The following is a 55,566-nucleotide window of genomic DNA, read 5'->3' on the forward strand; positions in this document are numbered from 1 at the left end:
TGTTCCAGCGCCGCCAGGCGCGCTTCAATACTGCTCGTGCTGGGATCGGCGGCCCAGGCAGAGCCAGAACTTAAAATCAAACCAAGGGTTATTGCGAGCGTGCTTTTTTTCATCGTTTTGCATCCCTAAGGAAGAGCCATCATCACAGAGTTATTTTGCTAAACCGGTTTAGGTTGCAAATCATAATCACGGTGAAATTACCGAGGCAATCAAATTTGCTAAACCGGTTTAGTGAATGTGAGACGGCTCGCAAAACGAAGCGATACGCCCGGTAAATTCAGGCCAATTGCTCAGTAAGCTGATGAGGGTAAGGCAGGGCTGTCATCGCTCCTTTTGCGGTGGTGGCCAGTGCGCCGCAGGTTTGAGCCGTCTCCAGCCGCTGCGTCAGCGTCGTTTCGCTATCCGGCAGGCCATGCGCCGCCAGCCCCCACAGCAAACCCGCGACAAAGGCATCGCCCGCGCCAGTAGTATCGACACTGACTACCGGTACCGTTGGGTAGTGGTACGGTTTGCCGTTGTGCCAGGCCAGTACGCCATCTTTACCCTGCGTCACCAGCACGAGCGGGATAGCATACTGTTCGGCCAGTGTCTGCATGCCGTGTTCGATGTGCGTGGAGCCGCTGAAAAAGAGCAGCTCCTCTTCGGAAAGTTTCACCACATCGGCCAGCGCGAAAGCGCGCGTCAGGCACTGGCGAAGCAGGGCCGGGTCTGACCACAGGTCGTGGCGGATATTGGGGTCGAAACTGACAAAGCCACCCGCTTTGCGGATGCGCTCCATGGCGCTGAAGGTCGTGCTGCGCGACGGTTCTGCCGCCAGTGCAATTGAGCAGCAGTGCAGCCACTCCCCGGCATGAAAGGTGGGTAAATCCTGTGTCTCAAGGAACAGATCGGCGCTGGGGCGCACCATAAACGTAAAAGATCGCTCGCCTTCATCGTCCAGTGCAACCACCACTGTCGAGGTGCGCTGCGCCGGATCGGTGACCATAAAGTCGGTGTTTACCTGTTCGCTGGCCAGCGTGTGTTGCATAAAGCGACCGAAGGGATCATCCCCGACGCGGCCAATAAACCCACTGTTTCCCTGTAAACGCGCCACGCCGACGGCGACATTCGCCGGTGCGCCACCAGGGCACTGCATCAGGCGTCCTGCCCCTTCCGGCAGTAAATCCACCACGGCGTCTCCCAGACACCAGACTCGAGCTGACATGCTATTCTCCCGATAAAAAGTATTGCTAAAAATTAACTAAAACGGTTTAGCAAATCAATGTCGTTCTCTGCTTTCTGCGTAACATCTTTAAGTTGTCATCTTTTTTATGCATGCTGAACGTCTGTTTATCAACCAGATGGAGGGGCATATGTCGCAACCGCTTTATGTTTTCGATCTCGATAACACCTTGATTCACGGCGACAGCAGCACACTCTGGAGTCGCTACCTGGTGCAGGAAGGCTTTGTTATTAACCCGGACTATCTGCTGCATGAAGAGCGGATGATGCAGGATTACGCTCGCGGCGAAATGGATCTGCATGAGTATGTGGCATTAACGCTGTCGCCGCTGGCCGATATTCCCGTCGCGCTGGTGGATCGTATGGTTGCGCTGTGCATTGAAAAAGAGATAGCTCCGCGCATTTACCCTCAGGCACGGGCGCTGATTGAGCGGTTACGGGCGCAGCAGCAGCCGATGCTGATTATCTCGGCATCGGTGGGTTTACTGGTGAAAGCTATCGCTCCGGTGCTGGGGATTGAGCACGCCATTGGCGTGGAAGTGAAAACCGATAACGGGCGTTACACCGGCGTGATTGACGGGACACCGAGCTACCAGCAAGGCAAAATCGCCTGTCTCGAGGACTTTCTCGCACGTCATCCACAATATGGCGGGCCGCTGACGTTTTATACGGATTCAATCAACGACCTGCCGTTGTGTGAGCGTGCCGATCACGTTTACCTGGTGAATCCATGCCAGAAGCTGGCAGCGCAGGGCGCGCAGCGCCACTGGCCGGTGCTCAACTGGCAGCTTACTCCGGTTTAAATAACGCGATTGATTTACCGGTAATGTAGCGTCGGCGCAGCCAGGCTGACGCGGCATCCATCAGCATGACTACCGCCACGAGGATCACGGTGATAAACATCACCACATCCCAGTTCCATAAGCGCATGTTTTCGGCATAAATCAGCCCGATCCCCCCCGCGCCAACAAACCCCAGTACCGCAGCCGAACGGGTGTTGGACTCAATCTGATACAGACTCAGCGCGAGAAAAGTCGGAAAAGATTGGGTAAACGTACTGAACCGGTGCTTCTGTAAACCGCCCGCGCCGACTGCCGTCAACCCACGCCCGGGGGCGCGATCCACTGCTTCGTGGCTTTCCGCATACAGGCGACCCAGTAATCCGGTGTCCTGCATAATGATCGCCAGCACCCCGGCGAGCGGCCCCAGCCCGACAGCCCGCACGAAAATCAGCCCCCAAATCGCCATATCAACTCCGCGCAGGATGTCGAACAAACGGCGCATGAAAAATGCCACCGTCGCCAGCACGCCGCCTTTCATAATGTTGCGTGCGGCGAGGAACGACAGCAGCAGGGCAAACACCGTGGCGGTTAAGGTTCCGGCGAAGACAATCGCCAGCGTAATGCCAATTTGCGTGAAGTAGTAGGCAAAGGGCCAGTTGAGGAAATCATGCCAGACGAACATGCGCAAAATGTAGCGCCCAATCTGCTGCATGCCGTTGAGTGCCTGATCAACTGGAATGCCAAACTGCATAAAGAACCAAAGATAATAAAGCGCGACCGCCAGTGCGATCAGCGCGAGACGGCGCAGGTAACGCCCCTGGGCCTGGAACAGGTTTTTATTCAATTTACGGCTCAGCGCCACGTTCGGTACGGTTTGCCAGCTTGTCATTTTTTGCCCTCCAGTACCCACTGACGCAAACGGCCAGAGAGCGTATCCAGTACCGACACCACAATAATGATCAACAGCAGTGTGATGCTGACCTGGTCATAACGGTCGAGCTTGATATTGGTCATCAGTTCCTGGCCGATACCGCCCGCGCCAACCAGCCCCAGAATGGTAGAGGAGCGGAAGTTAATTTCCAGTCGCATAAAACCGTAAGAGAGGAAAATGGGTTTCACCTGCGGCCACAGGGCAAAGCGGATACGTTGCAGGTGCGTAGCCCCGCAGGCGGCCAGCCCGCGTACCGGTTTATCCTGCGTACTCTCGACCGCTTCGTAAAACAGCTTGGTCAGGCTACCGACCGTGTGCAGCGCCAGCGCCAGGAAACCGGGTATCGCCCCAATGCCAAACGCCATCACAAAAATAACCGCCCACGCCAGTTCTGGCATGGTGCGTAAAAACGCCACCAGTGCGCGAATAGCAAAACGCACGGCAGGGGGCGACCAGGTATTACCCGCCGCCAGAAACGCCAGCACCCCAGCCACGACGAAGGAGAGTAACGTGGCGGCCAGCGCCAGTTGCAGCGTTTCCCAGATAAGCGGCAACTGGATCGGCAGACGGTATCCCCAGTAAGCCAGCGACCCTTTGGTGTGGCTGTCGGCAAACAGCACCGGCCAGTGCAGCGTCGGCACGGTTTCCAGCATGTAATCCATAAAGTTGGGTAGCGAGTGCCAGATGGTGGCGAGGTTAAACTCCGCTGCCTGGCCGGCGGCGTAATAGAGCGCCAGCAGCAGCAAAGACCAGGTCACGGTATCGCGCTTCTGGCGCATTCTGACCTGCTGGTAGTAGTGCTCAAACTGCATATTCGACATGTTCATGCGTTGCGGTCGATCCTGCTGACAATCGAATAAAAGCCCCTGTTTTTTACGCAGGGGCTGGCGAAAGAGAGAAACCGTGAATTAGCGGGCGGTAACCAGCTCGCGTTTCATCTCAATAATCTGCTTATAGTCGTCAACACTGCCGGGGCCGATATGCTGGGTGCCGCCCATTGCTTTTACAAAACAGGCGTGGTTTTCAGTATCCAGTTTCTTAATGGCGGTAACGACTTTGGCTTTAAAATCTGCCGGCAGGCTGTTGCTCACCAGGATCGGGCCGTTCGGGATCAGCGGCGATTCCCAGATAATACGGATCTCTTTCATCAGGTTCGGGTGATCCATACGGATCAAGCGGTTAAATGCCCCAACGCTGTAGCCGCTATCGTAATCACCGACCATCGACGTCCAGGTCACCGCCCCTTCGAACTGGCCGTTCAGCACACCCAGAATGTCCTGCTCATGGCCTCCGGAGAAGGTAACGCTGGAGAAGAAGTTATTGTATTTATTGTCAGGGTTGCCGCCGAACTTCTGTTTAAACGCGTAGTTCGGGATCAGATAACCGGAAGTGGAGTCCGGGTCGGCGAAGCCAAATGCTTTGCCTTTCAGATCTTCCAGTTTTTTGTAGGGGCTGTCGGCTTTGACGATCACCACCGAGTGGTAACCACGGGATTTATCTTTGTCATCGACCGCGATACCGACGATATCAACGGCTTTCGGATTGTTGATATAAACAGAAGCATAAGACGAGGGCGACATGCTCAGCACCACGTCGACTTTGCCCCCCAGCAGCCCCTGGATAACGCCAGAGTAGTCAGACGAGTTGCGCAGTTTGGTATCCACGCTCAGTTCTTTATCGAGAAACGTTTTCACACACTGGTTATCGCCAATCTGTTGGGTCGCATTCTGCCCACCCAGGATCCCCAGATTCAACTCTTTCGGCTGCTCAGCCGCCGGTGCCTGCCACGCCAGCAGTAAACCTGTCATCAATGCAGAGAAACGTAATGCACCAGAAATATGCTTTTTCATTGTCATTGCCTGTGTTGTCTCATTGTAAGGAAGAATTAATGCAACTGGCTTATTTCATCGCCATAAAGAACCTGCAACACGTCTTGCGTCAGCCGGGAAGGGTGATCGTCAAAGACAATCCGCCCCTGCGCCACGCCGATTACGCGGGTGCAGTACTCTTTTACCAGCTCGACGGAGTGCAGGTTCACCATCACGCTAATGCCTTGTTCGCTCACTTCCCGCAGTACGCCCATAATGCGCGAGGTGTTTTTGGGATCCAGCGAAGCGACCGGCTCGTCGGCCAGTAAAATTGAGGGGTTCTGGATCAGCGCCCGGCAAATCGCCACGCGCTGCATTTGGCCACCGGAGAGGGTTTCCGCACGCTGCAAGGCATGCGGCAGCATGTTCAGCCACTCAAGCAATGCAATGGCTTTGGCGCGGTCTTCATCGGTGAACACTTTAAACAGGGACTTCAGCGTCGAGGTCTGGCTCAGGCGACCCAGCAGGACATTGGTCAACACATCGAGACGCGGCACCAGGCAGAAGTCCTGAAAAATCATGCCGCACTGGCTGCGCCACTGGTTAAGTGCGCGGCCTTTCAGGTGTGCGACATCACGGGGCGTCCCCACTTCCGGGAAGCTGAGGATCTCGCCAGACGTGGCGCTGTGGGTGCCGTTCAGTACGTGCAGCAGGGTGGACTTGCCCGCGCCGGAGCGGCCAATCACGCCGACCATTTCACCGCGGTGCAAATCAAAACTGATGTCGTGCAGCACCGTCTGGTGCACGTTATAGGCTTTACGCAGGTTTTGCACGCTCAGCACTTTTTGTTTCGGCACCGTGTTGAAGGTTTGCACAGACGAAAAGTGGTCTTCAGAGATTTCTGCCAATGCGCTGTTCATAGGTCTTCCGGTTTTTTCAGTAAACTGGCGACCATTAAGGGGACAGGGGATGATCGTTTTATGACGAAAAGACGAACAAATAATGAACGTCACGGTGTCGTAACGCAGGCAGGCACGTCGGGGTTATTTTCTGTATTCGATAGAAAGATATTTTCGTAAGCCGGGTGAACGCGTTACTCCCGGCGGATCGGAAAAGAAAGGCAACCGCAGTCGCGGCGTAGAGGCTATTTTCACCACCCATTCGCCCTCGCCAAGAAAACGAAAGCGGATATGCGCAGCGTCGACAATCAAATTCTCGAAAAAGCCCGTCGCCCACATCTGACCAATATGCACTATTTCCAGCACGCCGTGGCGGATATCAATGAGCGCAATGGTCAGAGACTCTTCATATATAACGTCATCGGTCAGACACAGCAGATAGCGTGTGTCATCAACCTGGATTGCCGCTTCGAGCAACAGACCGGGAACGGTAATGTTTGTGACCTCCTCGGCGATCAATACTGCCGATTGGGCTTGCCGGAAGTCAGTAGCATCGCGCGTAGTAACAAGTGAGACGTTATTGGCTTTACGCATTCTTTATTCCATTTCCGATAAGCGACGAGCTTCAGAATATTCTCATCAGGAGCTCCGATAAAGCGAGTATGCTGTACCTTTTTATGACTATTAACGACGCCCCGCCGTTGTTTTTAAAGCGTGTACGAGTTTGGAGATAATAAGATGAAATTTGACTGGAGGTATATTCTTTATCTTTTTTTTGCTGTGGTGGTTATCCTCATCATGAAGGGCTTTTATGCTTCCTTTGGGCGCTACATCAAACAGATGTTTGTTGAAGCTCAGGTAATGAAGATCGGTATCGGCGTCAATGCGGATATTATCCACCGAAGCAAAACAGCGTTGATAGACGCAGATATGCCAGTGTACCGGCTCACGGTAAAATTCAAGACTCGCGAAGGTGTCGAAGTACAATCAAGCATAGACAGGGCGCTGGATATGGAGGGGTTTACGCGTTATGCGCCAGGCAATGGGGTGGCGTTAAAGTATGATCCGAAAAACCCAAAGCGCATTGCTTTATATGATAATGACAGGCCCCTGATCCTGGGCGATTAATCCCCGAACGATATCTTTCATGGAGGGCGCATGGAATTGGGCTGGATAGTTCTGTTCTTACTCTTCTTTGGCCTGTTGATCGCGTTTGTGCTTCGCCAGGCGATTTCGATGATTATGCCGGGTTTTCGGCAATTCAGAATGGAATCCGCCGTGCTTAAAAGCGGTATTGGCGTGAATGCGGAAATCATTCACCGCAGCAAGACCGGGATGATTGACGGTGAAGATCCGGTGTATCGCCTGACCTTTAAATTTATTACCCGCGAAGGCGTCGAGGTACAGTCGAGCCTGGAACGGGCGCTGGACAGGGACAGTTTTATACGGTACACCCCGGGTCATGTTGCAGCACTGAAATACGATCCTGCTGATCCAAAACGCATTGCGTTATATCGCCACGATCGACCGCTGATTTTGGGCGAATAATCGTTATCGTATAACGGTAGAAAACGAGAACAGAGATATGGACATTATTCAGGTCATTTTCATGATTGGGCTCGCCGCAGTGCTGCTGTTTGGGCTTTACAAGTTAGCGCGTTGGATCCGCCAGCTGTGTATTGACGCGCATGTGCACAAACATGGCATTGGCGCGAATGCCGATATTATTGCCCTTAAGCGCACCAACTGGATGGACAGGCGCACTGTCTACTGTGAACTGGTATTGCGTTTCAGAACCCGAGAAGGGCTGGTGGTGCAGGCGAGCGTGTTTGAGCATCTGACCAGCAGTGAAATTGTGCGGTTTGCCGAGGGCAACGGCACGACCGTGAAGTACGATCCGCAAAACCCGCAGCACATTATCTTATATGACCGTCCGTTAATTTTAGGGGATTAACCCCGCCGTACCCTTCGCCGTAACCGCGCCTGTCACGACTTTCGCACTCTCCTGGCGTGCGATTCACGCTGTTTTTCCCCGTCATCCGGCGCGTTAAGGCGCTTTATGTCCTCGCACTGCAACAGCCTGAATTTTAATTACGCCAGCGTCACAAAAGTGGGAAAAAACAAGCCACTGCGTTGCATCAGGCGGATCACAGACTATATGTTAAATTTGTGTTTAAAAAATGATACCGAGGGATTGTTCATGGATAAGAAAACAGATGTTCTGGTCGCTGCGCTGGCTCTGCTTTTTTCCGGCACTGCGCTGGCTGCGGTACCGCAGGGCTACCCGGCGGATTACCAAAAAATTATTGATGCCGGTACCAAAGAGGGCAAGGTCGTTATTTATTCCACCACGGATACCAAAGCCGCAGGGCCGCTGATCAAGGGCTTTGAGGCGCAATATCCGGGCATTAAAGTTGAATATAACGACATGAACAGTACCGAACTCTACAACCGTTATTTGAGCGAGCAGGCTTCTGGCGGCGGCAGCGGCGATGTGGTGTGGAGCTCGTCGATGGACACCGCATTAAAACTGGCGACGGATTACGCCGATGAATATGCCTCTCCGGAAGTGGGCAAATTACCCAAATGGGCGGTGTGGCAGAATAAAGCCTATGGCACCACCTATGAACCGGTGGTGTTTATTTACAATAAACGCTTGATCCCACAGGGCGATGTCCCGGACTCGCACGCCGCGCTGGCAAAATTAATCGCTGGTCAGGCCGACAAGTTTAAAAACAAAGTCACGACGTACGATATTGAAAAATCCGGGCTGGGTTTCATGCTGGCGGTGGAAGATCGTAAATTCGATAAAGAGTACTTTACCCGCCTGGCGGACGTGGCGAAGGGCGGACTCACGGTGCAGTCTTCTACCGGTACCATGATGGAGCGCGTCTCCTCCGGCGAAAACCTGATCGGCTATAACATCCTCGGCTCTTACGCTGAAGCGCGGGCGAAAGGGGATAATTCACTGGGTATTGCCTACCCGAAAGATTACATCCTGGTGCTTTCCCGCGTGTCGTTTATCAGCGCCGAAGCGGAACACAGCAATGCTGCCAAACTGTGGTTTGATTATGTGCTCTCCGAAAAAGGGCAAAGCATTCTGGCAAACCAGGCTGACATTCCCTCTCTGCGTAACGACATAGAAGGCAAGAACGATATTGATGGCATGACCAAAATGCTCGGCGATGCGCTGAAGCCTATCCATGTGGATGAGTCGCTGCTGGAGTATCTGGAACCGAAAAAGCGTCTGGAATTTATTAAACAATGGCGTGCGGCTGCCGCCAAATAATGGCCGTACGGGTGGCGCGTTCCGTTAGCGCGCCCCCTTTTCATCGCCTGACTGGTTTGCCGGAAAGACCTGACCAAAGGGATGACCAATGAATACATTGCGCAGAAAGTGGCAGGGGGTGCCGCGTGGCGTGATCGTGCTGATCACCGCGTTGGTTATTTATATTCCGCTGTTATTTATTGTGGTGCAGAGTTTTCTCTCCGCGCCGTTTTTTGCCCGCTCAAAAGAGCTGAGTCTCGAATCCTTCGCCTTTATTTTTACCGATCCTGATTTTTTCCTCGCCCTGAAGTCCGGGTTTATTCTGGCATTTGGCCTGGTGTTTATTGCCATTCCGCTCGGCGGCATCCTTGCATTTTTAATGGTGCGCACCGATTTACCCGGGCGTCGCTTTATTGAGCCGCTGATCCTCGTGCCGATCTTCGTTTCGCCAATGGTGCTGGGGTTTGGTTATGTGGTGGCTGCCGGACCGGTGGGCTTCTTTTCGCGCTGGGCGGAGGAGCTTATCGGTTTTGTGCCCTGGAACATTTACTCAATGTTCAGCATTGTGGTGATTGCCGGGCTGACCCACGTGCCCCATGCGTATCTCTATATCTCGTCGGCGCTGCGAAGCGTCAGTTCGGATGTGGAAGAAGCCGCCCGAACGGTTGGCGCTTCGCCGCTGCAGGTGATGACAGCCGTGAGCCTGCCGATGGTACGCCCGTCGATTTTGTACGCCTGCGTGCTGTTGTTTTTCCTCGGGCTTGAAGTGTTTGGCCTGATGCTGGTGCTCGGCGATCCCGAAGGCAACATGGTGCTGGCGACTTATCTCTACAAGCTGACCAATAAACTCGGCACCCCGTCCTATCACCTGATGGCAGCGGTTGCTGTGGTGCTCATCTGCATCACCATTCCGCTGGTCATGCTGCAACGCCGCCTGATGCGTACTGCTAACCGCTTTGTCACCATGAAAGGCAAAGCTTCGCAGGCGCGGGCATTGCCGCTGGGGAAATGGCGCTGGGTCGCCGGTGCAGTGGTGGTGGCCTGGCTGACGGTCACTATTGGCGTGCCGCTGATTGGCGTGGTACTGCGGGCGTTTATTTCGAACTGGGGAGTAGGCGTTTCGTTGTGGGACGAAGTTTCGCTGGATACGTTCCGCAATATCTGGCAGCAGCCCAATTTACTGCGCGCGATTGTTAACTCAATGGCGATTGGTGTGTTTGGCGGTGCGCTGGCGGTCGTTTGCTATCTGTTTGTTGGCATTGCCATGCACCGTAAACAGGATCATGTCACGCGCTTCCTGGATTACAGCGTGCTGGTACCGCGCGCAGTACCTGGGTTGCTGGCCGGGCTGGCATTTTTGTGGGTGTTCCTGTTTCTGCCGATGTGGCTCGATCAGTCGCTGAAGAACGGCTGGCTGTCGTCATTACCGGTGGCGGAGTGGCTGCGGGAAAACCTGATTGTCTGGCTGCGTTCACTGCGTAACACCATCTTTAGCGTGTGGCTGGCCTACACCGTGGTGTGGATGGCCTACGGCCTGCGGCTGATCTCGTCGACCTTATTGCAGGTGGGGCCGGAACTGGAAGAGGCGGCGCGCAGCACCGGGGCAACCAGCGGCCAGGTCACCCGCCATGTTACGGTGCCGCTGTCGCGTTATGGCCTGATTGGCTCCTGGCTGTTGATGTTCCTGATTTTTGAGCGCGAATACTCCACCGGGGTGTATCTGCTGTCGCCTGGCACGGAAACCATCGGCTCGATGCTGGTGTCGCTGTGGGCGGCGGGGGCAATTGATATTGTCGCCGCGCTGTCATTTATCAATATTCTTCTGGTGGTCATTGGTCTTGGTGTGGCCCTGCGCTTTGGAGTGAAATTACATGATTGAGCTATCGGTAGAGGATCTGCATCTGACCTACGGTGATAACCCGGTGCTGAAAGGGGTATCAATGGAGTTAAAGCGCGGTGAGGTGGTGTCGCTCCTTGGCCCTTCCGGCAGCGGCAAAACCACGTTATTACGCGCGGTGGCCGGGCTGGAAAAGCCAGGCCAGGGGCGGATTACCATCGGCAGTAACATTGTTTACGACGGCACGCCGCGCAGTGAGATCCCGGCAGAAGAGCGCAACCTTGGGCTGGTATTTCAGTCTTACGCCTTGTGGCCGCACAAAACGGTTTTTGAGAATGTGGCCTATCCGCTGAAGCTGCGAAAAGTGCCGTCGGCTGAAATTACCCAACGGACGCAAACGGTGCTCGACCAGTTAGGGCTGGGGCATCTGGGCAAGCGTCACCCGCATCAGCTTTCCGGTGGGCAGCAGCAGCGTGTCGCCATTGGTCGCGCGCTGGTCTATAACCCGCCGGTGATCCTGCTCGACGAACCGCTCTCTAACCTCGACGCCAAATTACGTGAAGAAGCGCGCGTCTTTTTACGTGAACTGATCATCCGGCTGGGGCTGTCGGCGCTGATGGTGACGCACGATCAGAACGAAGCGATGGCGATTTCGGATCGCATCCTGCTGTTGAACAACGGTGTGATTGAACAGCAGGGTACACCGCAGGAGATGTACGGTTCGCCGTCGACGCTGTTTACCGCCGAGTTTATGGGTAGCAACAACCGGCTACACGGCAAAGTGACGGATGTCTCGAATGGCAGGGCGCGCATTGAAGGGGCGAAGTGGTCATTGTGGGGCCTGGCCGGAACTGGCGTGACAGTGGGTCAGGAGGCAACGGCAGTGATCCGTGTCGAAAACCTGCGGCTGGTGGACGCACCGCAGGATAATTCGATGGAACTGCCAATGCTGACCAGCATGTATCTTGGCGATCGCTGGGAATATTTGTTCCGCACCGCTGGCGATGACTTTGTGATCCGCGTTTACGGCACACAGCAACGCAACCCGCAAAACTATCGGGTTGTGCTCCCAGAAGATCAGTTATGGATCTTCCCGAAACGCTAATCTGCCAGGGACACCCACTTGTAGCCCAGCACGATGGTCACAGCCACAATGGTGGCTGTGGCCGCAATATGCATCAGCAAATCTGCCAGGCTGATATGCGTGGGGTGGCATAATGACAGAAGCGTGAGCGCCATGCAGGCCACGCCCGCGCCTGCTGCACCGAGGCTGCGTGCGGGGAATAACGTGCGGGTGCGGCGCAAATAGCCAATCACCAGCGCCACCATCGGCGCACTGACGACCACCATAAACAGGTAACAGTTCGTTTCCTCCTCGTGGCCTGCAATCCGTGGCGCATGATGCAGATGCAGGTTCAGCAGCGTGCTGACTAGCCAGAGGCTGGCCAGCATCGCGAACCATTTCCAGCTTAACGGGCGCTGCCCGGCAATACTCAGCAGAAAGGCATTCCGTACCGCCAGCGTACCGGCGCTAAACGTCAGCAGTAATTGCAATATTGACCACACTGCGCCCGCTTGCGACCAGTCGGTATGGGCACGATTAAGCCATACGCTGGCGGCAATCCCACAAGGAAGTGCCGTAGCGATCCAGGCTATCACGCGCCAGTGTGGCAACCACGGCCGCGTTACGGGCGTTATCGCGCGGCCCAGTTTTTCGATTAACAGGTCATGATCGGCCATGATGGGCTCCCAACCGACGAAGATGCGTTAACGCGCGATGCAGCAACGACTTGACGGCGGATACCGTCAGATTATTGCGGCTCGCGGTTTCCGACAGGCTCATCTCGCGCAAATGAACAAGCTCAATCACCTGCCGCTGGCGTGCCGGTAGCTGGTTTAGCAGTGCCGCAAGCTCCTCATGCGAGTGCTGTTGCTCAAGGTAGGTGACATACAGCGGCACCTGGGTAATGTCGCTTTCACCAGACGTCTCCCGCTGCTCGCGCCGCCCGCGTTTACGCAGTGCATCGACGGCGCGAGCCTGCGCAATAGCGACCAGCCACGGCAAAAAAGGCGCAGTAGGATCATAGGTATGGCGGATGCGGTGCACGGTCAGCAGTACATCCTGAATGACATCTTCCACCAGCACCTCATCGGCGATTTGTTTACGCGCCAGCGAGCGGATCACCGGGACCAGCGCTTTAAGCAGCCGGGTGTAGGCCTGCTGATCGCCCGCTTGCGCCAGTGCCATCAGTTGCGGCCATTCATCACGCGCTGCCTGAGCTTTCTCCATATTCCGCCTTTAGCTTTTTTTCCCGCTGGCCTCAGTCAACGCATTGACCACAATGGTGGGCGTTAGCACCTGCGGCAAAATTGTCGGCGCGCTGCCATCTGCCGGGTAGACCACATACAGCGGCAGACTGCCCTGTCCCAGGTCGTTGAGCGCATCATCAATGTCAGCATTAAATTTGGTCGAATCGGCAACCATGTAGAGTGCGCCCGTCTGTGCCAGCGCATCTTTTACCGTCTGCGTGGAGAGCGAGGTGCGCTCATTCACCTGGCAGGTGATACACCAGGACGCGGTGAAGTTAACAAAAATCGCCTTACCGTGACCGCGATTTTCGGCGACGGTTTGCGGTGACCATTTCACTTCGTCGACATGCTGTGCGGTTTGCGCAGCAGCAAGCGGCGCACGGGTGTTCACCACAGACGGCAGCGGCACAATCGCGGCCAACAGCAAGGCAGCCGTGATCGCAAACAGCACTTTGTACCCGCGCCCGGCAAAGCGGCGCTGTTGCGCCATGCCGTACAACCAGGCAGCAAAACTCGTTACCACCGCCGCCGCGAGGATCGCCGCCAGCGCGGTAGTGCCAGCCTGTTGCGCCAGAACCCATACCAGCCAGCCGAAGGCGCCAAACATGGGGAAGGCCAGCCCGCGTTTGAGCGTCGCCATCCAGGCACCAGGACGCGGCAGCCATTTACCCAGCGCCGGGAATAGCGAAATCAGGCTAAAGGGCGCAGCAAAACCGAGCGCCAGGGCAAAGAAGACAGCCAGCGCCACGGCGGGCGGCTGCACCAGCGCGTAGCCAATGGCACCAGCCATAAACGGCGCGGCACAGGGCGTTGCGACGATAATGGAAAGCGCCCCGGTCAGCGTGGCGCGAAGAAATGCGCCCCGTTCCAGCGGGATCTCGCCGGCGCGTTGCAGAGAAAGTCCCACTTCAAACACGCCGAGCAGGTTCAGCGCGGCGCCGAGGATCACCAGTGCCAGAAAGGCGATCACCAGCGGTGACTGGAGCTGGAATCCCCAGCCGACAGCGGTGCCGCCTGCGCGCAGTGCCAGCAAGATCCCGGCGAGGATCATCATGGTTACCACGCTTCCCAGCAGGAAGCCAATTCCCTCTTTACGCACCTGCGCCGGGTTTTGCGTATGGCGTAACAGGCCCAGCGCTTTCAACGAAATGATGGGGAATACGCAGGGCATTAAGTTGAGAATAATGCCGCCAGCGAAGGCGGCGAGCATGGCGGTCAGCATAGTGATTCTCTGATCGGGTTAGTCATGGCGCATTACGAATGCGTGTTGGCGTACTGTTTCACCGCTTCCATCGTTTTTTGGATATGCGTTTCCGGATTTCTGTCAGTGTAGCTCAGCAGGATCTTGCCATCGGGCGCTATCACAAATGAGGTGCGATCGGAGAGCGTTTTGCCTTTCATCTGCATCAGTGTTTCGTACTGGGTGGCCACTTTCGCGCCAGGATCGGCAGTGACGGTGAACTTGTCGCGGCATTCCAGCTTAGAAAACGCATCCACCTGATCGGGATTCCCGGCGGTTACGCCAATGACTGTCGCACCCAGTTTTTTGAAATCGTCGGTGGCTTCTGCAAAAGCGTGGGCTTCGATGGTACACCCCTTGCTGAATGCCGCCGGGAAGAAGTAGAGCACCACCGGGCCTTTTTGCAGGGTCTTTTGCAAGGAGAAGGTCAACGGTTTACCCGCCAGCGCGCCTTGCAGGGTGAAGTCCGGCGCTTGTGCGCCTGCGGGCAGGGCAGCATGGGCAGTGGCAACGCTCAGCAGAGCGGCGGTAGTCAGGCTAAGAACGAGTTTTGGTGTCATGTTGCGCTCCAGTTGGCTTAAGGTCATTAACACACATCTACAGTTCGCTGGCAGGCCAGGGAAAGTTTCGCGGCGGGTAAAAAAAATTGCGCTCCGCGCTATGCTGATAAAGTATTAAGCAAAGCCACAACAACGGTGCTGAATAAATGGAACCTTCCTTGCCTCAGGTGATTGACTTTATCCGCGAGTTCACGGGCTGCCGGCGTCAACCCATTCATGAGAATACCTGGCTGGAAGCCGATCTGGGCGTCACCGGTTACGATGGCGTTGATCTGCTGGAGGAGATCGCCGACGCCTTTGATGTGGTGCTCTGTACGGAAGAGGAGGGGTACCGCAAGACCTTCTCGCTGGGGGAAAACGAGTATCTGTTTGGCGGCGAAGGCCTGGATCTACTGGGTATCGGGCGTTTGATTGGGTGGCTGCGCGGTATTCCTGAACCGGTAATCCGCGATCTTAGCGTTGGGCAGTTGCATCAGGCTCTGGTCAGGGCGGCGCAGGAGAAGCGCCGTAGCACGACGTAATGGCTGAGTACACTAAATAAAACCCGCCAGCAGACGGGTTTTTTACGGCGATGCGTCAGTGTTTGACGATTTTTATAAAGGGCCGTCTTAATAACAGATGTGCGGCTTTTTTCAGCTTTTCCTTGAGGGGCCTGTTGGCGTAAATATGCTTCCAGGCCTGCTTTTTCTGCTGCTGTATGGCGTCACCGTCGCGATCGGCAATAGTGGTGATTTTTTCAAACTCCGGGTGGGTATTAATACATGCCGGAATGACCCCCAGCAGATGAATATGCCCGAAGTCTTTAAACGTTGACCATTGATCGGCAACACACCAGACCGGGAACAGGTTATCCAGCAGGTTTTTAGCCGCTTTTCTGTTAATAACGTACGCATGAGAGAAAGCGGCGTTATAAACATGGTGCAGAGCATCTTTCTCTGCCAGCAGCATTAGCGGTTTTTTACAGTACTGGTTTACCTTTGAGAGCAGGCATACATAGGGTTTATCGCCCTTGATATGCGCCGCCAGCCGGGCCAGTCGCTCGTTTATATCCGCCGGGATGAGTACGTCATCTTCGAGGATCAGCGCATGTTCATCTGTCGAGTTCAGTAACTTTTCATAGGCCAGAAGGTGGCTCATAGAACAGCCAATTTCGCCAGGCGTGATGGCGTAACTCTCTTTTTTTCGTAAAAATCCCAGAACGTTAGCGGGAATATCCCGGCCGTTAACGGCATCAATAAACGCATAATCCAGCTGTAATTCGCTGGCCTGCGCGGAGACTGACCGTCTCCGCTCCTCTGAGTGTTTCAGGCTAATAATATAGGTTTTCATTCCGTAACCATTATTGTTTTTATTTTCTGTGTGCCATAACAAGGTAACTCAATGTCAGCGTCGTTGAGAGGATCACAACATATTCAATCGAGGTCAGAACCACATCTGTCGCGCCGTACAATAAGGCTGAGAATGAGGCCAGCGCCACCGGCCCCACCACTTTTGGCGTGCTGATTTTGCAAATCAATGAGTAATAAAAGAACGCTAAAATAAGAATGCCAAACACACCAAACAGCGAGGCATACTGAATAAATTCGTTATGTAAGTGAATGGTCAAATAATCTGCCGCATTGGATTTTATATTTTTCTCCGCCAGATATTGCGTAATGGCGTTATTACGGTGCGACTCACTTTGACCCAGCGGCGACTCTTTAAAGGCGACAATACCCACCTTCCACATGCTGAAGCGTGCCCCTAACGAGGTGTAGTCCCAGCCATTGTTATATGCCTGGATATCCTGCAGCGTTGAGTCGAGTCGGGTGGTCAACATTTTATGGTTAACTGCGACTACCGCCACGAGGGCGATGCAGGCGGCAAGGATAATTTTGACGCTCAGCAGCTTGTCTTTATACATCGACACCGCGATCAACATCAGGCCAAGCAGGGGATGGATGACAATCGCGGCGCGGGTCTGGGTCAGGATCACGACATACGTGGAAATAATTAACAGCAACGCCTGAAGCGCATATTTAGCGCGGTGCTGCAGGGTGCTGATCAGTAGCGACGAGTACGCCAGCGCAAATGCGCTGTAGGCATATGCGGTTAACGTTGCCCGGTTAATGCCCAAAAAGATGCGATCCTGCGTGGTAATGCCCTGATAAATGCCGTAAGCGCTTGCAGCAACAAAGGCGACCGTCATCGCTGCGAGGGTCGTTTTTCTGAGCGTATCGGCAGGTAAATGGCGGTTAAAGCTTATCAGGTAACAGGCAATCGCTGAGGCAATAAACCAGCGTTTCGCCGGTGTAAATAGCAACTCTGATGAGGGATCGTGGCTGATCCAGGATGAGAGCGCCGACCACACGGCAAAAAGCAACGTCAACAGCATAAACAGCCGGGCGAGGGCATTTTTATCGCGGGTCCACTGTTTCATCGCCAGGTTAAGCAGCAGGCCTGTCGCGGAGAGATAACCGCTCCAGTAGAAGAGGATCCGCGCTGTTTTTTCGTGAAGAAACCCCGTTGGCAGCACTAAAACAAGGAGTGCAAATGCGAGCAAATAAACGTATTTCTCGATATTTGCCATAGTTGCTGGTTTTTCCATAATGCCTTCTTTAAATGTATTCATCTTACTGATTAGAAACAAAAATGTAGCATCAGAACATGCATTCCGATAATCATACGACGGTCGCCCCAATTTCCTTCATCTTATTGAGTACGCGGGATAATTCTTGCTCATCAAGCGCCAACTGGGCCGCCATAAAGAAAAGGATGTGCGGTGACATGGTGCGGGGAGATTTTCCGCCAGTGTATTTGCGCCACTGACTGTTACCGGCGACACCAGCCAGCTCTGCCATTTGATCGCCGGTGTAACCCAGCTGCTGTTTTAAACTCGCCAGATCCTGGGGCGCCGGTGGGGTGTAACGCGCGAGTGCTTTCATGGTCCAACTTTTGGTGATGGGCCGCAGCCGTCAATATGTTCGGGGCGTAACGATAGCCCTTTGGGGGCTATCTTTCAAGTATTCAGATTATTCTTAACGCTACGAAAATTAGCAGGTTATCTGGCCATCACCCGTGTGTATTTCTCGTTTTCTCCATCTCCATAGCGAGCCGGCTGACTTCACGATAAATATATTTCCGCCGTTGCTTGTGCAATATCCGCTGCGGAATAATCCGCTCGATCCATGTCGGTTTTCTACAAATATATGACGTAATGAGCTGCTGGCTCTCCTCTTCTGACCAGCCGTCCAGCTCCGGGGTGGGATTATAAAGAAGATTAGCCTGCAGGGCCGGGGCAACTTCCTCATCCAGGATCATCCAGATGATTTCCCGGCTCATTCCGGACGCGTTAAGGGTACGCGCCATCCACTGATAGTCATAATCCTGCAGCTCGCGTGCGGTAAACAGCGTTGAGAGGGCATGCCAGACGGGCGTGCGTGCAGCCAGTTCGCGTTCTGTCAGGTGCATTTCTTCTCCCTCGCCTGCTTTCGTAAATCGTTCATATAGCCGATGAGCACGGCTTCGTAAATAGAGGTGAGCCGATAAATCGCCATTTATTGTGCTATGACAGAGGCACCGCTTACATGCTATACGTTCGCATCGGCTAACAGGATAACAAACGCTATGGTTATTAATAAATTTCAATTGAGCGGAGGGATATATTTAACGTCACAGGGCAATATTTAAAAAGGTTTGCTGAATCATGATTACCACGATCATGATTATTACGCTTCTTGGCGTGTTCACATAATGAATGCAACGACTTTTATATAATCCATAAATTGATCGTGTGGATCATATTTTTCATATTTACATTAAGTATTTTCGCATCGCTGACGATAAACGATCTGATAACTGATTTCTCCTGATTCTCCTAATAAGTAAAACAGGCATCTGCAATCAGATATGTGCTTGAAATGACACTGAGTATTGAAAATAAAGAAATATTACTGAGGATACCTTTATGGCCCAGCTGTTACCATCGATTAAAAACCTGCCCGTTGCAGCGAAGCTGTTTGGCGGTTTTGCAATATTAATCATTATTATCATCCTCTCTTCACTTATCAGTATTCAACAGTCCGACACTATTCGCGATCATGCCTTAAAGGGAAAATTAATTAATGAAATCAGCGATCAACTCAATACCGCACGACGCAATCGTCTGACATACCAAATCAATCATGACGAAAAAGCCCTTCAGGCCAACAGAGATGCCATTGAAGCGATGGACCAAAAAGCCATAGGGGGCCTCAACTTTACCTGGGACAGCGATGCGCGGGTGATGTTTGATGAATTGCGCAGCACGATCCCTCTTTATGCCAGCTCTCGCGATGATTTTGTCAAACTGGAAAAAGTGACCGTTGAAAAATTACAGCGACTCACGACAGAAGACCTGAAAAAACAGCTTGATACATTCAGTGCCCGTCTTGCGCAGCAGGACGCTATTTCCAAAGATGAAATCCTATTACTTACTCATCTTAATAACATCTGGGTAGCCGCTTATGAAATCCAGTCCTCTGCGGGCCAGCGCGGCAAGGATATTTTTGCGACCGAACGTGATGCCGTTACAAAACTGATCGGCGCAGAGAACCAGGCCATTACCGCCGAAGACAAACAGATGGTGCAGGTGTTTCTTAAAGGTATGCAGGAAAACGTCGCTGCTTATGCGACTGCGCTGAGCCAGTCACAAAAAGCGGCAACCGACCTCACGGGAGTTGCTGAAAAAATCAACACCGTCACCACCCATTTGGTGACAGGCCAGACCCAAAAGAACCTCGATATTATTCAGCGTGTCATGCTGATTATGGGGCTGGTTGCTGTCTGTGCAGTGATCACTGGTTTGCTGGTCGCGTGGTTGCTGACCCGCCAGATGACGCGCCAGATAAAACACAACCTGACGCTGGCTGAACGTATCGCTGAAGGCGACCTGACAGCCGTGATTGAGCCGCAATCGAAAGATGAACTCGGTCGCCTGACGATGGCAATGGGCGTGATGAACGAAAAACTTCGCGAGATGATCAGCCAAATTAAGGAGTCTGTCATTCACGTGGCAAATGCATCATCGGATATCTCTGCGGGCAATACGGATTTGGCATCCCGCACAGAGGAACAATCTGCTGCGGTGGTGGAAACGGCTGCAAGCATGGAAGAGTTGACCTCAACCGTGAAACGTAACGCAGATAATGCGCGCGATGCCAGCCAGCTTGCGGTGGTGGCGGCTGAGCATGCCCGTTCCGGTGGGAAGATCGTCTGGGACGTGGTCAGCACGATGAATGCCATTACCGAAAGCTCCAACAAAATTACCGAAATCATCAGCGTCATAAATGGTATTTCTTTCCAGACCAATATCCTGGCGCTGAACGCGGCCGTTGAAGCGGCACGCGCAGGCGAACAAGGCCGGGGTTTTGCTGTCGTGGCCGGTGAGGTCAGGGGCCTGGCGCAACGCAGCGCGCAGGCCGCCAAGGAAATCGAAGGGCTGATAAAAGAATCCGTGCAACGCGTGCTTACCGGCTCTGAAATGGCGAACAAAGCCGGTGACACCATGGAGCAGATCGTTAACTCCGTCACCAACGTCAGCAGCATTATGAATGAAATCTCCGATGCGTCGGAAGAACAGAGCCGGGGCATTGACCAGATCGGTAAAGCGGTGACGGAGCTGGACTCCACCACCCAGCAGAACGCTGCGCTGGTGCAGGAGTCTTCTGCCGCTTCATCGTCACTCGAACAGCAGGCCGATCAACTGGCACAGCTTATTTCGGTGTTCCGACTGGGCACCAGCACAGAGAAGGCGAAATACAAACCCGCAGCGAAACCAGCCGGGGCAACCCTGCGACCAGCCGCCTCCACAAGCGGTGGGACAGACTGGGAATCGTTCTGATCCTCACCGCTGCGCAGCGCTGTGTTAATGATAAAAGCTACTCTTAGGAGTGGCTTTTGTTTTGTTTGGGGGAGCAGAGAAAGACGAAGGTCTCTGATTTAGCACTGCACTGATTTTGGGCCAGGGGCAGCTGGCCGGGATCTCAAAAAAAGCATGGAACTAAAACAGGTCTATTTACGCCATGGGGAGTCTCCCTGCGTTTAGGCCCAACGAAAACAATAGAGCTTTTCGTTGGGCCTATCAATGGGCCTAAAAGGTTCGGATGTAATTAGTTCTCTTCGGACTTCGCGGGACAAATTCAAGGCACAAAAAAGCCCGCAGGGCTTGCGCCATGCGGGCTCTTAGGACTTCATCGGATGACTCTGGTAATCACCGATGGAGAATTTTGGTGGAGCTGGCGGGAGTTGAACCCGCGTCCGAAATTCCTACATCCTCGGTACTACATGCTTAGTCCAGTCTTTACATTCGCTTGCCAGCTGCGGACGGACACGCCACTAACAAACTAGCCTGATTAGTTTTAACGCTTCAACCCCAGGCAGGGCATCCGCGCGATCTCTTTTGGGTTTGACCTCTCTTGATCCCCGTCCTAAGAGCGGAGGCTAGGGAGAGAGGGCTCTAAGCAGGTTATTAAGCTGCTAAAGCGTAGTTTTCGTCGTTTGCGACTATTTTTTTGCGGCTTTTTACGAGGCCAACCGCCCCTCGGCATGCACCTTGGGTTTCGCGAATCCCGTCGAATCCAGAATCAGCCCCAAAAGTGTGAAGCGAGTATAACACTTTTATGATGCAGCACACCAGTCCATATCGTCGTGGCGTTTTTATTAGGGGATGGGGGGAGCAAAATGAACAGAGGAGTAAACACAGTCAAGAAAAGCGAGGAAATCATGCCCTCTCCCGGCGTGAGAGGGCGGGGACGGGGCATCAGCGACCCGCGTTTTTCATGATGCGAGCTTTATCCAGCTGCCATTCGCGCTCTTTAAGATCGGTGCGCTTATCGTGCTGTTTCTTCCCTTTCGCCACGCCGATTTTGACTTTGCACCAGGCGTTTTTCCAGTACAGGGAGAGTGCCACGACGGTGTACCCGTCACGGTTGATGCGCCCGTAGAGGGTGTCCAGTTCGCGCTGGTTAAGCAGCAGTTTGCGTGTGCGGGTAGGGTCGCAAACATAGTGACTGGAAGCGACCGTAAGTGGTGTGAAGTTAGCGCCGAACAGATAGGCTTCGCTGTCTTTCAGAATCACGTAGCTGTCGCCAATGTTTGCTTTACCCGCGCGCAAGGATTTAACTTCCCAGCCCTGCAGCGCAAGCCCGGCCTCAAATTCCTCTTCGATAAAGTACTCGTGGCGGGCGCGCTTATTCAGCGCAATGGTGGCTGAGCCTGGTTTATGTGCTTTTTTCTTCGTCATAGTGTCGTAAAGCCATCCGGTAATCTGATATCTGAAACTGACCTCATTGCGTCCTGTGAGGTTTAACGCGTTATCTTAGCATGAGTTCCGGCTTAGCGTTTTCCTTTCATCCTGGGGAAATGTTATTATTTGGTGATTGTGTGAACGCGGAAAACCCTAATGCCTCAGATTAGCCGGACTGCGCTGGTACCTTACAGCGCGGAACAAATGTATCAGTTAGTGAACGATGTGAAATCTTACCCGCAGTTTTTGCCAGGCTGCACCGGAAGCCGGGTGCTGGAATCCGGGCCGACGCAAATGACTGCAGCGGTGGATGTCTCTAAAGCCGGGATCAGTAAGACCTTTACAACCCGCAATACGCTGGCCGCGAACCAGAGCATTTTGATGCATCTGGTCGATGGGCCTTTCAAATCGTTAATGGGCGGCTGGAAGTTTACGCCGCTCAGCGCCGACGCCTGCCGCATTGAATTCCAGCTGGATTTTGAATTTACCAATAAGCTGATTGAACTCGCCTTTGGGCGCATCTTTAAAGAGCTGGCCGCGAATATGGTGCAGGCTTTTACCCATCGCGCGAAAGAGGTTTACCGTGTTGGGTAAAATCGCCGTTGAGGTGGCTTATGCCTTGCCGGAAAAACAGTATTTGCAGCGAGTGATGCTGGAAGAAGGGGCGACCGTTGAACAGGCGATTGTGGCTTCGGGCCTGCTTGAACTGCGCGACGATATCGATTTGAACGTCAATAAAGTCGGTATTTACAGTCGACCGGCGAAGCTTCACGACGCCGTACGTGATGGTGACCGTGTTGAGATTTACCGCCCGCTGATCGCCGATCCGAAAGAGCTGCGTCGCCAGCGTGCAGAAAAAGCCGCCAGCGCAAAAAAATGATTCTGCTTACTTCGCCGCTGTGTTGGCTTTTAGCAGGGGGTTCAGGCGCGAAGCGGCGTTTTTCCAGGGCGAGGCCGTATTAAACTGGATCATTCGCCCCCGGGTCCATTTGCCGTACCACGGTTGCAGATAAAGTGCTTCGTTGCTGTAGCCTTCTACCAGTGTTACCAGCGCCTGATAGCACTGCTCCAGCTTTGCGCGCAGTATTAACCAGTCGGTGATTTCTGCATAATCATGGTAGTACTTTTGCGCCAGCCTGCCGAGCTCGCTCCATTTGAATCCCGTTGCCGGAAAATCAATTTCCTCTCCTGCTGCTTCCTGTTGATGCCAGTAAAGCACCTGCTCTCCCCAGCCGAGTAAATAACTGACCAGGTTTGCAGGGCTCATCGTGGTGCCGGCGGCATGGCCTTCGAGCAGAGGGGTAAATACGGTTTCTGTGGGCAGGCGATCGAGTTTCTTCTGCAAACTAAGCCAGGATTTCGTCATTGAGGCCAGCAGTTCGTTTTTGCTTTGCGGTACAGCCATTATTTCCTCCCTGGAAATAAAAAAGGTACCTTTCGGTACCTTTCTGTGGTTGCGGTATTACTGTTTGGTCAGAGCGGGTTTGTTATCCAGATTGGTTAACACGCCGTTGCTGTTGAAGGTCAGCGTCAGGGTTTGCTGGCTGACATCTTCATGGCCTGGCTGCTGGCGGAACACATAGAACCAGGTGTTGCTGCCAAATGGATCGGTCATCATTGGAGTGCCAAGAGCATAAGCAACCTGCTGTTGCGTCATGCCAACGCGGATTTTGGAGACATCGTTAGGGGTCAGGTAGTTCCCCTGGTTGATATCAGGGCGGTAAACCACGCGTTCTACAGTAGAGCAACCAGCGGTCAACATCAGGAGAACCGCTGCGGCAGCAGTCAGCATTTTACAGCGCATAGTGATTTGATTCCTTTTCGGGCCCGAACAATACGTGGCTCATATGTAATATGCCGATGATAATAGACCTTTCGCCAGTTTAAAACCTCTGCGGCCTGGTCTGTTGTCGATTTTGTCGGGAAGTCTGACCCTGAGAACGCGAAAAAGTTTACGCTGCCAGCAGCTCTTTCGCATTCGCTAGTGCATTTCTTGTCACTTCACTGCCGCCTAACAGGCGCGCCAGCTCCTGCAAACGGGCCCGTTTATCCAGTGGCTGCATATGGGTTTCGGTCATCGCGCCGTCGGTTTCTTTACTCACATAGAAATGATGGTGCCCACAGCCCGCCACTTGCGGCAGGTGAGTTACACACATGACCTGTGTCGATTCGCCCAACTGACGCAACAGCTTGCCAACTACGGCGGCAGTCGGGCCGCTGATGCCGACATCTACTTCATCGAAAATCAGTGCCGGGGTTTCCATTTTACGGGCGGTGATCACCTGAATAGCTAGCGCAATGCGCGACAGTTCGCCGCCCGAGGCGACTTTGGCAATGGACTGCAACGGCTGACCGGGGTTCGTGGTCACGCGGAACTCAATGCGGTCGGCGCCTTCTGCGGTCAACGAACGTTCATCAAATGACACATCGATGTCGAATACGCCATGCGGCATAGAGAGCGCATGCATGCTTTCGGTGATCAACTGGCTCAATTCCTTAGCATATCGCACACGCTGCTCGTGTAGCTGCTGTGCGCTGGCCAGTGCCAGTTGGTGATGTTTGCTGACAGCCAGCGTCAGCGTTTCTTGCGAATCGGCCTGATCGTCCAGCAACTGTTGCTCATCAAGCAGTGACTGGTGGAACTGCGGCAATTCTTCGGGGCTGATATGGTGCTTGCGGGCCAGCGAAATTTGACGCGAGAGGCGTTGCTCCAGTTCATAGAGACGATTCGGATCAAGATCCAGACGGTCACAGTAGTGACGGAGTTCATCACTGGCTTCGCTCACCTGAATGGCGGCTTCTTCCAGCATATCCAGCACGCTGGAGAGGCGAGTATCCATGCCCGCCAGCTCCGTCAGCAGCTGACGGGCGGTATACAGCTGGCTTTGTAAATTCATCTCTTCGCCCTCTGCAAGAATGTTCAGCGCATGCTGACTGGTTGAGAGCAACTGCCCGCTGTTTGCCAGCCGTTTGTACTCTTCGTCGATCTGTTCAAACTCGCCAGGCTGCGGATGAAATTCATTGAGCTCTTTCAGCTGGTAGTGCAATAACTCCGCGCGTGCAGCGCGCTCCTGGCTCTGTTGTTGATGCTGCGCCAGCTCACGGCAGCTTTGATGCCATGCGCGGTAGTGCTCCGCCATTTGCAAAGTGAGTGCGTACTCACCGGCATAGCCATCCAGCAGAGTTTTCTGATGTTCGGGTTTGATCAACAGCTGATGGGCGTGCTGACCGTGGATCTGGATCAGCAACTGACCCAGTTCACGCAGTTGTGAAAGAGGAACGGCTGTGCCGTTGATAAAGCCGCGGGAGCGCCCGTCGCTGCTGATGACGCGGCGAAGTAAACACTCACGCCCGTCTTCCAGTTGATTATCTTCCAGCCAGCGTTGAGCGGCTGGTGTGTCTTTCAACGCAAAGCGGGCGCACAAATCGGCACGGGGAGCGCCTGCACGCACCATGTCGGCTTCGGCCCGACCACCCAGGCACAGCCCAAGCGCGTCGATAGCAATGGATTTACCCGCCCCGGTCTCGCCGGTAATGGCCGTCATCCCGCTGTGAAAGTCGATCTCAAGCTCACGAACGATAGCAAAATTGCTGATGGTCAGTTGTGCCAACATGGTTGCTTTCCTGTATGAAAAACCATAACTGTGTTTTCATACAGTATAAACTGGTTTTATATACAGTAAAGTGTTGTTCAATGATTTTCAGAACAATTTTTTCGACCAGCCAAGTTTGGAGCTTAGGGTATTGAAATAACTGTAGTCTTTGGGGTGAATGAGATTCAGGTGGTAGTCGCAGCGGCGGATCAAGACATCTTCGCCTTCCTGGATCGGCAGGGCGATTTGGCTATCGCAACTGACTTCCAGGTCGCTACGGCGATGAGAGAAGCGCAGACGAATGGTGCTACTGCTGTTAATCACCAAAGGACGTGCAGACAGCGTATGCGGGAACATCGGCACCAGCGTGATGGCATCCAGCGACGGAGTAAGGATTGGGCCACCAGCCGAGAGCGAATAAGCGGTAGAGCCGGTCGGGGTAGAAATGATCAAACCGTCTGAACGTTGGGAAAAAGCGAAGACTTCATCGATATACACTTCGAATTCAATCATATGTGCCACTTTTCCTGGGTGCAGCACCACTTCATTGATAGCGGTGCTGATGCGTTTCTGGCACGCCTGCTGGCAGACCTGGACTTCCAGCAGAAAACGTTTTTCCGCGATATAATGCCCCTCCAGCACATCTGCGAGCTGCTGTTGGGCGTTATCCGGGTCGAGGTCTGTCAGAAAACCGAGATTACCGCGGTTAATACCGATAACATTGATATCATATCGCGCCAGTGTGCGCGCTGCGCCCAGCATATTGCCGTCGCCGCCGACCACCACCGCCAGGTCGGCGAACTGGCCAATTTCCGCCAGTGTGCCGGTTCTCACGTTTTTGAGCTGTAGCTCCTGGGCAATCTGTTGTTCGACAATGACGTCATAGCCTTTGGCGCTCAGCCAGCGGTAAAGCATTTCATGTGTGGTCAGCGCGGTAGGGTGGCGTGGGTGCCCGACAATACCAATACACTTGAAATGGTGAGTCATTTTCTGCTGGTCCTTGTGGCGAATGAATGATGACAATCTGTCACGTTCCCTTGAATCCCGGAAACTGATCCCCATAATAAGCCAGGTTAGCGAGATGAATGCAAAAAAACGCGGAGAAATTCATGAGTAGTAAAGAACAGAAAACGCCTGACGGGCAAGCCCCGGAAGAAATTATCATGGAACAGCACGAAGACGTTGAGGCCGTTGTTGAGTCTGACGATTCTGTTGAGCAGGTGGATCCGCGCGATGAGAAAATTGCGAACCTTGAAACGCAATTAGCCGAAGCGCAAAACCGCGAGCGCGAAGCCGTTCTCCGCGTCAAAGCGGAAATGGAAAACCTGCGTCGCCGTACCGAGCTGGACGTTGAGAAAGCGCATAAGTTCGCGCTGGAAAAATTTGTCAACGAACTGCTGCCGGTTGTCGATAGCCTGGATCGCGCGCTGGAAGTGGCAGACAAAAACAACGCTGACATGGCACCCATGGTTGAAGGTATTGAATTAACGCTGAAATCCATGCTGGACGTGGTGAAGAAATTCGGCGTTGAAGTCATTGCCGATACCAATGTTCCTCTGGATCCAAACGTGCATCAGGCCATTGCGATGGTGGAATCTGATGAAGTGGAAGCCGGGAAAGTTCTGGGCGTCATGCAGAAAGGTTACACCCTCAATGGCCGTACAATCCGCGCCGCGATGGTCACGGTAGCCAAAGCAAAGGCGTAAGTGCCTGGCGGTTGGTGCGATTCCCCCTCTTTTGCAACGAAGGGGAATCGCAGACGCAAAACCACGCTCTGAGGGCGTGGTTTTTTATTCGGTCACGCTCTCGCGCAGGGTTTTCACCGGGATCACTTTTACCTGCTTAATCATATTGTCCTGCACGTCGAGAATATCGATATCGTACTGTTCAATACGCACGCGGGTGCCGATGGCAGGGATCTCTTCCAGCGCTTCCAGTAGCATGCCGTTAATTGTGCGGGCTTCGTCTTCCGGCAGCCGCCAGTTAAACGCTTTGTTCAGCTCGCGCACGCTGGCACCGCCTTCTATTATCACGGAGCCGTCGTTTTGCGGCGTTGCTTCGTCTGCCAGCGCCGGAGACATGGATGTGGTGAAATCGCCGACAATCTCTTCGAGAATATCTTCCACCGTAATCAACCCCTGAATATCACCGTACTCATCCACCACCAGGCCGACTTTTTTCTTATTACGCTGGAACTTAACCAGCTGTACGCTCAGCGGCGTACCTTCAGGCACGTAGTAGATTTCGTCGGCAGCACGCAACATGACTTCTTTGGTGAACTCTTTTTTCTCGGTCATCAGACGGTAGGCTTCGCGTACGCGCAGCATGCTGATGGCATCGTCCAGCGAATCGCGATAAAGCACAATGCGGCCATGTGGCGAATGGGTAAGCTGACGAACAATCGATTTCCAGTCGTCGTTAATGTCGATCCCGACGATATCATTGCGTGGCACCATGATGTCATTCACGCTGACCTTTTCCAGATCAAGCACTGACAGCAACATATCCTGGTTGCGGCGGGAAATTTGCGAGCGGGATTCGTTGACGATGGTACGTAACTCATCTTTACTGAGCGCGCCGCTGACGACGACATCGGCTTTAATGCCAATCATGCGCATCAGCACACGCGTCACGCCGTTTAGCAGCCATACCAGTGGCAACATAATGACTTGCAACGGCGCCAATAAAAAGCTGCTCGGGAAGGCGACCTTTTCGGGATAGAGTGCGGCGATGGTTTTTGGCAACACTTCGGCAAACACCAGCACCACGAAGGTCAGCACACCCGTGGCAATAGCGACCCCAGCGTTGCCATACAGACGCATGCCGACGATGGTGCCGATAGCCGAGGCGAGAATGTTGACGAGGTTATTGCCAATCAGCACCAGGCTTATCAGTCGGTCGGGCTTGCGCAGCAGTTTTTCGACGCGGCGGGCCGCACGGTTACCCTGCTTAGCCAGATGACGCAGGCGATAGCGGTTAAGCGTCATCATCCCGGTTTCAGAACCGGAAAAATACGCCGAGACCACGACCATAATGACCAGGGTAATGATCAGCGTCGTGGTAGAGATGTGTTCCAGAGGGAACTCCTTTGTTTTTTAGCTCAGAAATTCTTGCAGAACGCGGCTGCCGAAATAGGCCAGCGTTAAAATTCCCGCGCCCGCAACATTGAACCAGACGACGCGACGACCGCGCCAGCCTTCGTGGTAGTGACCCCACAGCAGGACGATATAGACAAACCAGGCGACGATAGAGAGCACGGCTTTGTCGATATTTTCCATGCTGAACAGGTTCTTCATAAAGAATAACCCGGTACAAAGCGTCAGCGTAAGCAGGACCACCCCAACCTGGGTGATGTGGAACATTTTCCGCTCGATCACCATCAGCGGCGGCATTTCGCTGCTAAAGGCCAGCCGCTTGTTTTTTAACTGATAGTCAATCCATGCCAGTTGCAGGGCATACATTGCCGCAATAATTAAAGTAGCGTAGGAGAAGAGCGATAGCCCAATGTGCACCATCATGCCGGGTGTCGCTTCCAGATGCGTAATGTATTCATTCGGTACAAAAATCGCGAAAGCGAGGTTAATCAGCGCAAAGGTGTAGACAATAGGCAACAGCAGCCAGCCGCGGTTTTTAGAGGCGACAATGGTCATTACCGTACAGATCATCAGGCTGACCAGCGAGCCGACGTTGAGCAGGCTGAGGTTTTGCCCACCGTCATCGGGGAAGATGCGTTCCTTCAACCCGAAGCCGTGGCAAATCAACGCGATAACCGCTGAAAGAATGGCCATTCTGCGCCAGCCGCTGTTTTTTTGGAGCAGGCCAGGAACAATCAGCGCAATGCTGATGGAGTAGGCAACAAGAGCGATCAGAGCAAAAACGGGCATATAGGTGTCGGCAGTTGACTGAAGAAGAAAGAAAAACAGTATAGCGTCACGTGACCGCTGCTCCAACAGTTGCATCACATACAGGAGCCTGGTGTTCATGTTATACTGCGGGAAATTCTGTAATGCGTCGCCCTGGCGGCCAATCGTAACACCTCAGGCGAGAGACCATGTTTGATAATTTAACCGATCGTTTGTCGCGCACCCTGCGCAATATCAGTGGCCGTGGGCGCCTCACTGAAGACAACATCAAAGATACCCTGCGCGAAGTGCGCATGGCCCTGCTGGAAGCCGATGTCGCGCTGCCAGTAGTGCGTGATTTTATCAACCGCGTGAAAGAAAAAGCGGTTGGCCATGAAGTTAACAAGAGCCTGACCCCGGGACAGGAATTCGTCAAAATCGTACGTAACGAACTGGTTGCGGCGATGGGCGAAGAGAACCAGAGTCTGAACCTTGCCGCACAACCGCCAGCGGTGGTGCTGATGGCAGGTTTGCAGGGGGCAGGTAAAACCACCAGCGTCGGTAAGCTCGGTAAATTCCTGCGCGAAAAGCACAAGAAAAAAGTGATGGTGGTTTCTGCGGACGTGTATCGCCCGGCGGCGATTAAACAGCTGGAAACGTTGGCGCAGCAGGTTGGCGTGGAGTTCTTCCCGTCTGACGTGGCGCAGAAACCGGTTGATATTGTTAATGCCGCGCTGAAAGAAGCAAAACTGAAATTCTTCGACGTGTTGCTGGTGGATACCGCCGGTCGTTTGCACGTTGATGAAGCGATGATGGATGAGATCAAACAGGTTCACGCGGCGATTAAGCCAGTGGAAACGCTGTTTGTGGTCGACGCCATGACCGGTCAGGATGCGGCAAATACGGCGAAAGCATTTAATGAAGCACTGCCGCTGACGGGGGTCGTTCTGACCAAAGTTGACGGTGATGCGCGTGGCGGTGCGGCATTGTCCATCCGCCATATTACCGGCAAACCGATTAAGTTCCTCGGCGTTGGCGAGAAAACCGAAGCGCTGGAACCCTTCCATCCGGATCGTATTGCGTCCCGTATTCTCGGCATGGGCGATGTGCTGTCGCTGATCGAAGATATCGAGAGCAAAGTTGACCGCGCGCAAGCCGAGAAACTGGCGAACAAACTGAAGAAAGGCGACGGTTTCGATCTGACCGACTTCCTTGAGCAACTGCGCCAGATGAAAAATATGGGTGGGATGGCCAGCCTGATGGGTAAATTGCCTGGCATGGGGCAAATCCCGGACAATGTTAAAGCGCAAATGGACGATAAAGTGCTGGTGCGCATGGAAGCCATCATCAATTCCATGACGCTAAAAGAGCGCGCCAACCCGGACATTATTAAAGGCTCCCGTAAACGCCGTATTGCTGCCGGTAGCGGTATGCAGGTACAGGATGTGAACCGTCTGCTTAAACAATTCGACGACATGCAGCGCATGATGAAGAAGATGAAGAAAGGCGGGATGGCGAAAATGATGCGCGGGATGAAAGGGATGATGCCGCCCGGCTTCCCTGGCCGATAATACGCGGCCTGGCTAATTGGCCATTTTGGCTCCGGGGTATGTTCGCCATCCTCATGTACAGTGCGTACGCACGAGTGATTGCGTGTATGTCGGCATCAAGATGGCTGTAACGCCAATGGCCTCATGCCCCACAGTTTCGTAACTGTCGATTGCTTTTTAGCAAAAAATGAGTAAAATTTTCGGGCTTTTAATATGACACCGGGCTCCGTTCCTCGATGGGGCCTGGTGTTTTATTCACACAAGAGGATGTTATGGTAACTATTCGTTTAGCACGTCACGGCGCTAAAAAGCGTCCGTTCTACCAGGTTGTTGTCACCGACAGCCGTAATGCACGCAACGGTCGCTTCATTGAGCGCGTTGGTTTCTTCAACCCGATCGCTTCCGAGAAAGAAGAAGGCACTCGCCTGGATCTGGATCGTATTCAGCACTGGGTTGGCCAGGGCGCTACCGTTTCTGATCGCGTTTCCGCGCTGATCAAAGAAGCACAGAAAGCAGCTTAATCTGTCACGGTGGTCATGATGAGCAAGCAACAAGCCGCATCGGTCCCCGTTGAGCCAATTATTGTTGGCAAACTGGGTTCTTCTTACGGAATTCGTGGTTGGCTCAGAGTGTTTTCCTCCACCGAAGACGCCGAAAGCATTTTTGACTATCAGCCCTGGTTTATCCAGAAGGCGGGTCAGTGGCAGAGCATTGAGCTGGAAAGCTGGCGCTACCACAATCAGGATATCGTCATCAAACTGAAAGGTGTTGACGATCGCGATGCCGCGAATCTTCTGACGAATTGCGAAATTCTCGTGGATTCCTCGCAGTTGCCGGAACTGGAAGAGGGTGACTACTACTGGAAAGACCTTATGGGCTGCCAGGTAGTGACTACAGAAGGTTACAGCCTCGGTAAAGTCGTCGATATGATGGAAACCGGGTCGAATGACGTGCTCGTCATTAAGGCAAACCTGAAAGATGCATTTGGTATCAAGGAGCGGTTGGTTCCGTTCCTCGATGGGCAGGTTATCAAGAAAGTCGATCTCACTACTCAAACCATTGAAGTAGATTGGGATCCTGGTTTTTAAACCTCCGGATATACGGTAAAAGACGGCGCTATGTGGATTGGCATAATTAGCCTGTTTCCTGAAATGTTCCGCGCGATTACCGACTACGGGGTAACTGGCCGGGCAGTAAAAAATGGCCTGCTGAGCATCCAGAGCTGGAGTCCGCGTGACTTCGCTCATGACCGGCACCGTACCGTGGACGATCGTCCTTACGGCGGCGGACCGGGGATGTTAATGATGGTGAACCCTTTGCGGGACGCCATTCATGCAGCAAAAGCCGCGGCGGGCGAAGGCGCCAAAGTGATTTATCTGTCGCCTCAGGGGCGCAAGCTTGATCAAGCGGGCGTCAGCGAACTGGCTACCAATCAGAAACTGATTCTGGTGTGCGGTCGCTACGAAGGGATAGATGAGCGCGTAATTCAAACCGAGATTGACGAAGAATGGTCTATCGGCGATTACGTTCTCAGCGGTGGTGAGTTACCAGCAATGACGCTGATTGACTCGGTTTCCCGGTTTATTCCGGGCGTACTGGGGCATGAAGCATCGGCAACGGAAGATTCCTTTGCGGATGGGTTGCTGGACTGCCCACACTATACCCGACCTGAAGTGTTAGAAGGGATGGAAGTACCTGCAGTGTTACTGTCGGGGAACCATGCTGAGATACGTCGCTGGCGTTTGAAGCAGTCGCTGGGCCGCACCTGGCTTAGAAGACCTGAACTTCTGGAAAACCTGGCTCTGACTGAAGAGCAAGCAAGGTTGCTGGCGGAGTTCCAACGTGAACACGCACAACTGCAACAGAAACATGATGGGACGGCGTAAGCCCCCAATATCAGTTTACCCAGGATAAGAGATTAAATTATGAGCAACATTATTAAGCAACTTGAACAAGAGCAGATGAAGCAGGACGTACCTTCCTTCCGTCCGGGCGATACCGTGGAAGTGAAAGTATGGGTTGTTGAAGGTTCCAAAAAACGTCTGCAGGCATTCGAGGGCGTGGTTATCGCTATTCGTAACCGCGGTCTGCACTCTGCATTCACTGTTCGTAAAATTTCCAACGGCGAAGGCGTTGAGCGTGTCTTCCAGACTCACTCTCCGGTAGTTGACAGCATTGCTGTTAAACGTCGTGGTGCTGTTCGTAAAGCTAAACTGTACTACCTGCGTGAGCGTACTGGTAAGTCTGCTCGTATTAAAGAGCGTCTTAACTAAGGATCGCTTTCGCGACATCCTAAAAGTTAGTGTAAAACAAGGGGTTGGCGTAATGCCAGCCCCTTTTTTATCCCTGCATGAACACCACCTCCTATGGAGGTGGTCAGCAATAAGTTGGCTCTGCCAGTAATGCTACTCATGGGAAAATCCGAATCTGTTATCCCCATAACTGATAAGGATTTAACCATGAGTAGATTCCAGAAAGCATCTCATGTGCTCTGGTGTTGTCAATATCATATCGTATGGACACCCAAGTACCGATTTCGCATCCTCAGGAACAATGTTGGTAAAGAGGTCTATAAGCAGATAAGGATCTCAAGTGAGCAGCTCGGGATAGAAATAGTGGAGCTGAATGTCCAGATAGACCATGTCCATTTGCTGGTAAAAGTGCCTCCACGGCTTTCGATTTCGCATGTAATAGGCCACTTAAAGGGTAAAACAGCCCTTCTATTGTTCAGTAAATTTCCCTACTTGCGTAAGAACAAGCTGTGGGGGAATCGTTTTTGGGCAAGAGGTTATTGTGTCGATACCGTAGGTATAAACGAAGAAATGATAAGAAAGTACGTGAAGTATCAGGAAAAACATGAAGTTGAAGAGAGCCAGCTTCCACTGAAAGAAGTGTGATGGGAAGGCTCTCTGAGTCTGGACTTAGTGCGCCCCTATGGGGCGAAATCAATGCCACCTGCTATGCAGGTGGTTTTTTACGGGCGATGGCGGCAGAAGTTGCATAACCCTGCAATTCAATGCACAAAGACAAGCGCAATGCGTTGCCATGCAACCACCCAGCCCCAGGAACGATGCGTGAATGGAAAAGCGTCTTAACTACTTTTTGTCGTCTTCTCCGGGGGCGCTAACTGCTTTTCTTTTCGTGTGCATAAATAAATTAACCTTCTGGTGATGATTAATTTACAATGCCGCTTCTACCCGGAGGAGAAGTGGTGAAGAACGTTTTTCATCAATATGCAGTTAAACAGCAGGCCACCTGGCTGGCGCTGTTTGCGATCCTGTTGATCCTCATTGCCCCGCTGATTTCCGTCTCGCTGCAACACGATCCGATGAGTGCCATGCCGGGCATGCACCATCAGATGACAATGCCTGAGTACCATGAGATGAACCACCGACAAATGGCAAATCATGACATGCCGGTGCAGACCCTCCCGCTGGATCATGCTGAAGCCTGTGGCTACTGCGTCCTGCTGGCGCATGTTCCTGGATTCATCTTCTTTATTGCTTTGTTGCTGATCGGGCGTGTATTGCGCCAGCGCATTGCCCCTGTACGGCAGACAGCAAAACTCTGGCACTTTTTTCCCTGGCTTTATCCGGATACCCGCGCGCCGCCGTCTTTCTGCTTTTCCCACGCATAAAAACCTGTTCGTACGCCCTGGCGTAACGGCTACCTTTTACTATTTCTGAGGAAAAGTATGATGACCTCTACCCCGCGCGCAGCGTGGCTTAACGGGCTACGACGCCTGCATTTTTATATTGGTCTGTTCGTCGGACCGTTTATCTTTATCGCCGCCCTGACGGGGACCTTATATGTAGCGACGCCGCAACTTGAAAATGCGCTCTATCAACAGGCGCTTTACGGTGTTCAATCAGGCGAACGACAGCCGCTGGCGGCGCAGATCGCGGTTGCCCGGCAGATCACTGGAGGACAATTACGTCTGCATGCGGTGCGGCCTGGTCTGGCGGGCAATGAGACGACACGGGTGATGTTTGCCGACCCGCAACTGGGCGTGTCGGAAAACCGCGCTATTTTTATCGATCCGGTCACGTTACAGATCAAAGGGGATATGGCTGTGTATGGCACCAGCGGCATCCTGCCGTTACGTCAGTGGATTGACTATCTTCATCGCTCGTTATTACTGGGTGACACCGGCCGTCTTTACAGCGAACTGGCCGCATCCTGGATGTGGGTAGCCGCGATCGGCGGCATTGCGCTGTGGTTTTTCACCCGTCCCAAACGGCGTATTAAAAATCGGGTACAGCGTCATCGACGCTGGCATGTCGCGCTCGGCTGGTGCCTGCTGGCGGGGATGTTGCTCTTTTCCTCGACCGGGCTCACCTGGTCGCAATGGGCTGGTGGCAACGTTGACCGGCTGCGCGCCGCTTTTGGCTGGATGACGCCACAAGTCAATACGCAGCTTAGCGGTGCAGCAACGAACCCTGACCCCCATGCTGAACATCATATGCACCATGAAATGATGGCGATGCCGGAGACGGCGCCACAAGACAGGCAGTTTGATGAAGTATTAAAAAGTGCGCAGCAGGCCGGGCTTTCCGCCAGTAAACTGGAGATCCGCCCGCCACGTCACGTTGACCAGGCATGGACTGTCAGTGAAATCGATCGCAGTTGGCCTACCCAGGTCGATGCTGTTGCGATTGACGGCAATACCATGCGGGTTGTCGATCACACGCATTTTGCTGATTTTCCGTTGATGGCAAAACTGACACGCTGGGGCGTCGATTTGCATATGGGGGTGCTGTTTGGCTTGCCGAATCAGCTGTTATTGATCGCGTTCGGCTGTGCATTGTGCGTCATGATCATTGTGGGTTACCGCCTGTGGTGGATCCGCCGCCCGGCAAGCGCAGCTGTAAACCCGGCGGCAACCTTGCTGCACTGCTGGTTGAGTTTAAGCACGCCAGGTCGCGCGTTAACCTTTGCTGTCGCGCTGCTGTTAGGGTTAGCGATGCCTGTGATGGGAACCAGTCTTCTGCTGTTTATACTGATTGATACCGCACGCTGGAAACTTCACAGCCGGCGTATGCAATGGACGCCGACGTAATCCCCGGTTGGCGCGAAACTCCGCGCCAGCTATTAAAGGTGTAATTTTATCTTTACGGATAGTATCAACATAAATGCGCTTAAAGCCGGCAATGTAAAGTAATATGTACGAAAAGTGGATTGAAATCTTTACCTGTTGTGGTATGGTTACGTCATTCCCGGCCAGGGAGCACCTATCGCAAACGAGTTACACAGGATCGCCATCATGCAAAAAGACGCGCTGAACAACGTACATATCACCGACGAACAAGTCCTCATCACGCCGGATCAATTAAAAGCTGCATTTCCACTGACGGCTGAACAAGAAGCGCAAATTGCGCTATCTCGTCAGACTATTTCCAACATCATTGCCGGGCGCGACCCGCGTTTGCTGGTGGTCTGCGGGCCTTGCTCCATCCACGATCCTGAAGCAGCAATTGAATATGCCCGTCGATTTAAAGCGCTAGCCGCAGAGGTCAGCGATAGCCTCTACCTGGTGATGCGCGTCTATTTTGAAAAACCCCGTACCACGGTTGGCTGGAAGGGGCTGATTAACGATCCGCACATGGATGGCTCGTTTGATGTAGAAGCCGGCCTGAAGATTGCTCGCCGGCTGCTGGTAGAGCTTGTCAGCATGGGGTTGCCGCTGGCGACCGAAGCCTTGGATCCCAACAGCCCGCAGTTCCTCGGCGACCTGTTCAGCTGGTCAGCCATTGGCGCGCGGACTACTGAATCCCAGACTCACCGCGAAATGGCGTCTGGCTTGTCTATGCCGGTTGGCTTTAAAAATGGCACCGACGGCAGCCTGGCGACCGCCATCAACGCGATGCGCGCTGCCGCCATGCCGCACCGCTTTGTTGGCATTAACCAGGCAGGTCAGGTTTGCCTGCTGCAAACCCAGGGTAACCCGGACGGGCATGTGATCCTGCGTGGCGGCAAAGCGCCAAATTACAGCCCGGCGGATGTCGCGCAGTGTGAAAAAGAGATGTCTCAGGCGGGACTGACACCGTCGCTGATGGTAGATTGCAGTCATGGTAATTCCAATAAAGATTACCGTCGCCAGCCTGCCGTTGCCGAATCTGTCGTGGCACAGATCAAAGATGGCAACCGCTCGATTACCGGTCTGATGATTGAAAGCAACATCCATGAAGGCAATCAATCTTCTGAACAACCGCGCAGCGCAATGAAGTACGGCGTTTCTGTCACTGATGCGTGCATCAGTTGGGAAACAACAGAAGCGCTGCTGCGTGAGATCGATAAAGATCTGCGCAACAGTCTGGCGACGCGTTTTGCTTAAGAGGGTGTTATGGTTGCTGAACTGACCGCACTGCGCGATCAAATTGATGAAGTGGATAAGGCGCTGCTGGGGTTACTGGCGCGCCGCCTGGAGCTGGTGGCAGAAGTCGGTGAAGTCAAAAGTAAGTATGGCTTGCCGATTTATGTCCCGGAGCGCGAAGCGACGATGTTGGCTTCGCGGCGTAAAGAGGCGGAGTTACTCGGTGTGCCGCCCGATTTGATTGAAGATGTGTTGCGCCGCGTCATGCGGGAATCCTATTCAAGCGAAAACGACAAAGGGTTCAAAACGCTTTGTCCTGAGCTACGCCCGGTAGTGATCGTCGGCGGCGGGGGGCAAATGGGGCAGTTATTCGCCAAAATGCTCACGCTTTCCGGCTATCAGGTGCGCATTCTTGAAAAAGAAGATTGGGCGCAAGCAGAGGCGCTGGTTGCCGATGCAGGTATGGTAATAGTCAGTGTACCGATCCACATTACAGAACACGTGATCGCCAAACTGCCAACGCTGCCGGGCGACTGTATCCTGGTTGATCTTGCGTCGGTAAAAAGTGGCCCGTTACAGGCCATGCTTGCAGCGCATCAAGGGCCTGTGCTGGGGCTGCACCCCATGTTCGGCCCGGACAGCGGCAGTCTTGCCAAACAAGTCGTGGTCTGGTGCGACGGGCGTCAACCGGAAGCGTACCAGTGGTTTCTGGAGCAAATTCAGGTATGGGGCGCACGTTTGCACCGTATCAGCGCTGTAGAGCACGATCAGAATATGGCCTTTATTCAAGCGCTGCGGCATTTCGCCACGTTTGCCTATGGGCTGCATCTGGCGGAGGAAAATGTTCAGCTTGAGCAGTTGCTGGCGCTCTCATCGCCGATCTACCGTCTCGAACTGGCCATGGTTGGGCGTCTTTTCGCGCAGGATCCACAGCTTTACGCCGACATTATCATGTCTTCGTCCAGTAACCTGGCGCTGATTAAACGCTACTATCAACGCTTTGGCGAGGCGATTGGCCTGCTGGAGCAGGGCGATAAACAGGCATTTATCGACAGCTTCCGCAAAGTGGAGCACTGGTTTGGCGATTATGCCCAGCGCTTCCAGAGCGAAAGTCGTATTCTGCTACGCCAGGCGAACGACAGCCGCCAGTAATCTGAAAGCCGTTTATACTGAAAAGCCAGTGGGGTACCGCTGGCTTTTTTCTTTATAAAGGATGCGCAATGGCAAAGCTGCAAACATTGTTTGACTACACTGGCCACTTACCGGAATGTCCTACCTGGAGCGCAACGGAAAACGCGCTTTACTGGGCTGATATTCTAGAAGGTGAGATCCATCGCTATCATCTGCCAACAGGGGAACATTCCATCCTCTCATTTCCGGAAGAGGTCGGGTGCTTTGCCTTGCGAGAGAAAGGCGGCTTTATTGTCGCGCTGCGCTATGCCATTTGGCTGACGGACAAGCGCGGCCTGCTGCGGCAAAAAGTGTGCGACAACCCATCAAATCCCCAACTGGCGCGCTTTAATGATGGCGGCACCGATCATCAGGGGCGTTTTTATGCCGGGACATTCTGGGGGCCAGGCGATTACAACGGCGCATTGTTGCTGCGCATTGATAATGATTTAACGCCAAAAGTGGTGCAGTGCGATATTCATGGCGCGAATGGGCTTGCGTTTAGCCCGGATAAACAATGGATGTTCACCTCTGATACCCCGAACGGCATTATTTACCGCACGCCGCTGGACGAGCAGGGGGAACCGGGCAAGCGTGAACTCTTCCGTCAATTTAAGGCAGGTGAAGGCATTCCGGACGGGGCTGCTTTTGATGTTGAGGGCTGTTACTGGACTGCAATGTTTGATGGCTGGCGTATCGCCCGTTTTTCCCCGCAGGGAAAACAACTGGAAGAGTATGTGTTGCCGGTACGCTGCCCGACAATGGTCTGCTTTGGCGGTGACGATATGAAAACGTTGTTTATTACTACCACCCGGGAAAATATGGATACCGAAGAAGTGGCGCAATATCCGCTTTCCGGCGCGATCTTCACCCTGCCTGTTGCGGTGGCAGGAATGAAGAAATCGCTGTTCAGAGAGCGTTAAGCTGGCCCGACCGGGACAACGTTCTCGCTCGGGTAACAGCCGAGAACTTTCAGGTAGCGTGTGATATCGGTCAACTCGCGCAGGGCTTTTTGCATCTCTTCAGATTGAAGATTGGCCTGCACATCCAGATAAAACATCTCTTCCCACGGGTTACCGTTAATCGGGCGGGACTCCAGTTTCGTCATGATCACATTGTGCTTACGTAGCACCAGTAAGGCCTCAACGAGTGCGCCAGCCTGCTGGCCGGTTGCCATCAGCAGCGTGGTTTTTGCCGGCACTTGCTCAGACACATCAATCGCTTTGCGGGCCAGTACGACAAAACGGGTGATATTCTGCGTCTGGTTGGCCAGATTACGCTCCAGCACCTGCAATCCATACAGCGCCCCCCCGGCTTCATTACCCAGCGCCGCGACATCAGGGGAGTTAGCCTGAGCGACTTTTTCCATCGCTGCGGAGGTGCTTTCGCAATATTCAATTTTCCAGTGTGGGTAGCGATTCAGGAACTGGCTGCACTGCTGGAAGGGCTGCGGATGGCTATACACCGTTTTGATTTTCTCCAGATCGGTCGAACCCGAAACCAGCACGCAATGGTCGATTGGCACCGTCAGTTCTCCGACAATCGACAGGCTGGTGTGCTGCAGCAAATCGTAAACGTCATTAATAGCCCCGGAGCTGGTGTTTTCCAGCGGTACGACGGCGTAATCCGCCTGGCCGGTTTCGACCTGATTAAAAATATCGCTGAACTTCAGGCAGCCGCTCTCAATAAACTCTTCAAAATGCCGTGCAGCATACTGACGAGCCGCCAGATGCGAGTAAGAGCCTTTGGGGCCGAGAAAGGCGATGCGTGCGGAGTGAGGATTGATTTTATTGAGATGCTGCTGCAGCAGGGCTTGTTGTGTCAGGACTGAATCTTCAATGATCAGCTGGAAGAGCCGGGTGATGTAGTGCGCGTCGAGATGCTGTGCTTTACCGAGCTGAATCAACCGCTCTAACAAATCGCGTTCACGATCGATATCGCGCACCGGGCGGTGAGACTTAAGTTTGGCTTTACCGACTTCCACAGAGAGTAGCCGTCGCTTTGACAGAAGCGTCAGTAACTGTTCATCCAGCGCGCTGATTTTTACGCGTAAATCCAGTAAGGGGTTTTCAGCCGTCATGTTGTTGCCTTTAATTGTTATCAATAAAAAAGGCCTCCCGGTGTGGGAGGCCTTATTGTTCGTCTTCGCATTCTTTATCACAAAACGAATCGCCTCCCGGGGTTGGGGAAGGTAAAAAAGAATGCGAAGAAAAACGGAACACGTTTCATGCAATTTTCCTGTGGGCGACCAAAGTACAGTACCTGCACTGTTTTCTTTCTGTCAATAAAAAACGCGCCCGTAGGCGCGTTGGACATGGACTCAATGTAGAGATTACTCTTCTTCTTCCACGAAGCTTGGGTCTTTCACCGAGGTTGCGGCGCGACGAGCTTCGCCTTTGTGCTGCACTTTATTGAGCTGCCGTTCCAGCTTGTTAATCAAATCGTTAATGGCGGTATACATATCTTCGTGTTTCGCGCTGGCGACCAGATGCCCGTTAGGCGTGTTAATTGTCGCATCGGCGATAAAGCCCTGGGGCTCTTTAGACAGAATGATATGAGGGTTAATAAGGTGAGTTTGCCATTTATCAAGTTTGGCGAGACGGTCTGCGACATGCTGGCGAATTGCCGGCGTAATTTCCATTTGTTTACTGGTAATGTTCATTGTCATAAATTTTACCTCTCGTCTTTCCGTCTTGGTGATTTCAGCATACCGCGGTGAATGTCAAATTGTGTGATTTGAATCACATTATTTTGTCACTTTTTGTCAAAGGAAAGGTTTTGTGAGGCAGGACAGGAAGAGAGCAAATATACCTTGTCGAAGTCTGAAATAGTCGTCATAGTTGATAGGATGGCTTGAGGCTAAACCGCTTCAGCCATCCGTGAATCCGAATAAAAAAACGGCAGCCCGAAGGCTGCCGTTTTGCATTTCGGGTGCCGAAGATTAACTGTTGCCACCGTTTGCAGCGATGATTTTGGCAACTTTGTCGGCTTGCGCGTTCATCTGCATTTCACGGTATGCGTTTTCCATTAATGGCAGCGCATCGTGGGTTGCTTTTGTATCCGGGAAATCACGCAGCATGCCTTCTACGCGGTTGACGACCGCCACCCAGGCTCCACGCGCCGTGTAATACTCCGCCACGGAGTACTCATATTTCGCCAGGCGATCTTTGAGGAACACCAGACGTTTGGTCGCATCCGACACGTACTGGCTGTGCGGGTAGCCGCGTACCAGTTTGGAGAAGTCGTTGAATGCATCGCGCGCATGTTGCGGGTCGCGATCGCTACGATCTACACCGAAGAAGCCCTGCAATGCACTGTCATCCAACGCCATGTTGGTCAGGCCGCGCATATACATGACGTAATCGATATTCGGATGTGTCGGATTCAGGCGAATGAAACGGTCAATCGCCGCCTGAGCCAGCGGAAGATCAGCGTTTTTGTAATAAGCGTAAATCAGATCCAGTTGCACTTGCTGAGAATAAGGACCAAACGGATAACGATTATCCAGTGCTTCCAGTTGCGTTATTGCCGCCTTCCAGTTACCGTCTTGCAGTTTTTGCTGGGCAGTCGCGTAGATTTCATTTGGTGGATTATCAGGCACCACTTCCTTTGAACCGGAGCAACCCGCCAAAGCCAGACTCAACGTGGCGGCTGCCACCAGATATTTCATGCGCGTCATGACGTTTAGACTTTCCTCAGAATGTTATTGCGGGAGATTCTTTGTTCCTGCTCCCGACTAAGACCAGCTACAATAGCACACTATATTAAACGGCGAAGCCGTAAAACCCAACGTTAACGAAGAAGCTGTATATGGCACAACGAGTACAACTCACCGCAACGGTATCCGAGAATCAACTCGGTCAACGCTTAGATCAGGCTTTGGCCGAATTGTTCCCTGATTATTCACGTTCGCGCATAAAAGAATGGATCCTCGATCGGCGAGTGCTGCTAAATGGCAGCGTCAGCGATAAACCGAAAGAGAAAGTGTTGGGTGGAGAAAGCATCACTATCGATGCTGAAATCGAAGAAGAAGCCCGTTTTGAACCGCAAGATATCCCGCTGAATATTGTTTATGAAGATGACGACATTATCGTTATCAATAAGCCGCGCGACCTGGTTGTGCATCCGGGCGCGGGAAATCCTGACGGTACGGTGCTGAACGCGCTTCTTCATTATTATCCGCCTATCGTGGATGTTCCGCGTGCTGGCATTGTGCACCGTCTGGATAAAGACACCACCGGCCTGATGGTGGTCGCAAAAACGGTTCCGGCGCAGACGCGTCTGGTGGAGTCCTTGCAGCTGCGTGAAATCACACGCGAATATGAAGCCGTGGCTATCGGTCATATGACTGCGGGCGGCACGGTTGAAGAGCCGATCAGTCGTCATCCGACCAAACGTACTCACATGTCTGTCCATCCGATGGGTAAACCGGCGGTTACGCATTACCGCATTATGGAACACTTCCGCGTGCATACTCGCCTGCGTTTACGCCTCGAAACTGGGCGTACTCACCAGATCCGTGTGCATATGTCACATATTACGCATCCGTTGGTTGGCGATCAGTTGTACGGTGGCCGCCCGCGCCCGCCAAAAGGCGCATCGGAAGAGTTTATTGATGCACTACGCAAGTTTGATCGTCAGGCCCTGCACGCCACCATGTTGCGTCTCTACCACCCGATCAGCGGCATTGAGATGGAATGGCATGCGCCCATCCCACAGGATATGGTCGATCTGATTGCTGCAATGCGTGCTGATTACGAATTGCATAAAGACGATATAGCCTGGTTATGACCAAACTGATCTTCCCGCAGTGGCCGCAGCCGCAAGGAGTGGCGTCCTGTAGTTCGACACGGACAGGCGGCATTAGCTTATCGCCTTACGACTCCCTCAACCTGGGGGCGCATTGTGGCGATGAGCTGGCGCATGTAGAAGAAAACCGCAGGCGCCTGTTTGCTGCGGGTGGTTTGCCAACGAAGCCCGTATGGCTGGAGCAGGTGCACGGTACCGATGTGCTGAAACTCAGCGTTGAACCGTATGCGACGAAACGGGCTGATGCTTCATACAGTATTACGCCGGGTACTGTTTGTGCGGTCATGACTGCTGACTGCCTGCCGGTGCTGTTCTGTAATCGCCAGGGCACCGAAGTCGCCGCAGCGCATGCGGGGTGGCGTGGCTTATGTGCAGGGGTCCTTGAAGAGACGGTTGCTTGTTTTGCCGATAAGCCTGAAAACCTTATGGCGTGGTTGGGGCCAGCTATTGGGCCCCAGGCCTTTGAGGTTGGCCCGGAAGTGCGGGAAGCCTTTATGGCTCATGATCCCCAGGCCGATTCGGCATTTCGCCCGGTTGGCGAGAAGTATTTTGCCAATATTTACCAACTTGCACGACAGCGCCTGGCGAAGGTTGGGGTCGGGCAGGTGTACGGCGGCGATCGCTGCACCTATACGCAGGCAGATGATTTTTTCTCATATCGGCGGGACAAGATCACCGGGCGTATGGCAAGTTTCATTTGGCTGATATAACCTAAAGAATCAAGACGATCCAGCACGCGTAGGTTTTCTTTCGCATAATTCAGGTCATTCACCTTGAATAATTGAGGGATGACCTCATTTAATCTCCAGTAGCAATTTTGACCTGTTATGGGAGGAGTTATGCGTCTGGATCGTCTTACTAATAAATTCCAGCTTGCTCTTGCCGATGCCCAGTCACTCGCACTGGGGCAAGACAACCAGTTTATCGAACCTCTTCATTTAATGAGCGCCTTGCTGAATCAGGAAGGGGGCTCGATTCAACCTTTATTAACCTCCGCCGGCGTTAACGCTGGTCAGCTACGCACAGCCATTGAACAGGCGTTGAGCCGTTTACCGCAAGTGGAAGGTACGGGCGGTGATGTGCAGCCTTCTCAGGACCTGGTGCGGGTGCTTAATCTTTGCGACAAGCTGGCACAAAAGCGGGGCGACAATTTTATTTCGTCAGAACTCTTTGTTCTGGCAGCGCTGGAATCACGCGGCACGCTGACCGATTTGTTGAAATCGGCTGGCGCGACAACCGCCAACGTGACCCAGGCTATCGATCATATGCGTGGGGGAGAAAACGTGAACGATCAAGGGGCCGAAGACCAACGTCAGGCCTTGAAAAAATTCACCGTTGATCTGACCGAGCGCGCCGAACAGGGCAAGCTCGATCCGGTCATCGGCCGTGATGATGAGATCCGCCGTACTATTCAGGTTTTGCAGCGCCGAACCAAAAATAACCCGGTATTAATTGGTGAGCCGGGTGTAGGTAAAACCGCCATTGTTGAAGGACTGGCGCAACGTATTGTGAACGGTGAAGTACCGGAAGGGCTGAAGGGGCGTCGTGTCCTGTCACTGGACATGGGGGCGCTGGTGGCCGGGGCTAAGTACCGCGGCGAGTTTGAAGAGCGCTTAAAAGGTGTGCTGAATGATCTGGCGAAACAGGAGGGCAATGTCATCCTGTTTATCGACGAATTGCATACCATGGTAGGGGCTGGTAAAGCCGATGGCGCGATGGATGCCGGCAATATGCTGAAACCTGCGCTGGCGCGTGGCGAACTGCATTGCGTGGGAGCGACGACGCTGGATGAGTACCGTCAATATATTGAAAAAGATGCTGCGCTTGAACGGCGTTTCCAGAAAGTGCTGGTTGCTGAACCAACGGTAGAAGACACCATTGCTATTTTGCGTGGCCTGAAAGAGCGCTATGAATTGCACCATCATGTGCAGATCACTGACCCGGCAATCGTGGCGGCAGCAACGCTCTCGCACCGGTATATTGCCGATCGTCAACTACCAGATAAAGCCATCGACCTGATTGATGAAGCCGCGTCCAGCATCCGGATGCAAATTGACTCGAAACCGGAAGAGCTTGATCGTCTCGACCGCCGCATCATTCAGCTCAAGCTGGAACAGCGGGCGCTGATGAAAGAGTCAGATGAAGCCAGTATCAAACGGCTCGAAATGTTGAATGAAGAACTGGAAGATAAAGAGCGCCAGTATTCGACTTTAGAAGAAGAGTGGAAAGCGGAGAAAGCCTCTCTCTCCGGCACCCAGACCATTAAATCGGAACTGGAACAGGCGAAAATCGCTATGGAACAGGCGCGGCGTAATGGCGATCTGGGGCGGATGTCTGAGTTGCAATACGGGAAGATCCCTGAGCTGGAAAAACAACTTGCCGCCGCCACACAGTCAGAAGGCAAAACCATGCGGTTGCTGCGTAACCGCGTTACGGACGTGGAGATTGCCGATGTGCTGGCGCGCTGGACCGGTATCCCGGTAGCGCGAATGATGGAAGGCGAGCGCGAAAAATTGCTGCGTATGGAGCATGATTTGCATCATCGCGTCATTGGTCAGGATGAAGCAGTCGATGCGGTTTCCAATGCGATCCGCCGTAGCCGCGCCGGATTGTCAGATCCGAATCGCCCAATCGGTTCTTTCCTGTTTCTAGGGCCAACCGGGGTCGGGAAGACGGAGCTGTGTAAATCGCTGGCGAACTTTATGTTTGATAGCGACGATGCAATGGTACGTATCGACATGTCCGAGTTTATGGAAAAACATTCTGTTTCGCGGCTGGTGGGGGCGCCTCCGGGATATGTCGGCTATGAAGAAGGCGGTTATCTGACTGAAGCGGTTCGTCGCCGTCCTTATTCCGTCATCCTGTTAGATGAAGTGGAAAAAGCGCATCCGGATGTGTTTAACATTCTGTTGCAGGTGCTGGATGATGGTCGTCTGACGGATGGGCAGGGCAGGACGGTCGACTTCCGTAATACGGTGGTCATTATGACTTCCAACCTGGGCTCGGATCTGATTCAGGAACGTTTTGGCGATCTGGATTACAGCCATATGAAAGAGTTGGTGCTGGGGGTAGTCAGCCAGAACTTCCGTCCGGAATTCGTTAACCGTATTGATGAAGTTGTGGTTTTCCACCCTCTGGCTGAAAAACACATTGCTTCTATTGCACAGATCCAACTGCAGCGTTTGTACAAACGTCTGGAAGAGCGTGGCTACTCGGTGACTATCTCCGACGAGGCATTAAAGCTGCTTAGTGAGAACGGTTACGATCCCGTGTATGGTGCTCGGCCACTCAAACGTGCTATCCAACAGCAAATTGAAAACCCGCTGGCGCAGCAAATCCTTTCCGGCGAGCTGGTACCGGGCAAAACGGTCCAGCTGGTGGTGAAAGATGAGCGAATAGTTGCGGTGCAGTAAGTCACAAAGAGAAGAAAACGGGCCCTCCGGGGCTCGTTTTGTTTAAAAACTAGGCAGGAATTTGCTTTTTGACGGTGTTTTGCCTGGAAAGTGAACGAACGGTAACTTTTTTCAAATTAAGGGTTGTCAGCCGGAATTAACTCCCTATAATGCGCCTCCACTGACACGGCACAACGGCAAACACACCGGCCTGTCAGGTGAAGAAATCTGAAAATATTCAGTTGACTTCACAGCGGGAAAGCGTAATATGCACACCCCGCGCCGCAGCGAAAACACAGCGGCACTGCTCTTTAACAATTTATCAGACAATCTGTGTGGGCACTCAAAGTGACATGGATTCTTAACGTCTCCGGACGCTAAATGAATACCAAGTCTCACGAGTGAACACGTAATTCATTACGAAGTTTAATTCGATGAGCATCAAACTTTTAAATTGAAGAGTTTGATCATGGCTCAGATTGAACGCTGGCGGCAGGCCTAACACATGCAAGTCGAACGGTAGCACAGAGAGCTTGCTCTCGGGTGACGAGTGGCGGACGGGTGAGTAATGTCTGGGAAACTGCCTGATGGAGGGGGATAACTACTGGAAACGGTAGCTAATACCGCATAACGTCGCAAGACCAAAGAGGGGGACCTTCGGGCCTCTTGCCATCAGATGTGCCCAGATGGGATTAGCTAGTAGGTGGGGTAACGGCTCACCTAGGCGACGATCCCTAGCTGGTCTGAGAGGATGACCAGCCACACTGGAACTGAGACACGGTCCAGACTCCTACGGGAGGCAGCAGTGGGGAATATTGCACAATGGGCGCAAGCCTGATGCAGCCATGCCGCGTGTATGAAGAAGGCCTTCGGGTTGTAAAGTACTTTCAGCGGGGAGGAAGGGAGTAAGGTTAATAACCTTATTCATTGACGTTACCCGCAGAAGAAGCACCGGCTAACTCCGTGCCAGCAGCCGCGGTAATACGGAGGGTGCAAGCGTTAATCGGAATTACTGGGCGTAAAGCGCACGCAGGCGGTCTGTCAAGTCGGATGTGAAATCCCCGGGCTCAACCTGGGAACTGCATTCGAAACTGGCAGGCTAGAGTCTCGTAGAGGGAGGTAGAATTCCAGGTGTAGCGGTGAAATGCGTAGAGATCTGGAGGAATACCGGTGGCGAAGGCGGCCTCCTGGACGAAGACTGACGCTCAGGTGCGAAAGCGTGGGGAGCAAACAGGATTAGATACCCTGGTAGTCCACGCCGTAAACGATGTCGATTTGGAGGTTGTGCCCTTGAGGCGTGGCTTCCGGAGCTAACGCGTTAAATCGACCGCCTGGGGAGTACGGCCGCAAGGTTAAAACTCAAATGAATTGACGGGGGCCCGCACAAGCGGTGGAGCATGTGGTTTAATTCGATGCAACGCGAAGAACCTTACCTGGTCTTGACATCCACAGAACACTTCAGAGATGGAGTGGTGCCTTCGGGAACTGTGAGACAGGTGCTGCATGGCTGTCGTCAGCTCGTGTTGTGAAATGTTGGGTTAAGTCCCGCAACGAGCGCAACCCTTATCCTTTGTTGCCAGCGGTCCGGCCGGGAACTCAAAGGAGACTGCCAGTGATAAACTGGAGGAAGGTGGGGATGACGTCAAGTCATCATGGCCCTTACGACCAGGGCTACACACGTGCTACAATGGCGCATACAAAGAGAAGCGACCTCGCGAGAGCAAGCGGACCTCATAAAGTGCGTCGTAGTCCGGATTGGAGTCTGCAACTCGACTCCATGAAGTCGGAATCGCTAGTAATCGTAGATCAGAATGCTACGGTGAATACGTTCCCGGGCCTTGTACACACCGCCCGTCACACCATGGGAGTGGGTTGCAAAAGAAGTAGGTAGCTTAACCTTCGGGAGGGCGCTTACCACTTTGTGATTCATGACTGGGGTGAAGTCGTAACAAGGTAACCGTAGGGGAACCTGCGGTTGGATCACCTCCTTACCTTAAAGAACCTGCCTTTGTAGTGCTCACACAGATTGTCTGATGAAAAGTAAGAAGCAAGGCGTCTTGCGATTGAGACTTCAGTGTCCCCTTCGTCTAGAGGCCCAGGACACCGCCCTTTCACGGCGGTAACAGGGGTTCGAATCCCCTAGGGGACGCCACTTGCTGGTCTGTGAGTGAAAGTCACCTGCCGATATATCTCAAAACTGGCTTGCGAGTCATGTTTGAGATATTTGCTCTTTAAAAATCTGGATCAAGCTGAAAATTGAAACACTGAACAGTGCGAACTGTTCTGTGAGTCTCTCAAATTTTCGCAACTGATGATGTTTTACGAAACATCTTCGGGTTGTGAGGTTAAGCGACTAAGCGTACACGGTGGATGCCCTGGCAGTCAGAGGCGATGAAGGACGTGCTAATCTGCGAAAAGCGCCGGTAAGGTGATATGAACCGTTATAACCGGCGATGTCCGAATGGGGAAACCCAGTGTGACTCGTCACACTATCATTAACTGAATCCATAGGTTAATGAGGCGAACCGGGGGAACTGAAACATCTAAGTACCCCGAGGAAAAGAAATCAACCGAGATTCCCCCAGTAGCGGCGAGCGAACGGGGAGCAGCCCAGAGTCTGAATCAGCATGTGTGTTAGTGGAAGCGTCTGGAAAGTCGCGCGATACAGGGTGACAGCCCCGTACACAAAAGCACACAGGCTGTGAGCTCGAAGAGTAGGGCGGGACACGTGGTATCCTGTCTGAATATGGGGGGACCATCCTCCAAGGCTAAATACTCCTGACTGACCGATAGTGAACCAGTACCGTGAGGGAAAGGCGAAAAGAACCCCGGCGAGGGGAGTGAAAAAGAACCTGAAACCGTGTACGTACAAGCAGTGGGAGCCTCTTTATGGGGTGACTGCGTACCTTTTGTATAATGGGTCAGCGACTTATATTCTGTAGCAAGGTTAACCGAATAGGGGAGCCGAAGGGAAACCGAGTCTTAACTGGGCGTTAAGTTGCAGGGTATAGACCCGAAACCCGGTGATCTAGCCATGGGCAGGTTGAAGGTTGGGTAACACTAACTGGAGGACCGAACCGACTAATGTTGAAAAATTAGCGGATGACTTGTGGCTGGGGGTGAAAGGCCAATCAAACCGGGAGATAGCTGGTTCTCCCCGAAAGCTATTTAGGTAGCGCCTCGTGAATTCATCTCCGGGGGTAGAGCACTGTTTCGGCTAGGGGGCCATCCCGGCTTACCAACCCGATGCAAACTACGAATACCGGAGAATGTTATCACGGGAGACACACGGCGGGTGCTAACGTCCGTCGTGAAGAGGGAAACAACCCAGACCGCCAGCTAAGGTCCCAAAGTCATGGTTAAGTGGGAAACGATGTGGGAAGGCCCAGACAGCCAGGATGTTGGCTTAGAAGCAGCCATCATTTAAAGAAAGCGTAATAGCTCACTGGTCGAGTCGGCCTGCGCGGAAGATGTAACGGGGCTAAACCATGCACCGAAGCTGCGGCAGCGACACTATGTGTTGTTGGGTAGGGGAGCGTTCTGTAAGCCTGCGAAGGTGTGCTGTGAGGCATGCTGGAGGTATCAGAAGTGCGAATGCTGACATAAGTAACGATAAAGCGGGTGAAAAGCCCGCTCGCCGGAAGACCAAGGGTTCCTGTCCAACGTTAATCGGGGCAGGGTGAGTCGACCCCTAAGGCGAGGCCGAAAGGCGTAGTCGATGGGAAACAGGTTAATATTCCTGTACTTGGTGTTACTGCGAAGGGGGGACGGAGAAGGCTATGTTGGCCGGGCGACGGTTGTCCCGGTTTAAGCGTGTAGGTGTGTGTTCCAGGTAAATCCGGTTCACTTTAACACTGAGGCGTGATGACGAGGCACTACGGTGCTGAAGCAACAAATGCCCTGCTTCCAGGAAAAGCCTCTAAGCATCAGGTAACATCAAATCGTACCCCAAACCGACACAGGTGGTCAGGTAGAGAATACCAAGGCGCTTGAGAGAACTCGGGTGAAGGAACTAGGCAAAATGGTGCCGTAACTTCGGGAGAAGGCACGCTGGTGCGTAGGTGAAGTGACTTGCTCACGGAGCTGAAACCAGTCGAAGATACCAGCTGGCTGCAACTGTTTATTAAAAACACAGCACTGTGCAAACACGAAAGTGGACGTATACGGTGTGACGCCTGCCCGGTGCCGGAAGGTTAATTGATGGGGTTATCCGTAAGGAGAAGCTCTTGATCGAAGCCCCGGTAAACGGCGGCCGTAACTATAACGGTCCTAAGGTAGCGAAATTCCTTGTCGGGTAAGTTCCGACCTGCACGAATGGCGTAATGATGGCCAGGCTGTCTCCACCCGAGACTCAGTGAAATTGAACTCGCTGTGAAGATGCAGTGTACCCGCGGCAAGACGGAAAGACCCCGTGAACCTTTACTATAGCTTGACACTGAACATTGAGCCTTGATGTGTAGGATAGGTGGGAGGCTTTGAAGCGTGGACGCCAGTCTGCGTGGAGCCAACCTTGAAATACCACCCTTTAATGTTTGATGTTCTAACGTGGACCCGTAAACCGGGTTGCGGACAGTGTCTGGTGGGTAGTTTGACTGGGGCGGTCTCCTCCTAAAGCGTAACGGAGGAGCACGAAGGTCAGCTAATCCTGGTCGGACATCAGGAGGTTAGTGCAATGGCATAAGCTGGCTTGACTGCGAGAGTGACGGCTCGAGCAGGTGCGAAAGCAGGTCATAGTGATCCGGTGGTTCTGAATGGAAGGGCCATCGCTCAACGGATAAAAGGTACTCCGGGGATAACAGGCTGATACCGCCCAAGAGTTCATATCGACGGCGGTGTTTGGCACCTCGATGTCGGCTCATCACATCCTGGGGCTGAAGTAGGTCCCAAGGGTATGGCTGTTCGCCATTTAAAGTGGTACGCGAGCTGGGTTTAGAACGTCGTGAGACAGTTCGGTCCCTATCTGCCGTGGGCGCTGGAGAATTGAGGGGGGCTGCTCCTAGTACGAGAGGACCGGAGTGGACGCATCACTGGTGTTCGGGTTGTCATGCCAATGGCACTGCCCGGTAGCTAAATGCGGAAGAGATAAGTGCTGAAAGCATCTAAGCACGAAACTTGCCCCGAGATGAGTTCTCCCTGAGACTTTAAGTCTCCTGAAGGAACGTTGAAGACGACGACGTTGATAGGCCGGGTGTGTAAGCGCAGCGATGCGTTGAGCTAACCGGTACTAATGAACCGTGAGGCTTAACCTTACAACGCCGAAGATGTTTTGGCGGTGAGAGATGATTTTCAGCTGATACAGATTAGATTGACAGACCGGAAGGTGTGTTGATAACAGAATTTGCCTGGCGGCACTAGCGCGGTGGTCCCACCTGACCCCATGCCGAACTCAGAAGTGAAACGCCGTAGCGCCGATGGTAGTGTGGGGTCTCCCCATGCGAGAGTAGGGAACTGCCAGGCATCAGACAAAGCAGAAGGCCCGGTCGCAAGACCGGGCCTTCTGCTTTTTCTCGTCTGCGTCATATTCTGAATTACTTACCTGGCGAAGCAAAATCTTGATTAAAATCACCAATCTTATATAACAAATATGTAACATTTTTGATTTTGCAAATGAGTGGCTAAGAATGCAAGCAGGGCACACTCACTAATAGCTTTGGCAGGAGTATTATCATAATGGCTGAAAGCAGCATGACCTCACGAGAATCTCTCACCAGTCGCGATACCCGCCGCCGCGTGTGGGCCATCGTTGGCGCCTCATCGGGTAATCTGGTCGAGTGGTTTGATTTTTATGTTTATTCCTTCTGTTCTCTCTATTTCGCTCACATCTTTTTTCCGGCGGGAAATCCCACCACGCAGTTACTGCAAACAGCCGGTGTTTTCGCTGCCGGTTTTCTGATGCGGCCCATTGGCGGCTGGTTATTCGGGCGTATCGCTGACCGGCACGGACGCAAAACATCCATGTTGATTTCCGTCTGTATGATGTGTCTGGGATCGCTGGTCATCGCCTGTTTGCCGGGCTATGACGCGATTGGTACATGGGCGCCTGCTTTATTGCTGTTGGCCCGTCTGTTTCAGGGATTGTCGGTAGGAGGTGAATATGGCACCAGCGCAACGTATATGAGTGAAGTCGCCGTCGAAGGACGAAAAGGTTTTTATGCCTCTTTTCAGTACGTCACGCTGATTGGCGGACAGTTACTGGCGCTGCTGGTCGTCGTGGTATTACAGCAAGTATTGACGGATGGAGCACTCCGCGCCTGGGGCTGGCGCATTCCATTTGCTCTTGGAGCGGCTCTCGCGATCGTCGCTCTGTGGCTGCGCCGGCAACTGGATGAAACCTCACAGCAAGAAGTCCGGGCGCTTAAAGAAGCGGGCTCATTGAAAGGATTGTGGCGCAATCGCAAAGCTTTCTTGATGGTTCTTGGATTTACCGCTGGGGGATCGCTGACGTTTTACACTTTCACGACCTATATGCAGAAGTATCTGGTAAATACTGCTGGTATGCATGCAAATGTCGCCAGCGTGATCATGACGGTCGCGCTGTTTGTATTTATGCTCATCCAGCCTGTCTTTGGTGCACTGTCGGACCGGATTGGTCGTCGTACCTCAATGCTGCTGTTTGGCGGGCTTGCCACGATATGTACAGTGCCGATCCTTACCGCGTTGCATAGCGTAACGTCTCCTTATATCGCCTTCATGTTAGTGATGCTCGCACTGGTGATCGCCAGTTTTTATACCTCGATCAGTGGGATCTTAAAAGCTGAGATGTTTCCGGCTCAGGTGCGTGCTTTAGGCGTGGGGTTGTCATATGCGGTGGCAAATGCCCTGTTTGGCGGTTCGGCGGAGTATGTTGCGTTATCACTGAAATCCATCGGCTTCGAAACAGCGTTTTTCTGGTATGTCACAGTGATGGGCGCCGTAGCATTTTTCATTTCATTGATGCTACACCGCAAAGGTAAAGGCATTCGCCTTTAATGTCTGGCGAGTTGCCACACGGTATAACCCGTTGTGGCGCCGGCAACATCCCAGGCAAAATCTTTCCAGCTCCAGCCGCTACCCGCAGGGCGGCTGTCCCACCACTCTTTAGAAGCCCCCAGACTGACAGAAAACATCAGTCCATACATTGCGCTGCGATCGCGGCTGATCCCTTGATGCTGCGCGACTTCATTACCCGCAGCGGAGAGCATCGCTGAGCCGAGAAAATGTTGTGCTTTATCCTGACCGCTCCAGCTGTCGTTAGCCATATGACTACAGCCAGTTAATAACAGTGCGCATGTCGGCAAGAGGTATTTCATGTGATCCCTGAAAAAAAAGCCCCATCAGATGACAGGGCTTCAGTTTACAGAATACGGCTAATCAGTTTATCGATGCGGATACGACGCAACCGGCGGATCAGTTTTCGTACTTTCACCGGGTAGTCGGCAATGCTTTGCAAATCCCGATAGTGATTCACCACGGTGGTGTGCGTCCGAATCAGCGCCAGTTCTTTATCACGCTGCGCAGCCAGTTCGTGTTTCGGGTCGTGGATCAGCACCGCATTTTCTAAGTCGAGTCGCCAGGCTCGCGGATTTAAGTTATTCCCCGTCAGCAGGATCCACTCATCATCAACCCACATCCCTTTCAGGTGATAACTGTTATCCTCATCTTTCCACAGGCGAACCACTAATTGGTCGGTGTTCACGTAGTACTGCAGACGGCTGAGGAAACGGCGCAGGTTGATTTCATAGAGGTAAGGCAGTGCGCCGATGATCTTAAATGGTTGATCTTCCGGAATGAAAAAGTCGTTTGCGGTCTTGTCGCCGACGATAATTTCAACCTTTTTGCCTTCGCGTAGCAGTTGAATAATGTTGCGCACCAACACGGCGGGAAGATTGAAGTACGGCGTACAAATAGTCAGTTTATGTTCTGTACACGGCATCAGGTGGAAGATGGTTTTGTTCAGGAGGCTGGATTTCCCCAGACCTACCAGTGGCGTCACGGAAAGTTGTTCATTATCCGCATCCCCCTGAAAATGGTACGTCGCATCCCGTAATGCCTGGCGAAACAGTCGGATTTCGTTTTTAATTTCCGGACTTTTGGGCCGCTCAGGATCGTCCAGACGATTAACGCCACGCCCCTGCACCAGATTCTGCATTACCCAGTTTTGCATCACATCCGCCATTTGCGGGTTACGGATTAACTGGTAACGGTCGTAGCGGTATTTATCGTGCTGATGCAGGTAGACATCATTAAGGCTGGCGCCGCTGTAGAGCACACAATCATCAATGATGAAACCTTTAAAGTGGAGCACACCTAACGCTTCGCGGGTATTGACCGGCACGCCATAAACAGGAATTGAGATGCCTGGATTTTCCTGCGCCAGGCGACAGTACCAGTCTGCGTTAGTATTGGTTGCCGCTGCGCCAATACGGCCACGCTGAGCACGATGCCAGTCGACGAGTACGCAGACTTCCAGTTCCGGACGCTGGCGTTTTGCTTCATACAGTGCGTTAAGAATTCCTTTCCCGCCATCGTCCTGTTCGAGATACAGAGCGACGATATAGATTCGGCGCGTTGCGCTGGCTATCTTCGCGAGCAACGTCTCCCTGAAATCGGCGGGAGAATAGAAAAAGGCAACATCATCCGCTGACTGAGAAATCTTTGGTAGTTGGGCAAGGTGTTGTTGATGTTTATTACGCTTAAATTTTGACAACATCACAGTGCGTTTCTTCTCTGTTTATTAAAGGGTCTTCTGTACTATGCAGACGACATAAGCGGACAATAATAACACCTGGCCTGCCAGA

The 55,566-nt window shown here is 53.0% G+C and carries 55 protein-coding genes, 1 tRNA gene, 3 rRNA genes, 1 other RNA gene and 1 other annotated feature (1 of these 61 only partly in view); of the genes, 31 read left to right on the plus strand and 29 right to left on the minus strand.

The annotated features are described in order from the left end of the window. Positions 1–113, minus strand: the start of a protein-coding gene (locus ACUY4S_RS05625; RefSeq protein ID WP_312692108.1) for a carbohydrate porin. It extends 1,405 nt beyond the left edge of the window; only the first 113 of its 1,518 coding nucleotides appear in the window; the start codon lies at positions 111–113; its stop codon lies off the left edge, out of view. A 164-nt stretch (positions 114–277) separates the two neighbouring features. Beyond that, positions 278–1,204: a fructokinase gene (cscK, locus tag ACUY4S_RS05630; RefSeq protein WP_458023215.1), complete on the minus strand. Its 927-nt coding sequence runs from the start codon at positions 1,202–1,204 to the stop codon at positions 278–280. 148 nt (positions 1,205–1,352) lie between these two features. On the opposite strand from cscK, the gene ACUY4S_RS05635 reads away from it, so the two are divergent. Continuing rightward, positions 1,353–2,024, plus strand: coding sequence for an HAD family hydrolase (locus ACUY4S_RS05635; protein WP_312692114.1), 672 nt, complete (start codon positions 1,353–1,355; stop codon positions 2,022–2,024). On the opposite strand, the gene phnE (ACUY4S_RS05640) is transcribed toward ACUY4S_RS05635, so the two are convergent. The 5 genes from phnE (ACUY4S_RS05640) to ACUY4S_RS05660 all read right to left on the minus strand — a co-directional run bounded on the left by phnE (ACUY4S_RS05640) (position 2,011) and on the right by ACUY4S_RS05660 (position 6,235). Next, positions 2,011–2,892 carry a phosphonate ABC transporter, permease protein PhnE gene (gene phnE / locus ACUY4S_RS05640; RefSeq protein WP_312692117.1) on the minus strand — a complete coding sequence of 294 codons (882 nt, stop codon included), beginning with the start codon at positions 2,890–2,892 and terminating at the stop codon, positions 2,011–2,013. The genes ACUY4S_RS05635 and phnE (ACUY4S_RS05640) overlap by 14 nt on opposite strands. Further along, complete coding sequence (gene phnE, locus ACUY4S_RS05645; protein WP_312692120.1) at positions 2,889–3,761, minus strand: phosphonate ABC transporter, permease protein PhnE; 873 nt, start codon at positions 3,759–3,761, stop codon at positions 2,889–2,891. Before phnE (ACUY4S_RS05645) ends, phnE (ACUY4S_RS05640) begins: the two co-directional genes overlap by 4 nt. An 81-nt stretch (positions 3,762–3,842) precedes the next feature. Beyond that, positions 3,843–4,784 (minus strand): phosphonate ABC transporter substrate-binding protein, encoded by a 942-nt coding sequence (gene phnD / locus ACUY4S_RS05650; RefSeq protein WP_312692123.1) that lies wholly within the window; start codon positions 4,782–4,784, stop codon positions 3,843–3,845. 35 nt (positions 4,785–4,819) lie between these two features. Further along, a complete protein-coding gene (gene phnC, locus ACUY4S_RS05655; RefSeq protein ID WP_458023216.1) occupies positions 4,820–5,662 on the minus strand; it encodes a phosphonate ABC transporter ATP-binding protein in 843 nt (280 codons plus the stop codon). A 123-nt stretch (positions 5,663–5,785) separates the two neighbouring features. Beyond that, positions 5,786–6,235 (minus strand): hypothetical protein, encoded by a 450-nt coding sequence (locus tag ACUY4S_RS05660; protein WP_312692129.1) that lies wholly within the window; start codon positions 6,233–6,235, stop codon positions 5,786–5,788. A gap of 144 nt (positions 6,236–6,379) precedes the next feature. Here ACUY4S_RS05660 and ACUY4S_RS05665 point away from each other — a divergent pair, with 144 nt between their 5' ends. The 6 genes from ACUY4S_RS05665 (at position 6,380) to ACUY4S_RS05690 (ending at position 11,851) form a co-directional block, all read left to right on the plus strand. After that, the gene (locus ACUY4S_RS05665; protein ID WP_458023217.1) at positions 6,380–6,769 is read left to right on the plus strand and encodes a DUF3592 domain-containing protein; all 390 of its coding nucleotides are present in this window, start codon (positions 6,380–6,382) and stop codon (positions 6,767–6,769) included. 30 nt (positions 6,770–6,799) lie between these two features. Then, entirely contained in the window at positions 6,800–7,189 is a 390-nt protein-coding gene (locus ACUY4S_RS05670) for a DUF3592 domain-containing protein (protein WP_312692135.1), read from the plus strand. A gap of 37 nt (positions 7,190–7,226) precedes the next feature. Further along, positions 7,227–7,595 (plus strand): DUF3592 domain-containing protein, encoded by a 369-nt coding sequence (locus ACUY4S_RS05675; RefSeq protein WP_312692138.1) that lies wholly within the window; start codon positions 7,227–7,229, stop codon positions 7,593–7,595. 246 nt (positions 7,596–7,841) lie between these two features. Beyond that, on the plus strand, positions 7,842–8,930 hold the full coding sequence (locus tag ACUY4S_RS05680) for an ABC transporter substrate-binding protein (protein WP_312692140.1): 1,089 nt from the start codon (positions 7,842–7,844) through the stop codon (positions 8,928–8,930). Between the two features lie 88 nt (positions 8,931–9,018). Further along, entirely contained in the window at positions 9,019–10,788 is a 1,770-nt protein-coding gene (locus ACUY4S_RS05685) for an ABC transporter permease (protein WP_312692142.1), read from the plus strand. Next, positions 10,781–11,851 (plus strand): ABC transporter ATP-binding protein, encoded by a 1,071-nt coding sequence (locus tag ACUY4S_RS05690; RefSeq protein WP_312692144.1) that lies wholly within the window; start codon positions 10,781–10,783, stop codon positions 11,849–11,851. Before ACUY4S_RS05685 ends, ACUY4S_RS05690 begins: the two co-directional genes overlap by 8 nt. On the opposite strand, the gene ACUY4S_RS05695 is transcribed toward ACUY4S_RS05690, so the two are convergent. The 4 genes from ACUY4S_RS05695 to ACUY4S_RS05710 are packed head-to-tail and all read right to left on the minus strand — an operon-like array spanning position 11,848 to position 14,856. Next, complete coding sequence (locus ACUY4S_RS05695; protein ID WP_458023218.1) at positions 11,848–12,486, minus strand: DUF1109 domain-containing protein; 639 nt, start codon at positions 12,484–12,486, stop codon at positions 11,848–11,850. The genes ACUY4S_RS05690 and ACUY4S_RS05695 overlap by 4 nt on opposite strands. Further along, a complete protein-coding gene (locus ACUY4S_RS05700) occupies positions 12,473–13,036 on the minus strand; it encodes a sigma-70 family RNA polymerase sigma factor (protein ID WP_312692150.1) in 564 nt (187 codons plus the stop codon). The genes ACUY4S_RS05695 and ACUY4S_RS05700 overlap by 14 nt, the downstream gene beginning before the upstream one ends. A 9-nt stretch (positions 13,037–13,045) precedes the next feature. Then, positions 13,046–14,278, minus strand: a complete 1,233-nt coding sequence (locus ACUY4S_RS05705; RefSeq protein ID WP_458023219.1) for a protein-disulfide reductase DsbD family protein — start codon at positions 14,276–14,278, stop codon at positions 13,046–13,048. A 32-nt stretch (positions 14,279–14,310) separates the two neighbouring features. Further along, positions 14,311–14,856 carry a peroxiredoxin gene (locus tag ACUY4S_RS05710; RefSeq protein ID WP_458023220.1) on the minus strand — a complete coding sequence of 182 codons (546 nt, stop codon included), beginning with the start codon at positions 14,854–14,856 and terminating at the stop codon, positions 14,311–14,313. A 146-nt stretch (positions 14,857–15,002) separates the two neighbouring features. On the opposite strand from ACUY4S_RS05710, the gene ACUY4S_RS05715 reads away from it, so the two are divergent. Then, positions 15,003–15,377 carry a hypothetical protein gene (locus ACUY4S_RS05715; protein WP_312692159.1) on the plus strand — a complete coding sequence of 125 codons (375 nt, stop codon included), beginning with the start codon at positions 15,003–15,005 and terminating at the stop codon, positions 15,375–15,377. A 55-nt stretch (positions 15,378–15,432) separates the two neighbouring features. On the opposite strand, the gene ACUY4S_RS05720 is transcribed toward ACUY4S_RS05715, so the two are convergent. The 4 genes from ACUY4S_RS05720 to ACUY4S_RS05735 all read right to left on the minus strand — a co-directional run bounded on the left by ACUY4S_RS05720 (position 15,433) and on the right by ACUY4S_RS05735 (position 18,306). Continuing rightward, positions 15,433–16,185 carry a glycosyltransferase family 25 protein gene (locus tag ACUY4S_RS05720; protein ID WP_458023221.1) on the minus strand — a complete coding sequence of 251 codons (753 nt, stop codon included), beginning with the start codon at positions 16,183–16,185 and terminating at the stop codon, positions 15,433–15,435. Positions 16,186–16,204: 19 nt separating this feature from the next. Continuing rightward, positions 16,205–17,443, minus strand: a complete 1,239-nt coding sequence (locus tag ACUY4S_RS05725; RefSeq protein WP_458023222.1) for an O-antigen ligase family protein — start codon at positions 17,441–17,443, stop codon at positions 16,205–16,207. A gap of 73 nt (positions 17,444–17,516) precedes the next feature. After that, the gene (locus tag ACUY4S_RS05730) at positions 17,517–17,780 is read right to left on the minus strand and encodes an XRE family transcriptional regulator (protein WP_458023223.1); all 264 of its coding nucleotides are present in this window, start codon (positions 17,778–17,780) and stop codon (positions 17,517–17,519) included. Between the two features lie 127 nt (positions 17,781–17,907). Continuing rightward, entirely contained in the window at positions 17,908–18,306 is a 399-nt protein-coding gene (locus ACUY4S_RS05735; protein ID WP_458023224.1) for a DUF7079 family protein, read from the minus strand. 496 nt (positions 18,307–18,802) lie between these two features. Between ACUY4S_RS05735 and ACUY4S_RS05740 the strand changes: the two genes are divergently transcribed. Continuing rightward, positions 18,803–20,716: a methyl-accepting chemotaxis protein gene (locus ACUY4S_RS05740; RefSeq protein ID WP_458023225.1), complete on the plus strand. Its 1,914-nt coding sequence runs from the start codon at positions 18,803–18,805 to the stop codon at positions 20,714–20,716. Positions 20,717–21,102: 386 nt separating this feature from the next. Here ACUY4S_RS05740 and ssrA read toward each other — a convergent pair. Both ssrA and smpB read right to left on the minus strand, forming a co-directional pair. Further along, positions 21,103–21,466, minus strand: a transfer-messenger RNA (tmRNA) gene (gene ssrA / locus ACUY4S_RS05745). A gap of 168 nt (positions 21,467–21,634) precedes the next feature. Next, on the minus strand, positions 21,635–22,117 hold the full coding sequence (gene smpB, locus ACUY4S_RS05750; RefSeq protein ID WP_312692627.1) for an SsrA-binding protein SmpB: 483 nt from the start codon (positions 22,115–22,117) through the stop codon (positions 21,635–21,637). A 159-nt stretch (positions 22,118–22,276) separates the two neighbouring features. On the opposite strand from smpB, the gene ACUY4S_RS05755 reads away from it, so the two are divergent. After that, positions 22,277–22,714, plus strand: a complete 438-nt coding sequence (locus tag ACUY4S_RS05755) for a type II toxin-antitoxin system RatA family toxin (RefSeq protein WP_312692629.1) — start codon at positions 22,277–22,279, stop codon at positions 22,712–22,714. After that, the gene (locus tag ACUY4S_RS05760) at positions 22,704–23,000 is read left to right on the plus strand and encodes an RnfH family protein (protein WP_312692631.1); all 297 of its coding nucleotides are present in this window, start codon (positions 22,704–22,706) and stop codon (positions 22,998–23,000) included. The genes ACUY4S_RS05755 and ACUY4S_RS05760 overlap by 11 nt, the downstream gene beginning before the upstream one ends. A gap of 6 nt (positions 23,001–23,006) precedes the next feature. Here ACUY4S_RS05760 and ACUY4S_RS05765 read toward each other — a convergent pair whose 3' ends face one another. From ACUY4S_RS05765 to nadK, 4 genes are all read right to left on the minus strand, one after another. Next, complete coding sequence (locus ACUY4S_RS05765) at positions 23,007–23,525, minus strand: ClbS/DfsB family four-helix bundle protein (protein ID WP_458023226.1); 519 nt, start codon at positions 23,523–23,525, stop codon at positions 23,007–23,009. Positions 23,526–23,582: 57 nt separating this feature from the next. After that, on the minus strand, positions 23,583–23,924 hold the full coding sequence (bamE, locus tag ACUY4S_RS05770) for an outer membrane protein assembly factor BamE (RefSeq protein WP_312692635.1): 342 nt from the start codon (positions 23,922–23,924) through the stop codon (positions 23,583–23,585). A 148-nt stretch (positions 23,925–24,072) separates the two neighbouring features. Further along, positions 24,073–25,734 carry a DNA repair protein RecN gene (gene recN, locus ACUY4S_RS05775; protein WP_458023227.1) on the minus strand — a complete coding sequence of 554 codons (1,662 nt, stop codon included), beginning with the start codon at positions 25,732–25,734 and terminating at the stop codon, positions 24,073–24,075. A gap of 87 nt (positions 25,735–25,821) precedes the next feature. After that, positions 25,822–26,700 (minus strand): NAD(+) kinase, encoded by an 879-nt coding sequence (gene nadK, locus ACUY4S_RS05780; RefSeq protein ID WP_458023228.1) that lies wholly within the window; start codon positions 26,698–26,700, stop codon positions 25,822–25,824. 122 nt (positions 26,701–26,822) lie between these two features. On the opposite strand from nadK, the gene grpE reads away from it, so the two are divergent. Then, positions 26,823–27,419: a nucleotide exchange factor GrpE gene (gene grpE / locus ACUY4S_RS05785; protein ID WP_312692641.1), complete on the plus strand. Its 597-nt coding sequence runs from the start codon at positions 26,823–26,825 to the stop codon at positions 27,417–27,419. An 84-nt stretch (positions 27,420–27,503) separates the two neighbouring features. Here grpE and ACUY4S_RS05790 read toward each other — a convergent pair whose 3' ends face one another. Together ACUY4S_RS05790 and ACUY4S_RS05795 are read right to left on the minus strand one after the other, a co-directional pair. Then, the gene (locus ACUY4S_RS05790) at positions 27,504–28,790 is read right to left on the minus strand and encodes an HlyC/CorC family transporter (RefSeq protein ID WP_312692735.1); all 1,287 of its coding nucleotides are present in this window, start codon (positions 28,788–28,790) and stop codon (positions 27,504–27,506) included. An 18-nt stretch (positions 28,791–28,808) separates the two neighbouring features. Next, on the minus strand, positions 28,809–29,597 hold the full coding sequence (locus ACUY4S_RS05795) for a cytochrome C assembly family protein (RefSeq protein WP_312692737.1): 789 nt from the start codon (positions 29,595–29,597) through the stop codon (positions 28,809–28,811). 167 nt (positions 29,598–29,764) lie between these two features. Here ACUY4S_RS05795 and ffh point away from each other — a divergent pair, with 167 nt between their 5' ends. The 11 genes from ffh (at position 29,765) to ACUY4S_RS05850 (ending at position 39,511) form a co-directional block, all read left to right on the plus strand. Then, entirely contained in the window at positions 29,765–31,126 is a 1,362-nt protein-coding gene (gene ffh / locus ACUY4S_RS05800) for a signal recognition particle protein (protein WP_312692643.1), read from the plus strand. A 251-nt stretch (positions 31,127–31,377) separates the two neighbouring features. Continuing rightward, a complete protein-coding gene (rpsP, locus tag ACUY4S_RS05805; RefSeq protein WP_007370708.1) occupies positions 31,378–31,626 on the plus strand; it encodes a 30S ribosomal protein S16 in 249 nt (82 codons plus the stop codon). 18 nt (positions 31,627–31,644) lie between these two features. Further along, complete coding sequence (gene rimM, locus ACUY4S_RS05810) at positions 31,645–32,193, plus strand: ribosome maturation factor RimM (RefSeq protein ID WP_312692739.1); 549 nt, start codon at positions 31,645–31,647, stop codon at positions 32,191–32,193. Positions 32,194–32,223: 30 nt separating this feature from the next. Further along, the gene (gene trmD / locus ACUY4S_RS05815) at positions 32,224–32,991 is read left to right on the plus strand and encodes a tRNA (guanosine(37)-N1)-methyltransferase TrmD (protein WP_312692649.1); all 768 of its coding nucleotides are present in this window, start codon (positions 32,224–32,226) and stop codon (positions 32,989–32,991) included. A 39-nt stretch (positions 32,992–33,030) separates the two neighbouring features. Further along, entirely contained in the window at positions 33,031–33,378 is a 348-nt protein-coding gene (gene rplS, locus ACUY4S_RS05820; protein ID WP_002914145.1) for a 50S ribosomal protein L19, read from the plus strand. Between the two features lie 186 nt (positions 33,379–33,564). Then, positions 33,565–34,002 carry an IS200/IS605 family transposase gene (gene tnpA, locus ACUY4S_RS05825; RefSeq protein WP_458023236.1) on the plus strand — a complete coding sequence of 146 codons (438 nt, stop codon included), beginning with the start codon at positions 33,565–33,567 and terminating at the stop codon, positions 34,000–34,002. 311 nt (positions 34,003–34,313) lie between these two features. After that, complete coding sequence (locus tag ACUY4S_RS05830) at positions 34,314–34,742, plus strand: DUF2946 domain-containing protein (protein WP_458023229.1); 429 nt, start codon at positions 34,314–34,316, stop codon at positions 34,740–34,742. 57 nt (positions 34,743–34,799) lie between these two features. Next, positions 34,800–36,164, plus strand: coding sequence for a PepSY-associated TM helix domain-containing protein (locus tag ACUY4S_RS05835; RefSeq protein ID WP_458023230.1), 1,365 nt, complete (start codon positions 34,800–34,802; stop codon positions 36,162–36,164). Positions 36,165–36,368: 204 nt separating this feature from the next. Then, the gene (gene aroF, locus ACUY4S_RS05840) at positions 36,369–37,439 is read left to right on the plus strand and encodes a 3-deoxy-7-phosphoheptulonate synthase AroF (RefSeq protein ID WP_458023231.1); all 1,071 of its coding nucleotides are present in this window, start codon (positions 36,369–36,371) and stop codon (positions 37,437–37,439) included. 9 nt (positions 37,440–37,448) lie between these two features. Further along, positions 37,449–38,570 carry a bifunctional chorismate mutase/prephenate dehydrogenase gene (gene tyrA, locus ACUY4S_RS05845; RefSeq protein ID WP_312692719.1) on the plus strand — a complete coding sequence of 374 codons (1,122 nt, stop codon included), beginning with the start codon at positions 37,449–37,451 and terminating at the stop codon, positions 38,568–38,570. Positions 38,571–38,638: 68 nt separating this feature from the next. Then, complete coding sequence (locus ACUY4S_RS05850) at positions 38,639–39,511, plus strand: SMP-30/gluconolactonase/LRE family protein (RefSeq protein ID WP_458023232.1); 873 nt, start codon at positions 38,639–38,641, stop codon at positions 39,509–39,511. Here the strand turns inward: ACUY4S_RS05850 and pheA are convergent. The 4 genes from pheA to bamD all read right to left on the minus strand — a co-directional run bounded on the left by pheA (position 39,508) and on the right by bamD (position 42,267). Beyond that, positions 39,508–40,668 carry a bifunctional chorismate mutase/prephenate dehydratase gene (gene pheA / locus ACUY4S_RS05855; RefSeq protein ID WP_458023233.1) on the minus strand — a complete coding sequence of 387 codons (1,161 nt, stop codon included), beginning with the start codon at positions 40,666–40,668 and terminating at the stop codon, positions 39,508–39,510. The two genes, ACUY4S_RS05850 and pheA, sit on opposite strands and share 4 nt — an antisense overlap. 23 nt (positions 40,669–40,691) lie before the next feature. Then, positions 40,692–40,818: a sequence feature (Phe leader region), on the minus strand. Next, entirely contained in the window at positions 40,746–40,817 is a 72-nt protein-coding gene (pheL, locus tag ACUY4S_RS05860) for a pheA operon leader peptide PheL (protein WP_312692741.1), read from the minus strand. Its footprint overlaps the feature before it by 72 nt. 102 nt (positions 40,819–40,920) lie before the next feature. Further along, the gene (gene raiA / locus ACUY4S_RS05865) at positions 40,921–41,256 is read right to left on the minus strand and encodes a ribosome-associated translation inhibitor RaiA (RefSeq protein WP_061493621.1); all 336 of its coding nucleotides are present in this window, start codon (positions 41,254–41,256) and stop codon (positions 40,921–40,923) included. A 273-nt stretch (positions 41,257–41,529) separates the two neighbouring features. Beyond that, a complete protein-coding gene (gene bamD, locus ACUY4S_RS05870) occupies positions 41,530–42,267 on the minus strand; it encodes an outer membrane protein assembly factor BamD (RefSeq protein WP_312692728.1) in 738 nt (245 codons plus the stop codon). Positions 42,268–42,398: 131 nt separating this feature from the next. On the opposite strand from bamD, the gene rluD reads away from it, so the two are divergent. From rluD to ACUY4S_RS05910, 8 genes are all read left to right on the plus strand, one after another. Further along, positions 42,399–43,379: a 23S rRNA pseudouridine(1911/1915/1917) synthase RluD gene (rluD, locus tag ACUY4S_RS05875; RefSeq protein ID WP_312692730.1), complete on the plus strand. Its 981-nt coding sequence runs from the start codon at positions 42,399–42,401 to the stop codon at positions 43,377–43,379. Next, positions 43,376–44,107, plus strand: a complete 732-nt coding sequence (yfiH, locus tag ACUY4S_RS05880) for a purine nucleoside phosphorylase YfiH (RefSeq protein WP_458023234.1) — start codon at positions 43,376–43,378, stop codon at positions 44,105–44,107. Before rluD ends, yfiH begins: the two co-directional genes overlap by 4 nt. A 129-nt stretch (positions 44,108–44,236) precedes the next feature. After that, a complete protein-coding gene (gene clpB, locus ACUY4S_RS05885; protein WP_312692733.1) occupies positions 44,237–46,810 on the plus strand; it encodes an ATP-dependent chaperone ClpB in 2,574 nt (857 codons plus the stop codon). A 430-nt stretch (positions 46,811–47,240) separates the two neighbouring features. Continuing rightward, positions 47,241–48,780: ribosomal RNA gene (locus tag ACUY4S_RS05890) — 16S ribosomal RNA — on the plus strand. Between the two features lie 85 nt (positions 48,781–48,865). After that, positions 48,866–48,941: transfer RNA gene (locus tag ACUY4S_RS05895), tRNA-Glu, on the plus strand. A 191-nt stretch (positions 48,942–49,132) separates the two neighbouring features. Beyond that, positions 49,133–52,038, plus strand: a 23S ribosomal RNA gene (locus tag ACUY4S_RS05900). 92 nt (positions 52,039–52,130) lie between these two features. Beyond that, positions 52,131–52,246 (plus strand): 5S ribosomal RNA (rrf, locus tag ACUY4S_RS05905). The 16S, 23S and 5S rRNA genes sit together here with 1 tRNA gene alongside, the layout of an rRNA operon. 213 nt (positions 52,247–52,459) lie before the next feature. Next, positions 52,460–53,758, plus strand: coding sequence for an MFS family transporter (locus ACUY4S_RS05910; RefSeq protein ID WP_458022249.1), 1,299 nt, complete (start codon positions 52,460–52,462; stop codon positions 53,756–53,758). On the opposite strand, the gene ACUY4S_RS05915 is transcribed toward ACUY4S_RS05910, so the two are convergent. Further along, the gene (locus tag ACUY4S_RS05915) at positions 53,755–54,078 is read right to left on the minus strand and encodes a YfiM family lipoprotein (protein ID WP_312690779.1); all 324 of its coding nucleotides are present in this window, start codon (positions 54,076–54,078) and stop codon (positions 53,755–53,757) included. The two genes, ACUY4S_RS05910 and ACUY4S_RS05915, sit on opposite strands and share 4 nt — an antisense overlap. A gap of 44 nt (positions 54,079–54,122) precedes the next feature. Continuing rightward, positions 54,123–55,478, minus strand: a complete 1,356-nt coding sequence (pssA, locus tag ACUY4S_RS05920) for a CDP-diacylglycerol--serine O-phosphatidyltransferase (protein WP_312690787.1) — start codon at positions 55,476–55,478, stop codon at positions 54,123–54,125. Between the last annotated feature and the right edge of the window lie 88 nt (positions 55,479–55,566).

This window comes from Kosakonia beeri, from assembly GCF_054165705.1.

Excerpts from the sequence above, each read along its gene's own strand:
- cscK (WP_458023215.1), bottom strand. The coding sequence starts at position 1,204 with ATGTCAGCTCGAGTCTGGTGTCTGGGAGACGCCGTGGTGGATTTACTG.
- ACUY4S_RS05635 (WP_312692114.1), top strand. The coding sequence starts at position 1,353 with ATGTCGCAACCGCTTTATGTTTTCGATCTCGATAACACCTTGATTCAC.
- phnE (WP_312692117.1), bottom strand. The coding sequence starts at position 2,892 with ATGACAAGCTGGCAAACCGTACCGAACGTGGCGCTGAGCCGTAAATTG.
- phnE (WP_312692120.1), bottom strand. The coding sequence starts at position 3,761 with ATGAACATGTCGAATATGCAGTTTGAGCACTACTACCAGCAGGTCAGA.
- phnD (WP_312692123.1), bottom strand. The coding sequence starts at position 4,784 with ATGAAAAAGCATATTTCTGGTGCATTACGTTTCTCTGCATTGATGACA.
- phnC (WP_458023216.1), bottom strand. The coding sequence starts at position 5,662 with ATGAACAGCGCATTGGCAGAAATCTCTGAAGACCACTTTTCGTCTGTG.
- ACUY4S_RS05660 (WP_312692129.1), bottom strand. The coding sequence starts at position 6,235 with ATGCGTAAAGCCAATAACGTCTCACTTGTTACTACGCGCGATGCTACT.
- ACUY4S_RS05665 (WP_458023217.1), top strand. The coding sequence starts at position 6,380 with ATGAAATTTGACTGGAGGTATATTCTTTATCTTTTTTTTGCTGTGGTG.
- ACUY4S_RS05670 (WP_312692135.1), top strand. The coding sequence starts at position 6,800 with ATGGAATTGGGCTGGATAGTTCTGTTCTTACTCTTCTTTGGCCTGTTG.
- ACUY4S_RS05675 (WP_312692138.1), top strand. The coding sequence starts at position 7,227 with ATGGACATTATTCAGGTCATTTTCATGATTGGGCTCGCCGCAGTGCTG.
- ACUY4S_RS05680 (WP_312692140.1), top strand. The coding sequence starts at position 7,842 with ATGGATAAGAAAACAGATGTTCTGGTCGCTGCGCTGGCTCTGCTTTTT.
- ACUY4S_RS05685 (WP_312692142.1), top strand. The coding sequence starts at position 9,019 with ATGAATACATTGCGCAGAAAGTGGCAGGGGGTGCCGCGTGGCGTGATC.
- ACUY4S_RS05690 (WP_312692144.1), top strand. The coding sequence starts at position 10,781 with ATGATTGAGCTATCGGTAGAGGATCTGCATCTGACCTACGGTGATAAC.
- ACUY4S_RS05695 (WP_458023218.1), bottom strand. The coding sequence starts at position 12,486 with ATGGCCGATCATGACCTGTTAATCGAAAAACTGGGCCGCGCGATAACG.
- ACUY4S_RS05700 (WP_312692150.1), bottom strand. The coding sequence starts at position 13,036 with ATGGAGAAAGCTCAGGCAGCGCGTGATGAATGGCCGCAACTGATGGCA.
- ACUY4S_RS05705 (WP_458023219.1), bottom strand. The coding sequence starts at position 14,278 with ATGCTGACCGCCATGCTCGCCGCCTTCGCTGGCGGCATTATTCTCAAC.
- ACUY4S_RS05710 (WP_458023220.1), bottom strand. The coding sequence starts at position 14,856 with ATGACACCAAAACTCGTTCTTAGCCTGACTACCGCCGCTCTGCTGAGC.
- ACUY4S_RS05715 (WP_312692159.1), top strand. The coding sequence starts at position 15,003 with ATGGAACCTTCCTTGCCTCAGGTGATTGACTTTATCCGCGAGTTCACG.
- ACUY4S_RS05720 (WP_458023221.1), bottom strand. The coding sequence starts at position 16,185 with ATGAAAACCTATATTATTAGCCTGAAACACTCAGAGGAGCGGAGACGG.
- ACUY4S_RS05725 (WP_458023222.1), bottom strand. The coding sequence starts at position 17,443 with ATGGAAAAACCAGCAACTATGGCAAATATCGAGAAATACGTTTATTTG.
- ACUY4S_RS05730 (WP_458023223.1), bottom strand. The coding sequence starts at position 17,780 with ATGAAAGCACTCGCGCGTTACACCCCACCGGCGCCCCAGGATCTGGCG.
- ACUY4S_RS05735 (WP_458023224.1), bottom strand. The coding sequence starts at position 18,306 with ATGCACCTGACAGAACGCGAACTGGCTGCACGCACGCCCGTCTGGCAT.
- ACUY4S_RS05740 (WP_458023225.1), top strand. The coding sequence starts at position 18,803 with ATGGCCCAGCTGTTACCATCGATTAAAAACCTGCCCGTTGCAGCGAAG.
- smpB (WP_312692627.1), bottom strand. The coding sequence starts at position 22,117 with ATGACGAAGAAAAAAGCACATAAACCAGGCTCAGCCACCATTGCGCTG.
- ACUY4S_RS05755 (WP_312692629.1), top strand. The coding sequence starts at position 22,277 with ATGCCTCAGATTAGCCGGACTGCGCTGGTACCTTACAGCGCGGAACAA.
- ACUY4S_RS05765 (WP_458023226.1), bottom strand. The coding sequence starts at position 23,525 with ATGGCTGTACCGCAAAGCAAAAACGAACTGCTGGCCTCAATGACGAAA.
- bamE (WP_312692635.1), bottom strand. The coding sequence starts at position 23,924 with ATGCGCTGTAAAATGCTGACTGCTGCCGCAGCGGTTCTCCTGATGTTG.
- recN (WP_458023227.1), bottom strand. The coding sequence starts at position 25,734 with ATGTTGGCACAACTGACCATCAGCAATTTTGCTATCGTTCGTGAGCTT.
- nadK (WP_458023228.1), bottom strand. The coding sequence starts at position 26,700 with ATGACTCACCATTTCAAGTGTATTGGTATTGTCGGGCACCCACGCCAC.
- grpE (WP_312692641.1), top strand. The coding sequence starts at position 26,823 with ATGAGTAGTAAAGAACAGAAAACGCCTGACGGGCAAGCCCCGGAAGAA.
- ACUY4S_RS05795 (WP_312692737.1), bottom strand. The coding sequence starts at position 29,597 with ATGCCCGTTTTTGCTCTGATCGCTCTTGTTGCCTACTCCATCAGCATT.
- ffh (WP_312692643.1), top strand. The coding sequence starts at position 29,765 with ATGTTTGATAATTTAACCGATCGTTTGTCGCGCACCCTGCGCAATATC.
- rpsP (WP_007370708.1), top strand. The coding sequence starts at position 31,378 with ATGGTAACTATTCGTTTAGCACGTCACGGCGCTAAAAAGCGTCCGTTC.
- rimM (WP_312692739.1), top strand. The coding sequence starts at position 31,645 with ATGAGCAAGCAACAAGCCGCATCGGTCCCCGTTGAGCCAATTATTGTT.
- trmD (WP_312692649.1), top strand. The coding sequence starts at position 32,224 with ATGTGGATTGGCATAATTAGCCTGTTTCCTGAAATGTTCCGCGCGATT.
- rplS (WP_002914145.1), top strand. The coding sequence starts at position 33,031 with ATGAGCAACATTATTAAGCAACTTGAACAAGAGCAGATGAAGCAGGAC.
- tnpA (WP_458023236.1), top strand. The coding sequence starts at position 33,565 with ATGAGTAGATTCCAGAAAGCATCTCATGTGCTCTGGTGTTGTCAATAT.
- ACUY4S_RS05835 (WP_458023230.1), top strand. The coding sequence starts at position 34,800 with ATGATGACCTCTACCCCGCGCGCAGCGTGGCTTAACGGGCTACGACGC.
- aroF (WP_458023231.1), top strand. The coding sequence starts at position 36,369 with ATGCAAAAAGACGCGCTGAACAACGTACATATCACCGACGAACAAGTC.
- tyrA (WP_312692719.1), top strand. The coding sequence starts at position 37,449 with ATGGTTGCTGAACTGACCGCACTGCGCGATCAAATTGATGAAGTGGAT.
- ACUY4S_RS05850 (WP_458023232.1), top strand. The coding sequence starts at position 38,639 with ATGGCAAAGCTGCAAACATTGTTTGACTACACTGGCCACTTACCGGAA.
- pheA (WP_458023233.1), bottom strand. The coding sequence starts at position 40,668 with ATGACGGCTGAAAACCCCTTACTGGATTTACGCGTAAAAATCAGCGCG.
- raiA (WP_061493621.1), bottom strand. The coding sequence starts at position 41,256 with ATGACAATGAACATTACCAGTAAACAAATGGAAATTACGCCGGCAATT.
- bamD (WP_312692728.1), bottom strand. The coding sequence starts at position 42,267 with ATGACGCGCATGAAATATCTGGTGGCAGCCGCCACGTTGAGTCTGGCT.
- rluD (WP_312692730.1), top strand. The coding sequence starts at position 42,399 with ATGGCACAACGAGTACAACTCACCGCAACGGTATCCGAGAATCAACTC.
- yfiH (WP_458023234.1), top strand. The coding sequence starts at position 43,376 with ATGACCAAACTGATCTTCCCGCAGTGGCCGCAGCCGCAAGGAGTGGCG.
- clpB (WP_312692733.1), top strand. The coding sequence starts at position 44,237 with ATGCGTCTGGATCGTCTTACTAATAAATTCCAGCTTGCTCTTGCCGAT.
- ACUY4S_RS05910 (WP_458022249.1), top strand. The coding sequence starts at position 52,460 with ATGGCTGAAAGCAGCATGACCTCACGAGAATCTCTCACCAGTCGCGAT.
- ACUY4S_RS05915 (WP_312690779.1), bottom strand. The coding sequence starts at position 54,078 with ATGAAATACCTCTTGCCGACATGCGCACTGTTATTAACTGGCTGTAGT.
- pssA (WP_312690787.1), bottom strand. The coding sequence starts at position 55,478 with ATGTTGTCAAAATTTAAGCGTAATAAACATCAACAACACCTTGCCCAA.